Raw genomic sequence first — 56,112 nt, 5'->3', positions numbered from 1 at the left:
ATGGTTGCCTATCGGACACAACATAAAACCGCCAAACCCGAATCTGCCTTGGAAGGCGGTACGCACGAATTATTGCGCCCGTCTTCTTTGGACGCGCCCAAAGCCGAGCCGCAGCAGGCATCGCAACCCGATTGGGTGGTGGTCGAATCAGACGGCCTGATTATGGCCGAACCTGAATCCGAAGAAGCGGAAGCCTTGCGTAAAAAGCAAGAAGCGCAGCAGTTGAAAGAGAAAAAAGAAAAAATGCGCCACGAGAAAGAGGCGCAAGAGCGTCGCGCCGCTGAAGAAGAGATGGGTGCAGCCGGCGTGGAACGCTTGTGTACCAGCAGCGCCACCGTGGTGATGGATGAAGATGATTACCACCGCATCAAAGGCCTGTTGGGCAAATGGCCTCATGCGGCCAGCCGCAGTATCGAAAAACGCAACGGCGCATCCGGTGGCGAGACTGCTTCCAAAACCTTCCGCGTGGTTTTGCCTGCCGACGGCGATACCTCCGCCCAGCTTGATGCCTTGGGCAGCCGCGGCTTTAGCGGCAGCATTCACAACGGTGAAATCAGCATTGACGTAACACGCAGCCGCTCTTCCGCCCAAGTTTTGATTTCACGCTTGTCCAGCGCAGGTTTCGGCGGCGCGCGCATTGTCGAACAGGAAGACAGAAGCGCACCCGATACCGGTTTGAGCGTGGCGCGCATGACCGTGGTCTTCATGGCGGTCGACGAGCGCGATGCCCAAGACATCAGAAACATTGTCGGCCGTTATGGTAAATTGAACATGAAAACCTGCCGATAATCAGGCCTATTCGGTTTCAGACAGCCTGATCAGCAATCGGTCAAGCCTGATAAACCAAGCGACACAAAACACGAAACCCACTGTATCGGCAGTGGGTTTCATGTTTTTCGGTTTTGAGTATCTGATATAAAGGGGAACAGGTATGTTTCGTATATGCGCACTCCGAGTATCAAGAGATAATGGGGAAGAGGGGGATAAAATCTGTCGTTTAATGGCTCGGATTAGGACGTCTTCCGAGTGAGTTTGATTATACGCTAATAATAACTATTATCAATAGCAAAATTGAAAAAATAAGGGGTTTTACTGTAATATTTTGTTTTTTATGGAAATTAAATTGCGGTGTTGGCTTTGCCATGATTGAAAAGGCCGTCTGAACGTCAAACAAACAGGCTGGTTGAAATAGGGTAAGGCAAACATTTCAACCCTATATTCCTATGTTTCAGACGGCCTTTTGATTTGTTTCAATCACTCATAAAACCAAGCAATCAACATATCCAAAGCCATATAAAATACCGTATAATCAAGGCCAAATTAACTTTGCCTGCTTGTCGGGCCGTCTGAAAAATTATGCAACAAACCTACGCCGCGGTACAGCGAGATTTGCTCGAAGCCAACCATCTTTCCCCCGATTTGCTCGCCCAAAGCCTGAGCATTATCGGCGCCAACCATGTCGATTATGCCGACATCTATTGTCAGCGCACTGCCCATGAAAGTTGGCATTTGGAAGAAGGCATCGTCAAATCGGGCAGCTTCCAAATCGATCAGGGCGTGGGCGTGCGTGCCGTATCGGGTGATAAAACCGCTTTTGCCTACGCCGACAGCCTGTGTATTGATTCGATCAACCGCTCTGCTAAAGCAGTGCGCGTGATTGGTGCGGCCGGTAGCGAAGCCAGCATCAAAGTGCCGACACCTGCCTACGGCAAGCATGTCCATATGGCGATTGACCCTATTGCCAGCCTCGGTTCTGCCGCCAAAGTCGCGCTGTTGAACAAAGTTGAAACGCTGGCCAAAGCCGCCGATCCGCGTATCGTGCAAGTGATGGCCGGTTTGACCTGCGAATACGACATGGTGTACATCGCCCGTCTGGACGGTAAACACGCTGCCGACATCCGCCCGATGGTGCGCATGAACGTTACCGTCATTGCCAAGCAGGGCGAGCGTCGCGAGCAGGGCAGCGCGGGCGGCGGCGGGCGTTATGATTTGGCGTATTTCGATGAAAACTTGGTTTGTCGGTTTGTCGATGCCGCCGTCAAACAAGCCCTGACCAATCTTGAGTCCCGTCCTGCGCCTGCCGGCGAGATGACCGTCGTTTTGGGCAACGGCTGGCCGGGCGTGTTGTTGCACGAAGCGGTTGGACATGGTTTGGAAGGCGATTTCAACCGCAAAGAAACCAGCGTTTTCTCCGGCAGAATCGGCGAGCGTGTGGCCGCCAAAGGCGTTACTGTCGTTGACCAAGGAGATATTGCCGACAGACGCGGTTCGCTCAATATCGACGACGAAGGCAACGAAACTCGCCGCACTGTATTGATCGAAGACGGGATTTTGGTCGGCTATATGCAGGACGAAACCAACGCCCGCCTGATGGGTACGCAATCGACCGGCAACGGCCGCCGCGAAAGTTACGCTTCTGCGCCTATGCCGCGCATGACCAATACCTTTATGGAAAACGGCGGCTATGAGCCGGAAGAAATCATCGCTTCCATTGACAAGGGCATTTACGCCGTCAACTTTGGCGGCGGACAAGTGGACATTACCAGCGGCAAATTCGTGTTCAGCGCATCCGAAGCGTGGTGGGTGGAAGGCGGCAAGCTGCAATATCCTGTCAAAGGCGCGACCATCATCGGCAACGGCCCCGAAGTGTTGAAACACGTTTCCATGATAGGCAATGACTCCACGCTCGACAGCGGCATCGGCGTCTGCGGCAAAGAAGGGCAGAGCGTTCCTGTCGGCGTAGGACAACCGACCCTGAGGATTGATGCCGGACTGACCGTCGGCGGTAGTGAAATTTGAACGGCAGGCCGTCTGAAAGGTTTTCAGACGGCCTTTTACATTAGGATGAAACCATGCAGGAACAGAATCGGAAATCAAGTTTTCCCATAGTGATGTTGCTGGTGTCGGTTGCCCTGTGGATAGCGTCTTTGTCCAATGTTGCATTTTATTTGGGCAATCATGAAAGCATGAAGGGTTTGACCGTTTTGATTTTGGGATCGATATTTGCTTCTTTGGATATAAGATATTGTGCGGCCTATGCCAATTATGTTTGGTTGGGGGCCATTGTTTTGCTGGCGTTGCGGAAGAAGGTCGTGCCTGTCCATGCGGCACTTTGGGGCTTGGCGCTGGTGGCCTTCAGTGTGAAAGCCGTACACGTCGATGAAGCAGGGAATACATCGGATATCGTGCGCTACGGCGCCGGATTTTATTTGTGGTATGCCGCATTTGCGGTTGCCACCATCGGCACGTTTGCCGGAAAGATTAAGGAAAGAAAAGCCACAACGCTGGCAGATGGGACGAAAAATGACGCTTGATGAATGGTTGCGCCAATCGGCACTGCCCAAAAATGAAGCGCGGATGTTGTTGCAATATGCGCTGGGTTATACGCGTGCGCAGCTGGTGACACGCGGTACGGACGATTTGGCAGAGTCTGCCCTGCAAACCTTGGAGGCTTTGGCCCAACGCCGTCTGAAAGGCGAGCCGATGGCCTATCTGTTGGGCGAGCGTGAATTTTACGGGAGACGTTTTGCCGTCAATCCTCATGTGCTGATTCCGCGCCCTGAAACCGAGCATTTGGTGGAAGCCGTACTCAAACGCTTGCCGCCGCAAGGTCGCGTGTGGGATTTGGGGACGGGAAGCGGTGCCATTGCCGTGACCGTCGCGCTTGAACGCGTTGATGCCGATGTTCGCGCATCCGATATCAGCGTCGGTGCTTTGGATACAGCCCGTCAAAATGCGGCCGAATTGGGCGCAAAAGTGGAGTTTGCGCAGGGGTCGTGGTTTGATACCGACAGGCCGTCTGAAGGCCTATACGATGTGATTGTTTCCAATCCGCCGTATATCGAGGACGGCGATGAACATTTATCGCAAGGCGATTTGAGGTTTGAACCGCAAAATGCGTTGACCGACTTTTCAGACGGCCTCAGCCATATCCGCCACATTACCCAAGAAGCTCCCAAATACCTGAAGGTCAACGGCTGGCTGCTGTTTGAACATGGCTATGACCAAGGCGAAGCAGTGCGAAATATTATGCTGGAGAACGGTTTTGCCGAAGTGGCAACCGAACAGGATTTGGCAGGATTGGACAGGGTCACGCTGGGGCGTTTGCCTGCTTAGTGGGCATGGTTTGTCGGAATATAAAAAAAGGGCGTGTCGATCACGCCCTTTTGGTTTTCTGGTTTAGCTGTTCAGACGGCCTGGTTTAACGCCAAGCAGCGACAAACTCCGCCCAGTGTTGTTTTTCTTCGGCTTGTGCAGCCAGATAATGTTTGATGCGTTTGATTTCGACTTCGTATTCGTCGGCATCGAGCGCGCCGCTCATCATGCGAAAGCGCATGTACATCAGGTAGGTATTGGCGGCATCGGTTTCGCAATAGTCGCGGATGTCTTTCAGACGGCCTGCATGATAAGCATCCCAAACCTTGCTGCCGTCCATGCCCAGTTTGCCGGGAAAGCCGCAGAGTTTGGCCATATCGTCCAAAGGCACGCTGGCACGCGGTTGGTAGAGGGCGAGCAAATCCATCAGGTCGCAATGGCGGGAGTGGTAGCGGCTGATGTAGTTGTTCCACTTAAAGTCGCGGCTGTCGCCAAAGTCGCCGTCGCCCATGTCCCAATAGCGGGCGGCGCTGATGCCGTGTATCAGGGCGCGGTAGTGGAGGACGGGCAGGTCGAAACCGCCGCCGTTCCAGCTGACGAGTTGCGGCGTATAGTTTTCGATGACCTCGAAGAACTTGGCAATCATGACTTCTTCGCTGTCTTCGGGATCGCCGATGGTGCTGACGCGGATTTTGTCTTGCCCCCAGCGCATACAGCAGGAGATGGCGACGACTTGGTGCAGATGGTGTTGCATAAAGTCGCTGCCGGTTTTGGCACGGCGTTGCTGTTGGGCAAACAGGACGACTTCGTTGTCGGGCAAATCGGCAGGCAAATCGTAAAGCTGGCGGATGCCGTTTACGTCGGGAATGGTTTCGATGTCGAAGGTGAGTATCGGAGTCATGGCGTGATCGGGTTGGATAAGGGATGATGTCATTGTGGCATGACGGCGCAGATAAAAAAAGAGGCAATCCCCCACAGGATTGCCCCAATACCTCAAATCAGAGATTTACGCTTCACAAACAATACAGGCTTTCACCTGCGGCTTTACAGATGCAGCTCAACTCTGCATCGGTAAACTTTCATTTCGGGCATTGCACCGAAATCCTCTAACATACCGCAATTTCTTGCAATATCAGAAAACTGCTTACAAAAGATCTAAAACCGGCTGAGGCCGTCTGAATGTTTTGTAATTTGATGTAGTGAAATTTACGCGAATTTTTACAGTTTGCCAAGTATTTTTTTCTGAGGGTCTGGTTCAGTATAAATTGCAAATTTTGTCATATTTTTGCAATTATATTTCATGATTATTTAAAAATTAGATATTTATTTTATTTTTTTAAATTTTAATTTAATTTTATTTCATATTTTGAATGATTAAAATGCATTTTTTCAGATGGACTGTTTTGTAATATATTGTTTTTAAAAGAAATTAAATTTAATATGTAAATGAAAAAAGTATATTGGGCCTGATGTTTTTCATTTGAGAAAAAATATAGGGTTGTTTGAGAGTTTCAATCGCGATAAAAAAGCTGTTTTTAAAGCATTTAAAGCGGAATATTATTTGATTGTTTGAAGTCAAATATGAGTTTCGGTTTGATTTCAATTAAAATGAAAAAGCGGCGAAAGAAGGATTTCGCCGCTTTTTGCATATTCAAATTGTAATTTAATGTAGTCAATAAAAGCTGTTTTCGCCTTCGGGACGGGTTTTGAAGCGTTTGTGCAGCCAGAAATATTGTTCGGGATGCTCGCGTACCCGCTCTTCGATGAAGTCGTTCATGCGCTGGGTGTCGGCTTCGACATTTTCGGTCGGGAAATTGTCCCAAGCCGGATAGAAGCGCAGGGTTACGGTATTGTCGGCTTCACGCGTGGGGATGGCGGGAATGATTTTGGCTTTGGTCATGCCGGCAATACGGCTGAGGCCGGTAATCGTGGCCGTCTGAATGCCGAAGAAATTGACGAAAATGGAATCGTTGCGGCCGAAGTCTTGGTCGGGCAGATAAAGAAAGGGCGCATCGCTTTTGCGCAGGTGTTTGATGATGGCGCGCAGGCCTTCTGTGCGGCCGATCAGGAAAACATTGTTGTAGCGGTGGCGGCCTTTCAGGATTTGCTCGTCCAGGGCTTTGTTTTTTTGGTGCGAATACATGCTGGTCAGCGGTACATCCTGATTGAGCGTGTAAACCGCCATTTCAAATGCGGTAAAGTGCGGATAGAGGATGATGACTTTTTCGCCGGCGGCGAGGGCTTCGTCAAGATGGTGTTTGTCTTGATAGCGTACCAACGAGCGCAGCTTGTCCGCAGGCGCGTACCAGTAAAGGCCGTATTCGAGCATCAGTTTGGCCATGTGTTGGAAATGGCGTTTGAGCAGGGCAGTGCGCTGGCTGTCGTTCAGCTCGGGAAAGCATTTTTTGAGGTTGACCTCACCGACTTTGCGGCGCGGTTTGACTGCGTAATAGGCGAGAATGCCGATCGCGTCGGCAATCTTGTGCAACACGCAAAAAGGCAGCAGGCGGATGAGGTAGAGAAAAAGGAAGGCGGCTTTCATGCAGGCTCGCTGTATGTGGGCAAAGGGCTATTATAACCGAAAGGCCGTCTGAAAACGGGCTGGAACATCAGACGGCCTGAATGTCGGCTTACCATTGGAAACGGCCGCGTTTGACCTGTAGGCCGTCGGGATTGAGTTGAGAAGCCAATCCGTGATTGCGCAGGGCATGGGTGAGGGCAACGGCGAGTCCGTCGGCGGCATCGGCTTGAGGCGTGCCTGAAAGTGCGAGCATTTGGACAACCATATGCTGCACCTGCTCTTTGGCGGCCTTGCCCTTGCCGACCACAGCCTGCTTGACTTGAAGCGCGGTGTATTCAAATACGGGCAAATCGTGCATAACCAAAGCGGCAATCGCTGCACCGCGCGCCTGACCGAGCATTAACGTCGCGGCCGGATTGACGTTGACGAAGACTTGCTCGATGGCCGCTTGATGCGGCTGATAGTGGCGGATGATTTCGTCAATATGGCGGACAATCACGGCGATGCGTTCGGAAAGTGACGCGCCGGTCGGCGTTTTGATACAGCCGGAAGCAACATAATGATGCTCGCGGCCGTGGACATCAATTACGCCGAAGCCGGTCACGCGGCTGCCGGGGTCGATGCCGAGAATGCGTGTGGGTTGGAACTGGGACATAGTGCGTGTTTAAAGTAATCGGTGTTTTAGGGCGGGCAGGCGCGTGCGCACGCTTTGCAGGCGCGCGGTATCCAAATCGGCACAAATCACGCCTTCGCCTTCCGGCAACGTCGCCAATACATCGCCCCAAGGGTCGATAATCATACTGTGGCCGAATGTGCGGCGGCCGCTTTCATGCAGTCCGCCTTGTGCCGATGCAATGACGTAGCATTGGTTTTCCACCGCACGGGCGCGAAGCAGCAATTCCCAATGCGCCTTGCCGGTCGTGTAGGTAAACGCGGCCGGCAACAGCAAAACATCAAACGGCTGCTGGGCGCGGAAAAACTCAGGAAAGCGCAAATCGTAGCAGACGCCGGCCGCCAGCGGAACATCGTCCACGCTTAACTTCGGCACATCGCTTCCTGCCAGTATCGTATCGGCTTCAGCGTAGCGTTCGCTCAAACCGGAAAAGCCGAAAAGATGCATTTTGTGGTAAAGCCCGATTCGGTTGCCGTCGCGGTCATACACCAGCATCGTGTTCATCACCTTGCCAGCGTCTGGGCTTTGCAACGGAACCGTACCGCCAAACAACACCACGCCGCATTCCCTTGCCGTTTCGTTTAAGGCCGTCTGAAAACGGGGATGGCAGGTTTCACCAACGCGTCCATCGTCCAAAGGCTCGGCAAATGCCAGCTTGTCCGTATCGTTTTTACCCATCAGCGGCCAATATTCGGGCAGCAACACCCAATCCGCCCCTTGTTCGGCCGCCTTGCGGACAAGTCGCCTCATGGTGGCAATATTGGTTTCTGGGTCGGTGGACGACACCATTTGCACAGCGGCGGCGCGTAAAGAGCGCATCATCAAAACTCCTGTCAGATTTTGCAAGAATTGTAACTTGTTTACGCACAAGGCCGATACAATCGTCACACAATTCCTCTCCAAAAAAGGATAAACCATGAACTTGAAACTTCTCCTCACTGCCGCACTTTCCACCACCGCATTCGCTGCACATGCCGACGTACAGCTTTACGGCAGCATCAAAAGCGGCATCGAAACCTCGCAAACCCGTTTCGGCGGCCAAACATATAGCCGAACCGCCGTTGCCGACCAAGGCAGCCACATCGGTTTGCGCGGCTCGCATCCAATTGGCGGCGGAACGAATTTTATTTGGGAAGTCGAACAAGACACACCGGTCGGCAAAAGCGGCTCCATCCGTCAAGACTGGCGCGAACGCCGAGATAATTTTGGCCGTTAAAGGAAAGATTGAATAGTAAAGGCCGTCTGAAAGATTTTCAGGCGGCCTGTTTTTTATAGTGAGGCCGATTGATTTAAAGAATACGCTTAAAGAGTGGTAATCAATAATATCTTAATATTTTCAAAATTTAACGGTTTTGTATAACTTATTGATTAAGTGGGAGATTAATAAGATATTGGTTGATTGATTAAAAAATCAGCATTATCTTTGCTTGAAAATTAATAAATTATCAAGTAAGGTTAAATGCAAGCGGTTTTATCCGTGAGTTAAATACTAATCAATAAGATAGGATGGTATAACCATGAATGAAGATATTATCAAAGGAAAATGGGAGCAACTTAAAGGTAAAGCCAAAGAAAAATGGGGCGAGTTGACAAACGACGATTTGGACATCATCGAAGGCAAGCGCGATCAGTTGGCCGGTAAGCTCCAAGAGCGTTACGGTCGTACTAAAGATGAAGTTGAAAAAGAAATTGATGATTGGTTGAACAACTAAGACCGTTGAATTTCACAATAAACGGTCGTCTCTCCCTCGACCGTTTTTATATTAAATCGAAAGGAAAAAATCATGCTTCATTATTCGATCGTTTTCTTTATCATCGCTATTATTGCAGCTGTATTAGGTTTCGGTGGTATTGCAGGTAGTGCGGCAGGCATAGCCAAAATTTTATTTGCCGGTTTCTTGATCTTGTCGGTGATATCACTGATTTTTGGCAGGAAGAAATAATACCTGTAGACCAATAAGGTTGTATCAAGCCACCATTCCGTCAAATAGGCCGTCTGAAAAATCAGGATAACTGGTTTTCAGACGGCCTTTGTTCTTATAATAGCGGTTTATTTTTTTACACACTCAGCAACGGAGTTTCCATGCAGTTTTCAGCATTCGGCGAAAAATTCACACAACACAGCGGTATTTTGCAGTTGATGGACGATTTGGGCGACGCGCTCAAAAGCGATAAGCCCGTCAATATGCTTGGCGGCGGCAATCCGGCGAAGATTGCTGAAGTCAATGCGGTGTTCGCCGATGTGTTTTCTAAACTGGCAGCGGAACACGCTGTTGAGAATATCGGTAATTATTCCAATCCGCAGGGCGATGCGGCGCTGATTGCGGCTTTGACGGAGTTTCTCAACCGCGAATACGGCTGGAACCTGACGGCGGACAATATCGCGTTGACCAATGGTTCGCAAAACGCGTTTTTCTATTTGTTCAACCTGTTCGGCGGCAAATTCAATTTTTCAGACGGCCAAACGGCTGAGAAAGCCATTTTGTTGCCGCTTGCGCCTGAATATATCGGTTATGCCGACGTGCATGTCGAAGGGCAGCATTTTATTTCGGTAAAACCGAGAATCGAAAATGTCGAACACGAAGGTGAAGCGGGCTTTTTTAAATACCGCGTTGACTTTGACGCGCTGGAGGGTCTGCCTGAATTGAAAGAGGGCAAAATCGGTGCGATTTGCTGTTCGCGCCCGACTAATCCGACCGGCAATGTGTTGACCGACGGCGAGATGGCGCGTTTGGACGCTTTGGCCCAGGAACATGGGATTCCATTGATTATTGACAACGCTTACGGCATGCCGTTTCCAAATATTATTTACAGCGATGTGACGCTCAACTGGCACGAAAACATCATCCTCTGCTTCAGCCTGTCTAAAATCGGCCTGCCCGGCGTGCGTACCGGCATTATTGTCGCCGCGCCGGAAGTGGTCAAAGCCGTCAGCAGTTTGAATGCGATTGTGAACCTGTCGCCAACCCGTTTCGGCGCGGCGATTGCGGCTCCGCTGTTGAACGACGGCCGTCTGAAACAGCTGGCCGATGAAGTGATTCAGCCGTTTTACCGTCAGCAGGCGCAAACGGCGGTTGCCCTGCTCAAGCGCGAATTGGGCGCGTATCCGTTGAAAATCCACAAGCCTGAAGGTGCGATTTTCTTGTGGCTTTGGTTTGAAAACCTGCCTGTTTCGTCGCAAACCTTGTACGAAATGCTCAAGGCTGAAGGTACGCTGATTATTCCAGGCGAGCATTTCTTTGTCGGCATTGATACGCAAGATTATCCGCATGCGCACGAGTGCATCCGTATGAGCATTGCGCAGGACGCGGAAACGCTGAAAAAAGGCATTGCCGCAATCGGTCGTGTGGTGCGCGGTTTGTACGATAAAAAATAAATGCTTTGAATAGGCAAAGGCCGTCTGAAACATGAGCAATCGGGTTTCAGACGGCCTTTTTGTCGGATTTAGATATGGTGGATAACCAGTTTTTTGCCTTCGTAATCGAGGACGTTGACGTCCATATCGAATAGGGTTTTGATGTTTTCGGCGGTGAAAATATCGTTGGGCTTGCCCTGCATGGCGACTTGGCCGTTTTTCATGGCGACGACGTAATCGGCGTAGGCGGCGGCCTGGTTGATGTCGTGCAGGACGACGACGGTGGTGCGTTTGTGTTCGTCGGTCAGCCGGCGCAGGATCTGCATGAGGGAGCGGGCATGATACATGTCGAGGTTGTTCAGCGGCTCGTCCAGCAAAACGTAGTCGGTGCGCTGACAGAACACCATGGCAATCATGGCGCGCTGGCGTTGGCCGCCGGAAAGCTCGGTCAGGTAACGGTCGGCAAAGTCTTGCAGGTGGAACTCGGCGAGCGCTTCTTCGACGATGGTTTTGTCATTTTCAGACGGCCTGCCTTGGTGGTAGGGATAGCGGCCGAACATGAGCAGGTCGCGCACGGTAATGCGGCTCATGATGCTGTTTTCTTGGGTGAGGATGGAGAGCGTGCGGGCGAGTTCGGCGGTGGGGGTGGTTTTGATGTCTTTGCCTGCGTAGCTGATGTTGCCGTATACCAAGGGCTGCAGGCGCGCCATAAAGGAGAGGAGTGTGGACTTGCCTGCGCCGTTCGGGCCGATCAGCGCGGTAATGCCGCCTTCGGGAATGTCGAGGCTGACGTCGTTGAGGATGGGGTTGCTGCCGATGGTGTGGCTGACGTTGCGGATGGTAATCATAGGCGGATCCAAGTGGAAATTTGAGTTTCAGACGGCCTTTCAGCGTGAGGCCGTCTGAATTTTATTCCTGTATGGTGTGGTTAGATTTCGCTGACGGTAACAAATTCGGGATTGTCGGCTTGGTCGATCAGGAAGGCGCGGACGCGTTCTTGCCAAAGCTCGCCGAATTGTTTGAGTTCGTCGGCACTTGCGCTGCCGCTGACGGCTTTGGGCATGATGTCGCGCATTTGCGGCGCAAAGGGTTGGAGCGCGGCATTGAGGCTGACGGCAACGGTTTTGCCGGTATCGCGGCGGCGGAGCGCGAGTGTGCCGTTGATTTCGCCTGTACCAAAGGACAAGAGGTGGCGGCGGGCAAAGCGTCCGGCTGGGCCTACGCCGCCAAAGCCGGTTTCGGGTGCCGCGCCGGTAAGGAGTTGGACGACGGAAGCGGTAACGCCGGTCGTGCCTTCGTCACGCTCGCCCTGCATAAAGGCTTCGATGTCGCCGCGTTGCGGCAGCTCTGCGCCGTAAAGGGCTTTCAGGCCTTTGACCACCATCAGGTAGGCACCGGCGACAGTCGGGCAGGAGTGGCCGCACAGGCGCACGGCATCGGCGTAGCGGTAAGTGAAGATGCCGTTTTCGGCTGCGCCGAGGAAGTCGGCCAATGCGTCTTGGACGGTAATGGTCGGGGCTTCATCGAAGAATGAAGGAAGGCGTTCTTGTGTCATGAGGGTTGTCCTTTATGGGTTTGCTTAGGCCGTCTGAAGGTTTCAGACGGCCTGAGTTTATTTTTGCGAGCGTTTGGGCACGTTTAATTTATTTCTTTTTCAACACCAAATATAAAAATACCAATCCGCCTGCAAATTCGACGACCACGCTCAATACAGCCTGCATGCCGAGGAAGTGTTCGAAGATGGTTTGCCCGCCGACCAATAGGATGCCGCCGACACAAAAAGTCATGGGCAGGCGGACGGAATGTTTGACCGACGGGGAAAAATGGTTGGCCAGCGCGGCAACCAGCAGGCCGAAAAAGCTTACTGGGCCGACAACGGCGGTGGCGGTCGCAACCAGCGCGGCGATCCACAACAGCAGCCATAAGGTATTGCGCGTGTAGTTGATGCCCAAATTGATGGCCTGATTGCGGCCGAGCAGGTAAACATCGAGGCGGTGGCGTTCGCGCCAGATCACGGCGGCGCTGATGAGCAACACGACTGCGCCGATACCCAACAATTCCGAGTGGACAGTATTGAAGGTGGCAAACATATTCGCCTGCGCGGCGGTAAATTCTTCGGGGTCAATCATGCGCGAAAGCAGCGACGACAGGCTGCGGAACAAAATCCCGAAAATCACGCCGATTAAAATCATGCGCGACAAATCGCGTCCGCCCTGTTTGATGAGCGTGTAGAACAGCAGCAGCGAGCCGCCCATCATGACGACCAGTTCAAAGCCGAATTTGCCCGTCAACGGCAGGGAAGCATAGCCCACGCCGCCGAGCGTAAACACCAGCAATGTCTGCAAAAACACATACAGCGAATCGAAACCCAAAATCGAAGGGGTCAGAATTGGATTGTTGGTCAGCGTTTGGAAGAGTTGCGTGGATACGCCGACCGCATAGGCGACCATCAGCAGCGCGGTAAGCTTGGTCAGGCGCAGGTGCAAGACAAAGTCCCAATCGCCTTTGACGTTGAGCGTCATAAACAGGACGCAGGAAACCAGCAACAGCGCAAAGGCGACCCACAACGGACGGCTGCTTCCTGCCATAAAACCGATATTTTTTTCAGACGGCATGAGCAGGTTTCCTTAATAAAAGCCACAAAAACAAAGCCGTCCCCATTACGCCAAAAACCGTAGAGACCGGAATTTCAAACGGAAACACAATCACGCGTCCGACAATATCGCACAGCAACACCAAAGACGCGCCCAGCAAGGCCACCGCAGGCAGGCTTTGACGCAGTTTGTCGCCCATCAGGCGGCTGATGATGTTCGGCACGACCAAGCCGATAAACGGAATATTGCCGACCGTCACGACCACCAAAGACGTAATCAGCGCCACAATAATCAGCCCCGACCATAGAATCGCCGTCCGGTTCAGCCCCAAGTTCACGCTTACCGTTTCGCCCAAACCCAAAATCGTCAGCTGGTCGGCAATCAAATAGGCAAACAAAGCCAAAATCCCCGTTGCCCACAACAATTCATACCGCCCGAGCAACACGCCGGAAAAATCGCCCTGTTGCCACACGCCGAGCATTTGCAGCATTTCGTTTTCATACGCGATAAAGGTGGCCACCGCCTCAATCACACCGCCGAAAATAATCCCGACCAAAGGCACCATCAGTTGCGCGGTCGGCGGCAGGCGGCGGATCAGCAACATAAAGACCAACATCCCGATCAGCGCGGCAACGGCGGCAACCGACATTTTTGCCAACAGCGGCGCAGCCGGAAGCAGCAGTGTCATCAGCAGCAAACCCAAAGCCGCGCTTTGGCTTGCGCCCACCATCGACGGTTCGACAAAACGGTTGCGCATCAAAATCTGCATAATCATACCGGCCACCGCCATCGACGCACCCGTCAGCACAATCGCAAACGTACGCGGCAGGCGGCTGATGAACATGACCTGTTGACTGTCGGATAGCGAAAACAGGGCGGACCATTTGAATTCGGCCACGCCGACCGACAGGCTGACGGCAAACAATATCAGCAGCGCCACACCGTTGACCGCATTTAAAAATGAAGGTTTGTGAAACATAAAATGGTTCGGAAAAAATAAGGCCGTCTGAAAGAAGGGTTAAGGTATTTGGCAAAAAAGGCAGGTTTGCCCATCATAAAAACAGATGCAAACAGGCAAAAATTGTCCATTTGCACCATGTATTTTCAGACGGCCTAAATCCAATGACTTCAGATCAAGCAACTTGACCATGTGAGTCATCAAATCCTTCAGGCCGTCTGAAAGAAACGGGCGGCTATGCCCGCGCCGAATTACTTGGCGGCATTAAACGCATCGCTTACCTGTTTGGAAGCATTCAGCAATTCTTGCGCGCCGCCGGCCGCCAAATAAGTTTCAGGAACAAGGTAAACCACCTGTCCTTTTTTCCATGCAGTTGTTTCGGCAACCAAAGGATTGTCCAAAACATCTTTCGCAGCCTGACCTTCTTCACCGATGGCCGCGCCGCGGTCCAAAACAAACAGCCAATCAGGGTTTTTCTCTTTCAGGTATTCAAAGCTGATAGGCTGGCCGTGGCTGCCTTCTTTAATCGATTCATCAACAGCGGGAACGCCGATGTCTTTATGCAACCAACCGCCCAAACGTGAGGAAGGGCCGAAAGCCGACATCTTGCCGCCGTTGACCAAAATCACCAAACCCTTGCCTTTGCCTTGCGCAGCAGTTTTTGCCGCTTCAAACGAAGCATCGATTTCCGCTTTCAGCTTGTCCGCTTCGGCCTGTTTGCCGAAGATTTGACCCAGTGCGTCGATGCGCTCTTTTGAGCTTTCTTTCAGATTGGCGGTTTCGGCGGTCATCTCGATGGTCGGTGCGATCTCGTTCAACTTGTCAAACGCTTTGGCTGCACGGCTGCCGATGATGATGAGCTGCGGTTTGTAAGCGTTGAGTGCTTCGTAGTCAGGCTCAAACAGCGTGCCGGCAGGTTTCGTGGATTTGAAATATTCGTCTAAATAAGGCAGCTGGTTTTTATCGACGGACAAACCGGTTTTCACGCCCAGTTTGTTTAAAGTGTCGAGCATGCCCAAATCGTAAACGGCGATACGCTCCGGATTTTGCGGCACTGTTGCCTCACCGCGCGTGGTTTTCACCGTCAGGCTTGCGCCTTCGGTTTGGGCGGCAGAAGCGGAAGCAGTTTGCGCCTGATTGGAAGCAGAATCTTTTGGTGAACACGCACCCAAAGCGAGGGTGCAGCATACGGCTAAAGCGGTCAAACGTAACATAGGGTTTCTCCGTAGTCGGAAATAAAGTAAATCGAAATGATAACTTGTATCGGATTATAAAGCTAGATGCCGTCTGAAAACTTTTGTTTTCAGACGGCTTTTTCAAGCTGATTGCTTAGAAGCGGTAGTTCACGCCCAAGCGTACATCACGTCCGGTACCTGGTAGGGTATTGGTCCAGCGTTGGCTGTGCGGATAGTAGAACTTGTTAAACACGTTGTTGACTGAAAGATTGACATTGAGCGTGTCTTTGCCCAGCGGTTTCCAGTTGGCGAAGACATCGTTCACACCGAAACCTTGGCGTACAACGTTTTCCAGTTTGCCGTCGCGACCTTTTTGACCTGCCACCAATATCGAACCCACGGCTTTTTGAACATAGCGTCCGCGCCAGCCGATTTCCAGATTCGGATTTTGGAAGCGGTAGGCAAGGGAGGCCGTCCAAGTGCGGCCGGTTTGTGCGCCAAACTCGGGGTTCGCGCTTAACAATTTATCTTTGTGCGTATCGTAAAAACGCGGTTTGCTGTGGCTTACGCCGACTTTGGCAGTCAGGCCGCCTGTACGGTAGGACGCGCCTAATTCGTAACCGTGGTTTTTGACGTAGCCGGCGTTGACGGCTTCACGGATGGCGACAGAGTCGTGGCGGTTTTGCGGATTGGCAAGCGCGTCTTTGATGGTCTGCCAGAAGTAGCTGCCGTTTGCGGCAAACGTGCCGTCGTTGTAGTTGAAGCCGATTTCGGTATTGCGCGCGCGTTCAGCTTTAGTGCCGTCGGCAATCGAGATGATGCCGCGTTTGCCGTGGGTTTGCAGCGCGTCATACAGGCGCGGGCTGCGGCTGGCGTAGTTGTGGCTTACGCTGAAGCTCAAGTTTTCGACAGGTTGGTAAATTACGCCCAGACTCGGGTTGACTTTGCCGTCTGAAACCGATTTGCCGTCATGGGTTTTGATATCGAAATGGTCGTAACGCAGACCGCCGGTCAGGGTAACATCGCCGATATCTTGGATGGCTTCGACATACACGCCGTAATCGGTTTTGGTCGGGTTGGTCAGGCTGTATCCGCGTACCAGACTTTGCAGGGCGGCATTGGTGCTGGTGTATTGCGAATTCAGGAAGGTATGAGGTTTGATTTCCTGATGGCGGTAGTTGACACCGTATTTCAACAGGGTTTTTTCGGCAAGGCGGCTGTCGAAGTTGATATTCGCACCTTTGGTGGTGATTTTGGTTGTGGTCGGACCTGCCACATTGCCTGCGTAACCGCTGCCGCTGTCATCGGCGGAATAGCGTTCGTTTTCCAACACATAGGCGTTGGCGTTCAGTTTTTCGACAAAGCCCAGGTTTTTACCCGTGTACTCCAAGTTGGTGTTGGATTGGGTAGTTTCACGGTATGAGGGTTTCTGCCTGTCTTTTGCAGGGTTGGACTCGAAGATTGTAAATTCTTCACGCACAGTACGGATGCCCCGGTGCTGGTCTTTCATGTGGCTCAACACGATGCGGTGGTCGCCGTCGCCGAAGGTTGTTCCGATTTTGGCCAGGTAGCTGCGTTTGTCCAGTGCGCTGTAAGGTACGGTTTTGCCGCCGTTGGGACTTTTGTAGCCTTTACCTGCTTCGTAATCTTTTTCATCGTTGCGGTTGTAAGAGAATAAGCCGTCGAAGTTGCCGGCTTTTCCGAACACGCTGGCGCCGTAGTTTACGCCGTCATTGCTGGCATAGCCGCTGCTGAGGCGCACGCCCCAGTTTTTGTCCAAACCTTTTAGCAAGTCTTCGGCATCGACTGTTTTAGTAATAATCGCGCCGTTGGTCGCACCAATACCGGCAGATGCCGAGCCCGCGCCTTTCTGTACGGAGACGATTTTGACCAGCGCAGGGTCGATGATGAAACGGCCTTGGTGATACAGTATTTGGCTGTCGGAATAGGCGTTGTCCACCTTGATGTCGACAGAGTTCTGACCCATGCCGCGCAAGGTCATGTGTTGGGATGTGCCGTTACCGCCGCCGAAATCGATGGCAGGTTCTTCTTTTAATAATTCGCGCAAATCGGTTGATGTGCTTTCGTCTTTTTGACGAAGGGTGACGATATTGGTTTTGATTTTGCTGCCTTGGCGGTCACCTTTAACGGTAACGGTATCAAGCACAACATTGTCTTTGGCTTCATTTTCTGCGTGTGCAAAACCGGCCGCCAGTGTCAGTGACAGCAGGCTCAGTCGAAACAGGGGCGTATTCATTGAGAAATGTCCTTAATAAAATGACAGTAATAAAAAATAAAAGCAAATAAAGAGAAATTATCTTTAAAATATGCAATTAAGAATAATCATCATTTATAATAATGCATTAAAAAGAAATAGTTGTAAAGAGTTATGTTGCATTTGTAAAGAAATTGTGTTGTTTTTAAACGAATTTTGCAGTTTGTATGTCAGGCCGTCTGAAAAATAAGTGATCGGGCATTTTTGCGTATGAAAATATTTGGAAAAACTGCATAGAATTTTTTACTTTTTCCCTTGAATTTGTCGCAAACAACCCAAATCTACCCGCCATTACGGCAGGCTTTCTACTAAGTGTGCCGCTATTTTCAAGCAAACCGTGTCTGTCATGTCTGACAGACAATTGTTTTCAATCTATTTATTTATCGGAGCATTAAGACATGACCATCCGCCCTTTACACGACCGCGTAGTCGTCAAACGCTTAGAAGCTGAAGAAAAAACCGCCTCCGGCATCGTTTTGCCGGGCGCAGCCGCTGAAAAACCCGACATGGGCGAAGTGATCGCCGTAGGTGCGGGCAAAATCGGCAAAGACGGCGAACGCCGTCCGCTGGATGTCAAAGTCGGCGACAAAGTCATTTTCGGCAAATACAGCGGTCAAACCGTTAAAGCCGGCGGCGAAGAGCTGTTGGTAATGCGTGAAGAAGACATCTTCGGTATCGTTGAATAATTGTTGAATTAAGTTTCAGAACCAAAGGCCGTCTGAATCAAACATGAAGTTTTCAGACGGCCTCAAACAGATTTTTAATATTGATTTGGAGAATTTAAATGGCAGCAAAAGACGTACAATTCGGCAATGAAGTTCGCCAAAAAATGGTAAACGGCGTCAATGTATTGGCAAACGCCGTACGCGTAACTTTGGGCCCTAAAGGCCGTAACGTGGTGCTCGACCGCGCTTTCGGCGGCCCGCACATCACTAAAGACGGTGTGTCTGTTGCAAAAGAAATCGAATTGAAAGACAAATTCGAAAACATGGGCGCGCAAATGGTGAAAGAAGTTGCGTCTAAAACCAACGACGTGGCCGGCGACGGTACCACTACTGCAACCGTATTGGCGCAATCCATCGTTGCCGAAGGCATGAAATACGTGACCGCCGGCATGAACCCGACCGACCTGAAACGCGGTATCGACAAAGCCGTTGCCGCTTTGGTTGACGAGCTGAAAAACATCGCCAAACCTTGCGACACTTCTAAAGAAATCGCCCAAGTCGGCTCGATTTCCGCCAACTCTGACGAACAAGTCGGCGCAATTATCGCCGAAGCGATGGAAAAAGTCGGCAAAGAAGGCGTGATTACCGTTGAAGACGGCAAATCTTTGGAAAACGAGCTGGACGTGGTTGAAGGTATGCAGTTCGACCGCGGCTACCTGTCTCCTTACTTCATCAACGACGCGGAAAAACAAATCGCCGCGCTGGACAATCCGTTTGTATTGTTGTTCGACAAAAAAATCAGCAACATCCGCGACTTGTTGCCTGTTTTGGAACAAGTGGCCAAAGCCAGCCGTCCGCTGTTGATTATCGCTGAAGACGTAGAAGGCGAAGCCTTGGCGACTTTGGTGGTGAACAACATCCGTGGCATCCTGAAAACCGTTGCCGTTAAAGCCCCTGGCTTCGGCGACCGCCGCAAAGCCATGTTGCAAGACATCGCCATCCTGACCGGCGGCGTGGTGATTTCCGAAGAAGTCGGCTTGTCTCTGGAAAAAGCGACTTTGGACGACTTGGGTCAAGCCAAACGCATCGAAATCGGTAAAGAAAACACCACCATCATCGACGGCTTCGGCGACGCAGCCCAAATCGAAGCGCGTGTTGCCGAAATCCGCCAACAAATCGAAACCGCAACCAGCGAATACGACAAAGAAAAACTGCAAGAGCGCGTGGCTAAATTGGCCGGCGGTGTAGCCGTGATCAAAGTTGGTGCCGCTACCGAAGTTGAAATGAAAGAGAAAAAAGACCGCGTGGAAGACGCGCTGCACGCTACCCGCGCAGCCGTTGAAGAAGGCGTGGTTGCAGGCGGCGGCGTAGCCCTGTTGCGTGCCCGTGCCGCTTTGGAAAACCTGCACACCGGCAATGCCGACCAAGACGCAGGCGTACAAATCGTATTGCGCGCCGTTGAGTCTCCTCTGCGCCAAATCGTTGCCAACGCAGGCGGCGAGCCTAGCGTAGTCGTAAACAAAGTGCTGGAAGGCAAAGGCAACTACGGTTACAACGCAGGCTCCGGCGAATACGGCGATATGATCGAAATGGGCGTACTCGACCCTGCCAAAGTAACCCGTTCTGCGCTGCAACACGCTGCATCTATCGCCGGCCTGATGCTGACTACAGACTGCATGATCGCTGAAATCCCTGAAGAAAAACCTGCTATGCCTGATATGGGCGGCATGGGTGGTATGGGCGGCATGATGTAAGGCCATCTGAAACCTGTCAGATAAAAAGCAAAACCGCACGGTAATCAGCCGTGCGGTTTTTATTTGCCAGTGGGAAGCGTGAGAGGGTGCATGAGGAGTTGTAGAGAAAGGGTAGCCAGTTCCATTGAATCAGAAGCAATCAAATAAACTTCATCATCAAAAAAGGCCGTCTGAAACTTTATTTTGCGTTTCAGACGACCTTCTTAATGATCTAAACCGTTACTTTTTGCTCGAACGGCTGTATCGGACAGCTTGAGACAAGATTTCTTCAATTTCTATCCACATAATGCCTCCTTACAGTAAACCAGGTTGACCTAAAGCCGGATCGTTGGCTCGTGCCGCTTGAGCATCTTCGACAGTCAGTCCAAGGGCTTTGGCTACGCCTTCGCCGTATGCCGGATCGCAACGGTAGCAGTTGCGGATATGGCGGTATTTGATGAAGTCTGGTGCATCGCCCATGGCTGCGGCGGTGTTGTTGAACAAAGCCTGTTTTTGTGCGTCGTTCATCAGGTTAAACAAGGCGCGCGGTTGGCTGAAATAGTCGTCATCGTCTTGGCGGTAGTCCCAGTGCGCCGCGTCGCCGTTGATTTTCAAAGGGGGCTCGGCGAAGTCGGGTTGTTGCTGCCATTGGCCGAAGCTGTTGGGTTCGTAGTGCGGCAGGCTACCGTAGTTGCCGTCGGCGCGGCCTTGTCCGTCGCGCTGGTTGCTGTGAACAGGGCAACGTGGGCGGTTGACAGGAATTTGGCGGAAGTTTACGCCCAAACGGTAGCGTTGCGCGTCGGCGTAATTGAACAAACGGGCTTGCAGCATTTTGTCGGGGCTGGCGCCGATGCCGGGCACAAGGTTGCTCGGTGCGAAGGCGGATTGTTCCACATCGGCGAAGAAGTTTTCAGGATTGCGGTTCAACTCGAATTCGCCCACTTCAATCAGCGGATAGTCTTTTTTCGGCCAAACTTTGGTCAGGTCGAAAGGATGATACGGCACTTTTTCCGCATCGGCTTCAGGCATGACTTGGATGTACATCGTCCATTTCGGAAACTCGCCGCGTTCGATGGCTTCGTACAAGTCGCGTTGGTGGCTTTCGCGGTCGTCTCCGATGATTTTCGCAGCTTCTTTGTCGGTCAGGTTTTTAATACCTTGCTGGGTGCGGAAATGGAATTTCACCCAAAAACGCTCGCCCGCTTCGTTCCAGAAGCTGTAAGTATGCGAACCGAAGCCGTGCATATGGCGGTAACTGGCGGGAATGCCGCGGTCGCTCATGACGATGGTAACTTGGTGCAGGGCTTCGGGCAGCAGCGTCCAGAAGTCCCAGTTGTTTGTGGCAGAACGCATATTGGTGCGCGGGTCTCGTTTGACGGCCTTGTTCAGGTCGGGGAATTTACGCGGGTCGCGCAGGAAGAACACAGGCGTGTTGTTGCCGACCATGTCCCAGTTGCCTTCTTCGGTATAGAACTTCAACGCAAAGCCGCGGATGTCGCGTTCCGCATCGGCAGCGCCGCGCTCGCCCGCCACGGTGGTGAAACGGGCAAACATTTCGGTTGTCTTGCCGACTTCGCTGAAGATTTTGGCGCGGGTGTATTCCGTGATGTCGTGCGTCACGGTAAACGTACCGAATGCGCCCGAACCTTTGGCGTGCATACGGCGTTCGGGGATGACTTCGCGCACGAAGTCGGCAAGTTTTTCATTCAGCCACAAATCCTGCGCCAGCAGAGGGCCGCGTGGGCCTGCGGTCAGGCTGTTTTGATTGTCGGCAACAGGTGCGCCGTTGTTCATGGTCAGGTGGGTAACTGGGCATTTGGAGGTAGTCATGATGATTTCCTTTGCAAAATGGTCAGTGGTTTATAAAACGATTTGCCGGAAGGCATATTCGTAGCCGGTTTCTTGATTCTCATAAATTTCTTGTATCGACATTTGTTTTTCCTTTTACTTAAACTATGAAAAGAACTATACAGAAAGGTTTTGACTATTGGAACTATGAAACCGATTTAAAATAGATATAATAAATCAATTATTAAATCTCATTAGTTTTAGCAAATAATTTGATTGTGAAAAAAGGCCGTCTGAAACTTTATTTTGTGTTTCAGACGCCCTTATTTTTAGTCAAAACAAGGGATTATTTATCCAGTTTGGCTTTGCGTTCTTCCAACCAATGTTCCAAGTAGTGGATGCTGACGCCACCTTTTTGGAAGCCTGGGTCGCTGAACAAGTCGCGGTGCAGCGGCGTATTGGTTTTGATGCCGGTAATCGCCAGCTCATCGAGGGCAACACGCATTTTGGCCATGGCCTGGTCGCGGTCTTTACCGACGACGCAGATTTTGCCGATCAGGCTGTCGTAGTAAGGAGGGATGCGGTAGCCTTGGTAGATGTGGCTGTCGACGCGGATGCCGAAGCCGCCGGGCAGGTGGCAGCTTTCAATCAGGCCCGGGCTTGGAATGAAGTTGTATGGATCTTCGGCATTGATACGGCACTCAAACGCGTGACCTTCGACTTGAATGTCTTCCTGTTTGTATTGCAAAGGCAGACCGGATGCGATGCGCAATTGCTCTTGGACGATGTCTACGCCGGTGATGAGCTCGGTAACAGGATGCTCAACCTGAACGCGAGTGTTCATCTCGATAAAGAAGAATTCGCCGTCTTCGTACAGGAATTCAAACGTACCTGCGCCACGATAGCCGATGCGTTTGCAAGCGTCTGCACAGGCTTTGCCGATTTTGGCGCGCTCTTCTTCAGTGATGAACGGAGCCGGTGCTTCTTCGATGACTTTTTGGTGGCGGCGCTGCATGGAGCAGTCGCGCTCGGCGAGGTAGATGGCGTTGCCGTGTTCGTCGGCAATCACTTGGATTTCGACGTGGCGCGGACGTTGCAGGTAGCGCTCCATGTAAACCATCGGGTTGCCGAATGCCGCGCCTGCTTCGGCTTTGGTCATTTCGACAGACTGGAGGAGGTCTTCTTTTTTCTCGACGACGCGCATACCGCGACCGCCGCCACCGCCGGAGGCTTTGATAATGACGGGATAACCGACTTTATCGGCGATTTTAAGGATTTCTTCGCCGTCGTCTGGCAATGCGCCTTCAGAGCCGGGAACGCAAGGCACGCCGGCTTCGATCATGGCGTGTTTGGCGGATACTTTGTCGCCCATCAGACGGATGGTGTCGGCTTTAGGGCCGATGAAGACAAAGCCGGATTGTTCGACTTGTTCGGCAAAATTGGCGTTTTCGGCGAGGAAACCGTAGCCCGGGTGGATGCCGTCGGCTTCGGTTACTTCGGCAGCAGCAATGAGGGCGGGAATGTTGAGGTAGCTTTGTGCGGATGCGGCAGGGCCGATGCACACGGATTCGTCGGCGAGTTTGACGTGCAGGCTGTCTTTGTCGGCTTCGGAATGGACGGCGACGGTGGCGATGCCCATTTCACGGCAGGCACGCAGGACGCGCAGGGCGATTTCGCCCCGGTTGGCGATCAATACTTTTTTCAGCATGATAATCTTTCCGGATGGTTCAGACGGCCTATTGGCGGCCGCCTAATGCGTTGCGGATTTTCTGGTCGGTTTTGTATTGGCTCAAAGCGTAAACCGACCACATGGCTGCCGGTATCCAGCCAACCAGCGTACATTGCAGAATCAGACAGATGATGCCTGCAAACGGACGGCCGATGGTGAAAAACTGCAGCCATGGCAAGAAAATAGCCAAAATCAGACGCATGGTTTGTCCTTAATGAACAGAAAAAGGAATTTCAGACGGCCTTAAAGATAAAGGCCGTCTGAAAAAACGGATTATTCAATGATGAAGAGCGGCTCGCCGTATTCGACCGGAGTACCGTTTTCAACCAGAATTTCTTTAACGACACCGGATTTCTCGGCTTCGATTTCGTTCATCAGCTTCATGGCTTCGATGATGCACAAAGTATCGCCGGCTTTTACTTGTTTACCTACTTCGACGAAAGCGGCGGCGTTCGGGCCGGGGGCGCGGTAGAACGTACCGACCATAGGCGATTTCTGCGCGTTGGACAAATCGCGAGCGGCAGGGGCGGCAGCTGGAGCGGCTGCGGCCGGAGCAGCGGCAGGGGCGGCAACCGGAGCGGCTGCGGCAGGTGCCGGAGCAGCATAAATAGGAGCTGCGGCGGCAGTGGTGCGCGTAATGCGGACTTTTTCTTCGCCTTCGGTAACTTCAATTTCTGCAATGCCTGATTCTTCGACCAAATCAATCAGTTTTTTTAATTTACGCAAATCCATTGCTTTTCCTTTTTAGCGCGGCATAAAGTGCATATTGGGTATGCGCCGCTGTGGTTTTAGATGATTTCCTGAGACGTCGGAAGGTAGGTTTGCCATCCGGCGTTTAAATAATGTCGGAACAGGGCGGAGCCTGAGAAATGAATCTGGTTATTTTCCCGAACTTGTCGGTAAATGTCCAGTAAAAGATAGAAAAAAGGCGTTTTTCGGCGAAAAAAGAAAGGAACGCTGATTTTCGTTAAAAAGTGATTTTTTCAAGAGCGTTTATTCTAATTTATTGGTTTTTCGACAAAACATGCCGTCTGAAAACCAACTTTGCGCGTATAATGGCGCCTGTTTTTTTAAAGTATGCACGACAATGGATATTTCCGATTTTGATTTTGAATTGCCCGAAAAACTGATTGCTCAGCATCCTCCGGAAGTGCGCGGCAGTAGCAGGCTTCTGGTTGCCTTGCCTACATTGCCGATTGAAGACAAACATTTCGGCGATTTACCCGATTATGTCGCACCGGGCGATGTGCTGGTGTTTAACAATACCAAAGTGATGAAGGCACGCCTGTTCGGCCAAAAAGCCAGCGGCGGCAAAATCGAAGCCCTGATTGAGCGGGTATTGGACGCGCATACCGCATTGGCGCATATCCGTTCGTCCAAATCGCCGAAACCGGGTACAGAATTGATTTTTGAAGGCGATATCCGTGCAGTCATGATGGAACGTGCGGAAGAATTGTTTTGCCTGAAATTTGAAGGCGAGCAAACCGTTTACGAACTTTTAGAGCAAAACGGCCATCTGCCCTTGCCGCCTTATATCGAACGCGCGGCCGATGATGAGGACGACAGCCGCTATCAGACCGTGTACGCCAAATATCAAGGCGCAGTGGCCGCGCCGACGGCAGGCTTACACTTTACCGATGAATTGTTGGGCCGTCTGAAAGCCAAAGGCGTAGAAACCGCAGAAGTGACCCTGCACGTCGGTGCCGGCACATTCCAACCCGTGCGCGTCGATAAAATTGAAGAACACAAAATGCACAGCGAGTGGTTTGACGTACCAGCCGAGACCGTTGCTGCCGTTGAAGCCGCCAAAGCGCGCGGCAATAAGGTGTGGGCGGTGGGCACAACCTCCATGCGCGCCTTGGAATCCGCCGCACGCGAAACAGGCCGTCTGAGAGCCGGTCGCGGCGATACCGATATTTTCATTACGCCAGGCTACCGCTTCAATGTTACCGACCGATTGATTACCAACTTCCACCTGCCCAAATCAACCTTGCTGATGCTCGTCAGCGCGTTTTCGGGCATGGAGCATATCCGCAGCGTTTACCGTCATGCGGTGGAACAGGAATACCGCTTTTTCAGCTATGGCGATGCGATGATTTTGGGGAAAGTGGAATAAATTTGAAGCGGATTGGAGCGTTTCAAACTGGTTATTTGGGTTGTCCCGAATCTGAATCAGTTGAAATGCTCTATTAAAACACGCGAAGTTGTTGGGATTTTAGTTGTAAGAAATAAAGTACAAAAACAAAAAGGCCGTCTGAAAATAGTTTTTCAGACGGCCTTTTATCTTTCCATGCTTAGGCGTCGATGTTTTGTGCCAGCAGGGCGTTGTTTTCGATGAAGGCGCGGCGCGGTTCGACTTCGTCGCCCATCAGGGTGACGAACACTTCGTCGGCGGCGATGGCGTCTTCGATGCGGACTTTCAGGAGGCGGCGGACGGTAGGATCCATCGTGGTTTCCCAAAGTTGTTCCGGGTTCATCTCGCCCAAGCCTTTGTATCGTTGGATGGACATGCCTTTTTGGGCAACGCTCATCAAGATGTCCAAAGCGCCTTCAAAGCTGTCGATGTCGTATTCATTGTCGCCTTTGTAGAGCTTCGCCCCTTTGCCGACCATGCCTTTGAGTGCGGCGGCGGTTTGGGTAAGGGTTTGGTAGGCTTTGCTGTTGAGGAACTTAGGCTCGAGGTAGCTCACCATCACATTGCCGTGCAGCTTGCGTGTGATTTTGATGAACTGGTGTCCTTCGTGGCCTTCGATGCGTTCAAGTGCGACTTCTTTTTCGTCCAAGAGGCCGCTCAATTCGGCAACGGCGCGGTCTGCGCTTTCTGCTGTACTGAGGTCGACCGGCGAAGCGTGCAGCATGGCGTGCAGGACGAGTTCGTCAATGATGCGGCTTTCTTGCTCGATAACGGTTTTGGCCAACAGGAATTGTTTGGCGGTATTGGCAAGCTCTTCGCCTTCGATGGTGCGGCCGTCTGAAACGATTTTGGCTTTTTCCAAGGCCAAGCCGAGCAGCCATTGGTCTTTTTCCAATTCGTCTTTGAGATAGCGCTCTTGTTTGCCATATTTGGCTTTGTACAAAGGCGGCTGGGCAATATAGATGTAGCCGCGTTCGACCAGCTCGGGCATTTGGCGGTAGAAGAAGGTCAGGAGCAGGGTGCGGATGTGCGCGCCGTCCACGTCGGCATCGGTCATGATGATGATGCGGTGGTAGCGCAGTTTTTCGGCATTGAATTCTTCTTTGCCGATGCCTGCTCCCAAAGCGGTAATCAGCGTGGCGACTTCTTGGCTGGCCAGCATTTTTTCAAAACGTGCTTTTTCGACGTTCAAAATTTTACCTTTGAGCGGCAAAATTGCTTGGAATTTGCGGTCGCGGCCCTGCATGGCGGAACCGCCTGCGGAGTCGCCCTCGACGAGGTAGAGTTCGGACAGGGCAGGGTCTTTTTCTTGGCAGTCGGCAAGTTTGCCCGGCAGGCCCAAACCGTCCATCACGCCTTTGCGGCGGGTAATTTCGCGTGCTTTGCGTGCGGCTTCGCGCGCGCGGGCGGCATCGACGATTTTGCTGGTGATGATTTTGGCTTCGGTCGGGTTTTCTTCAAGGAAGTCGGTCAAGGCTTGGTTGATGACTTCGTTGACGACGGGGCCGATTTCGCTGGAAACCAGTTTGTCTTTGGTTTGCGATGAGAATTTTGGGTCGGGCAGTTTGACGGATAAAACGCAGGTCAGGCCTTCGCGCATATCGTCGCCGGCGGTTTCCACTTTGGCTTTTTTGGCGACTTCGTTGGCTTCGATATAGTTGTTGATGGTACGGGTCATCACTTGGCGCAGTGCGGTCAAGTGCGTACCGCCGTCGCGTTGCGGAATGTTGTTGGTAAAACATTGCACGCTTTCCTGATAGCTGTCGTTCCACTGCATCGCACATTCGACACTCATGCCGTCTTTCTCGCCGAACGCGTAGAAGATTTTTTCGTGCAACGGCGTTTTTTTGCGGTTCATGTATTGTACGAAACCTGCCACGCCGCCGGAAAGGGCGAAGCTTTCGTGTTTGCCGTCGCGTTCGTCAATCAATTCGATGTCCACGCCGTTGTTCAGGAAGGAAAGTTCGCGGATGCGTTTGGCGAGGATGTCGAAGCTGTATTCGACGTTGCCGAAGGTTTCCGCGCTGGCGAGGAAGCGCACGGTCGTGCCTTTTTTGTCGGAATCGCCGACTACTCGCAACGGCTCTTCGGTTTCGCCGCGTACGAAACGGACGAAGTGTTCTTTGCCGTCGCGGTAGATGGTCAGCGTTACCCAGTCGGACAGCGCGTTGACGACGGATACGCCCACGCCGTGCAAGCCGCCGGAGATTTTGTAGCTGTTGTTGTCGAATTTGCCGCCTGCGTGCAAGACGGTCATGATGACTTCGGCGGCAGAGCGGCCTTCTTTCGGGTGGATACCGGTCGGCATGCCGCGGCCGTTGTCGGCCACGCTGACGGAATTGTCGGCATGGATGGTTACGGTGATTTTGTCGCAATGTCCGGCGAGCGCTTCGTCAATGGCGTTGTCGAGCACCTCGAACACCATGTGGTGCAGGCCGCTGCCGTCCTGCGTGTCGCCGATATACATACCGGGGCGTTTGCGTACCGCTTCCAAGCCTTCCAGCACTTGTATGCTGTCGGCGCCGTATTCTTCGTGTTTTTGGTCAGTCATGGTCTTTTCTTGCTGAATTTCAAGGAATTTTTCCGTGCGCGCGATGAAATATCAAACGGGCGCGGCGGATGTGTTCCGAAAGGTCAAAATAATAGGCAATTATACCTGATTTTGCTGGAATATTCAGCGTTTTAAGTGCAAAAAGGCCGTCTGAAAGATTAAATTTCAGACGGCCTTTGTATCGTAAAACAGGTTTAGCGTTTGACGCCGCTCAATCGCGCCCAGCCTTCTTCGATTTCGGCAGGCTCGATGTCGAACCATTGGCTGTAAATGCCGCTGAGTTCTTCGACTTGTTCGTCCAAAAGGCCGGACAAGACAATGCGGCCGCCTTGTTTGGTACGCGCGGCAAGCATTTCGCCGAGCATACGCAACGGGTTTGCCAGAATGTTGGCGACAACGACATCAAATTGACCTTGCGGCAGGCCGTCCGGCAGGTAGAACTGCGCATTGACGTTGTTTTGCGCGGCATTGTCTTTGCTGGCGCGGATGGCTTGTTCGTCAATGTCTACGCCGATGGCGGAGCCTGCACCGAGTTTGAGGGCGGCAATGGCCAAAATGCCTGAGCCGCAACCGTAGTCCAATACGCTTTCGCCACCTTTGAGTTGCGTGTCGAGCCATTTGAGGCAGAGGCGGGTGGTCGGATGGCTGCCGGTGCCGAAGGCAAGGCCCGGGTCGAGTTGCAGGTTGACGGCGTTGCCGTTGGGCGCTTCGTGCCAAGACGGGGTAATCCACAAGCGCTCGGAAATTTGAATCGGATCGAATTGCGCTTGGGTCAGGCGTACCCAGTCTTGATCTTCAAGGATTTCGCCGGTGTATTTCAAATCGTTCAAACCGCATTCCTGCGCGGCAGTTTCGATAATGGAAGCGGCGTCGTCGCTTTCGCCGAAAAGGGCGATGACTTTGCTTTGTTGCCAGATTTGCTCGGTCGGCATGCCCGGCTCGCCGAAAATAGCCTGCTCGTTTTCTGTACCGGCGTAGGCATCTTCAATGGCGGCGGACAATGCGCCGTGTTCCATCAGCGCGTCGGCAAGGCGTTCGGCGACGGCATCGTTGACGTTGATGGTGATTTGTTGATAGGACATGGTGGGACTTTCTTTTTAATAAGGCCGTCTGAAAATCGACGTTGTGCTTTCAGACGGCCTTGTAAGGTATGAAACCTGATGATGCGGGTTTATCGGTTTTTCAAACCCAGTACGTCTTGCATATCGTACAGGCCTTTTTTGCCGTTTGCCCAAACTGCGGCGCGTACGGCACCGGCGGCAAAGGTCATGCGGCTGCTGGCCTTGTGGGTGATTTCCACGCGCTCGCCGTCAGTGGCGAAGAGGGCGGTGTGGTCGCCGACGATGTCGCCTGCGCGGACGGTGGCAAAACCGATGGTGGACGGATCACGCGGGCCGGTATGACCTTCGCGGCCGTAAACGGCGCATTCTTTGAGGTCGCGGCCGAGTGCGTCGGCAATGACTTCACCCATGCGCAACGCAGTACCGCTTGGGGCATCGACTTTGTGGCGGTGGTGGCCTTCGATGATTTCGATGTCGTAGCCTTCGTTTAACACGCGGGCGACGGTGTCGAGGATGTGGAAGGTCAGGTTGACGCCGACGCTGAAATTGGCTGCAAAAACAACGCCTGTTTTTTCGCCTGCGGCTTGGATGGCGGCTTTGCCTGCGTCGTCGAAACCGGTGGTGCCGATGATGATGTTGACGCCTTTTTCCACGCATTTTTGCAGGTGTTTTAGGGTTGGCTCGGGACGGGTAAAGTCGATGAGGACATCGCTTTGAGCCAGTACGGCATCCACGTCGTCTGAAATGGCAACGCCGGTTTTGAGGCCGGAGGCGAAGCCTGCATCCAAACCCAATACTTCCGAACCGGAATGCTCCAGTGCGCCGGAGAGGACGGCATCGGGATGGTTGTTGACCGCTTCAACCAAAACGCGACCCATGCGGCCGTTGACGCCGGCAATGGCGATTTTCAATGCGCTCATGGGGCTTCCTTATTTCGCGTTGGTTTTGGTAGTCGGAACGACGTTTTGTCCGGCTTGAACGGCTTCGATGGATTTTTGAATGGCATCGCCTTCGGCACGTGCGAGGACGTCGTTTTCAAAGTACAGGGTCAGGTTGCTTTGTTCTTTGATGATGCCGTTGCGGCTGGTGTTGAAAGTGTAATCCCAGCGGTCGGCGTGGAAGGCGTCACGCAGGAGCGGCGTGCCGAGCAGCAGTTGGACTTGGTCGCGGGTCATACCTTGGCGCAGGGAAACCACGGCGCGAGGATTGAGCTCGTTACCTTGAATGATTTTGAGTTTGTAGGATGGAAAGTTGGATACGCGCTCGGCACTGCATGAGGCCAGACCTAAAATAGCGGCGATGGCAAGGCATAAGGCTTTATTCACGGGCTTACCTTTCTGTGTCATTTCGGGAAAGATGTTTATCATCGCTTGAATATTTTTAAAAAGCAAACGATAATCATCTTCTTAATTTTTCTTTTCGCCGATTTTCAATTGCAAGACCGGCGGCAGATTGCCGCCCTTTAACGGCCCAATAGTGGGCAAACGGGCGGAAAGTGCGTATTATAACGGTTATTACCTTACAGGGATATTGAATATTATGGAAAAATTCAGCAACATTGCGCAATTGAAAGACAGCGGTTTGAAAGTTACGGGTCCACGTTTGAAAATTTTGGACTTGTTCGAGACTCATGCCGAGGAGCATTTGAGTGCGGAAGATGTGTACCGTATCCTGTTGGAAGAGGGTGTGGAAATCGGTGTGGCGACGATTTACCGTGTGTTGACCCAGTTTGAACAGGCCGGCATTTTGCAACGTCACCACTTTGAAACCGGCAAAGCGGTTTACGAATTGGACAAAGGCGATCACCACGACCACATCGTCTGCGTGAAATGCGGCGAAGTAACCGAATTCCACAATCCGGAAATCGAAGCGCTGCAAGACAAAATCGCCGAAGAAAACGGCTACCGCATCGTCGATCACGCGCTGTATATGTACGGCGTATGCGGCGAATGCCAAACCAAAACCAAACGTTAATCAGTTTGTATGTTGATTTTTCAGACGGCCTTGGGCATTTTCAGCCTGAGGCCGTCTGAAACTTTATGGGCTTTACGATGAAGATTCCTTTTCTTGCGCCACGGGATTATCGTTTCCCCGACCTGTCTTACGCATTAGATGAATGCGACGGCTTGGTCGGCGTCAGTGGCGATTTGGATACGGGGCGGCTGTTGTCGGCGTATGGGCAGGGGATTTTTCCGTGGTTTAGTCGCGACGGTTGGTTTTTCTGGTATGCGGTTGCGCCGCGAGCCGTGATTGTGCCGGGAAGCCTGCATATCGGCCGTTCGCTCGCCAAAACTTTGCGTCACAAGCCGTATCGGGTAACGGTCAACCGCTGTTTTGAAAAAGTGATTGCACATTGCGCCAATGTGCCGCGTCCGGAACAGGACGGAACATGGATAGAACCTGCGTTTCAGACGGCCTATTTGAAGCTGCACCATCAGGGGCATGCGCATTCGTTTGAATGCTGGCTGCCGGATGAACAAGGCGAAATGCAGTTGGCAGGCGGGTTTTACGGCGTGCAAATCGGCTGCGTGTTTTATGGCGAGTCGATGTTTGCCTTGCGTCCCGATGCGTCCAAGATTGCGTTTGCCCGCGCCGTACCGTTTTTGGCGGATTTGGGCGTTGCGCTGATAGACTGTCAGCAGGATACCGAACATATGCGCCGTTTCGGTTCGCAGTTGATGGATTTTGCCGACTTTCAGACGGTCTTGAAGGATTTGAATACGAAACCGTTAAAGCGGAATATCGAATGCGGCGTGGTGGCTGAAAATCTTCTGCAAAAGATTGGCGGCGAAGATTGATTTATCGGCACGGCGTGTCGGCAGAATAGACAGTCTGAATATCGTGGCTGGAAAATTAGTTAGAAAATAAATGCGATTCCATTCACTCGAACAGGCCGTCTGAAAATCTTGGTTTAACCGAAATCCTGCCGTGTAATGCTCGGCGCTCATCATGTTAATAGCTGACGAAATCGCTTTTACATGGCAAAATAACGAGTTAAATATTTGTAATAGGGCGGCCTGAAGAGGTTTCAGACGGCCCTGATCTCTTGAAGGAATCAACATGTCTTTGCAAAACATCATTGAAACGGCTTTTGAAAACCGTGCCGAAATCAATCCGAATACCGTTACCCCGGAAGTGCGTGAAGCGGTTTTGGAAACCATCCGCCAACTTGACTCCGGCAAACTGCGCGTTGCCGAGCGTTTGGGTGTGGGTGAATGGAAAGTCAACGAATGGGCGAAAAAAGCCGTATTGCTGTCTTTCCGCATTCAGGACAATGAAATCCTCAACGACGGCGTGAACAAATACTTCGACAAAGTGCCGACTAAATTTGCCGATTGGTCTGAAGACGAATTCCGCAGCGCAGGTTTCCGCGCAGTTCCGGGTGCCGTTGCCCGCCGCGGCAGCTTTGTGGCGAAAAATGTCGTGTTGATGCCTTCTTATGTCAACATCGGCGCATACGTTGACGAAGGAGCGATGGTCGATACTTGGGCGACTGTCGGCTCTTGCGCGCAAATCGGTAAAAACGTGCACTTGAGCGGCGGCGTCGGCATCGGCGGCGTACTCGAGCCTCTGCAAGCCAGTCCGACCATTATTGAAGACAACTGCTTCATCGGTGCGCGTTCTGAAATCGTTGAGGGCGTGATTGTCGAAGAAGGCAGCGTGATTTCCATGGGCGTGTTCATCGGTCAATCCACTAAAATCTTTGACCGTACTACCGGCGAAATCTATCAAGGCCGCGTACCGGCTGGCTCTGTTGTCGTATCCGGCAGCATGCCTTCCAAAGACGGTAGCCACAGCCTCTACTGCGCGGTTATCGTTAAACGCGTGGACGCGCAAACCCGTGCGAAAACTAGCGTGAACGAATTGTTGCGCGGTATCTAAGCGGATAACGATGATGCCGACTGAGGGTTGGCAAAGCCTGCTTTACGGTCGGGTGTGAACACAAAACAGGCAGAATGTTCTGCCTGTTTTTTATGGCTTAAAGGCCGTCTGAAGCGATTTCAGACGGCCTTTTGTTTTTGATGACGGGTTGTTTAAGATAATCGAAGGAGAGGGGTTCTTTGCCTGAAATTACGCTTTCGGCCAGTCGGCGCAATAGTATTGCCAATAGACTTCGATAAAAGGAATCTCGCCGTAATCGCACAACCACGGTTTGGCGCGTGTGGTGTAGTGGATAATGGGCGGGACGGTGTCGGGTTTGGGGAATACTTCGCTGAGGTTTCGTTTTTGGAAATATTCGACTGCGCCGGTCTGGAAGTTCCAAGATTCTTCTAGTTGCAGCCAGTTTTTTTGAAATACGGTGTTTAGAAAGCATTGGTCGCCGTAGGGAACGGATTTGTCAATGGTGGTAGCAGTTTGCAGTAGTTGCGCTGCGATATTGTGTTCCCGCCATTGCGCCAGGTCGACCAACAACATACCGGAATTGAAATAGGGCGTGGTGTGCAGGCCGGTCGGGTGATTCCATTCGGTACGGGCAAGAAAGGAGTCTTGTACCGCCGCAACGGGATAACCGTGCATATCGAGGTTGAACAAATCGTGTAGGGATTGGGTAACCACCATATCGCTGTCGAGATAAAGGGCGCGATCGACAGGCAGGTGCTGCATCATCAGGCGGAAAAATGCGGCATCCGAAATATGGGGCAGGCGGCGATATTGGCTGAAGTCGACTTCGATTTTGACATCATTCAGACGGCTGCCGCTGGCTGCGAGCTTTTGGTTGGTATAGTCGATCCATTCCCGCCTGAAGGTATTGTGCATGAGGTAGAAATTGACATTTTTGTTGTGGGTACAGACGGATTTCATCAGGGTATGAACCTGCTCAGCATAGCCGGTATCGGCGGCAAGGACGATGGTAATGTTGCTCATTGATTAAATTCCCTTTATTTGCAATGTCTTAAGTTTTATCAGTCATTTTCTTGGTCTTGTGCGGTCGGTAAGGCGGCGTGGTCTTCGTTTTCCGACATGGCTTTTTCTAATAAATCGCGTTGCAGTTGCTTACCGGCTTTGATGCCCAATTTGCGCAGTTTTTCGGTGCTGCTGATAAGGTTGCCCCTGCCGGAAACCAAGCGGCCATAGGCCGTCTGAAACTGGGATTGTGCCTGACCAAGCGCTTTATTGATGCCGTCCATGCTTTCGACAAAGCCGACAAATTTGTCATAGAGTTTGCTGCCTGCCTCGGCAATCGCCAGCGCGTTTTGGTTTTGCTGCTCGTTGCGCCAGATGTTGGCAACGGTGCGCAGGGTGGCAAGCAGGGTGCTGGGGCCGGTCAGCATGATGCGTTTGTCGAAACACTCTTGGAAGAGGTTTGGATCATGTTGCAGGGCGAGGAGGTAGGCCGGTTCGACAGGGACGAACATAAAGACGAAGTCCAACGTTTTGACACCCTCAAGGTCGGTGTAATCTTTTGCTGCCAAGCTTTTGATGTGGGCGCGGATACTGGCGACGTGGTTGGCAAGCTCGCGTTCTGCTTCTGCGCCGGTGCTTTGCGTATAGCGGACGTAGGCGGTCAGCGATACTTTGGAGTCGATGACGATTTGTTTGTTGTCGGGCAGATTGATGAGGACGTCGGGCTGGAGGCGGCGTTGGGTGCCGTCTGCTTCGTGGCGGACGCTGGAAGCTTGAACGATGTATTCGCGGCCTTTTTGCAGGCCGGAATTTTCCAATACGCTTTCCAAAATCATCTCGCCCCAGTTGCCTTGGGTTTTGTTTTGCGTGCCGGTCAGTGCAGTGGTCAGCGCTTTGGCATCGTGGTGGAGCTGGGTGTTGAGGGTTTGCAGGCGTTTGAGCTCGTTTTCGATGGTCAAGCGCTCTTTGGCTTCTTTTTCATAAGTCTGCTGAACCAGCTCGCTGAAGCCGTGGATGCGTTCGTTGAGCGGATTGAGCAGTTGCTGGAGATGGTCATGGTTTTGTTCGGTAAAGCGGCGGCTTTTCTCTTCCAGAATAGTGTTGGCGAGGTTTTGGAACTGGTCGCTCAGGTTTTTACGCGCATCTGCCAGCAGGGCCAATTTTTCTTCGGCAGCCTGACGGTCTTTTTCCGATTGGGTGTTGAGGCGCTCATTTTGGACTTGAAGCGCGTGATTTTGCTCCAAAAGGGCGGCGTATTCTTGTTTCAGACGGCCTTTTTCGGCTTCCTGTTGCTGTAAAAGGCTGTTTTTATCGTCGATATTGGCTTTTTCTTGGGTCAGTTGTGTGGAGAGGCGTTCGTTTTGGACTTGCAGCGCATGGTTTTGCTCTAACAGCGTATCGTAGTCTTGTTTCAGACGGCCTTTTTCCGTTTCCTGCTGTTGTAAAAGCGTATTTTTATCCGCACTCAATGCCTGTTCTTGAACCAGTTGCGTGTTTAATCGCTCATTGTTGATTTGCAGGTTTTGCGCGCTTTGCTGCCATTTTGCACATTCGTGTTTTAAAGCTTCGGCTTCGGCCTCGCAATCTTGCAGATAGGCAATCTGTTTTTCGGCTGCGGCAAAGCGGTTGCCTGTCTCCTGCAATTCGTCTTGCAATTCCTGCACGGTATGGCGGCTTTGCGCCAAATCCGCCGCAGTTTGAGCCTGAACCTGTTCGGTAAACTCATGCAGGCGGCGGCTTTCGGCCAATTCTTGCAAAACAATAAAGTGTCGGCTTTGGGCTTGGTAGCGTGTTATCAGCCAAGCAAACAGCGCGCCGATAAAAAATGCGGCCGCGCCGGTCAGGATTAGGGTGGTGTTCATGCTGGAAATAGTCAATATGCAGAATGTTTCACTATATCATATATTTGCAGCGCATTTTATGGTCGGATATGCGCTAGAAACGTGTGTTTTCTTTAAAAGAAGCTATCAAAGGTATTGGTTTTGACTAATTGAAGATTTGGGCTGTGAAAAAGATAAATTTGTAACATTTTGAATTTAAAAATATATTTAATTTAGAGTGCAATTTTGCAACAAAAAAAGCGAGATTTTATGGGGGAAATGAAACACGTTTGTAGTGCGTATGTAATCAAGACATCGGTGTCATTGAAGAAGACATCGGTGTCATTTTCAAAACAAAATATAAATTAACTAAAATCATCATTATGTATATTTTTAGTATTTTATCTTTACGGAAAAGTTGTATTAATTAACGATTAACACGGTATGATTCGTCCTATCGGCAGCGCGGATGCCGGCGAAAAAATGTGTATGTTGTTAAATAACATTTTGTATCTATGAAAAAGGACTACTTAAAATGGGATATTTAATAACGCTTGCTGCCACTTCTTTAATCGGTATGTCCGGAATATTGGCTTCTACCATCGGCATCTCCCATAATATCGAAACGGTAGTACAAAATAATTCAATCATAAACGAATTAATTACAATACTTCAGAAAACGCAACTTAGGCCGTTTTTCGGCCGACAGACAAGAAAGTGAGACAAACAATGAAAACTTTAATCAAACTGGCTGCAGCCTCTTTAATCGGTATGTCCGGCCTGACCGTCGGTGCAACCAATATCGCCCACAATATGGCTGATGCCGATAAATAAAAAATACACAACACACCCTTAAATACACAGAAAAGAGTTAAAATGAAAACATTAATCAAATTGGCCGCAGCTTCTTTGATCGGCATGTCCGGTTTGACAGTTGGCGCAACCAAAATCGCAAAAAATATGGCAGAAGCTGCCAATAAATAAACGCAAGTGAAATTAAGCTTGTTTTGGTGATAAAAAAGGCCGTCTGAACATTCAGACGGCCTTTGTATTTGATGGCAAACCGTTTTATTTGCCGATGCAGAAGCGCGAGAAAATCACGCCCAGCAAATCGTCGGCGGTAAATTCGCCGGTGATTTCGCTGCATGCGTTTTGGGCGAGGCGCAGGTGTTCGGCGAAAAGCTCGATTTGGTTGTTGTTGCAGAGAGCGGCGTTTTCCAGCTCGGCTTCGGCTTCGTGCAAGGCGTTGAGGTGGCGGCTGCGGGCGAGGAACAGGCTTTCGCTTTCGCCCTGCCAGCCGACTTCCTGCAATAGGGCGTGTTTGAGCAAGTCGAGACCCGCGCCGGTTTTGGCGGACAGGCTGATGACGGTGTCCGCGCCGGTTTGCGCGAGGCCGTCTGAACGGACGGCGACGGGTTCGCCGGTCAGGTCGGCTTTGTTGTGGATTTCGATTTTTTTCAAACCTTCGGGCAGGCTGTTCAAAATCGCTTGGGTTTTAGCGTTCACGCCTTCGCGCGGGTCAATCAGAATCAGGGCGACATCGGCTTCGGAGACGGCTTTGCGGCTGCGCTCGATGCCGATTTGTTCGACCACGTCGTCGGTTTCGCGCAGGCCGGCGGTGTCGATGATGTGGACGGGTACGCCGTCGAGGGTGATTTGTTCGCGCACGGTGTCGCGGGTGGTGCCGGCGATGTCGGTTACGATGGCGATGTCGTCGCCCGCCAAGGCGTTGAGCAGGCTGGATTTGCCGACGTTGGGCGCACCGACGAGGACGACATTCATGCCTTCGCGCAAAATCGCGCCTTGTTCCGCACTGGCAAGCACGGTTTTTAGACGGCCTTGCAGCGCTTGGAGCTTGCCGCGCGCATCGGCGGCTTCGAGAAAATCAATGTCTTCTTCGGGGAAGTCTAACGTGGCTTCGACCAGCATCCGCAAAGTAATAAGGTCGTCCACCAGCTCGTGTATGTGTTGGGAAAATGCGCCTTTGAGCGAACGCAATGCCATGCGTGCGGCGGACTTGCTGGAGGCGTCGATAAGGTCGGCGACGCTTTCGGCTTGGGCAAGGTCGAGTTTGTTGTTGAGGAAGGCGCGTTTGGTAAATTCGCCCGGCTCCGCCATGCGTGCGCCCAGTTCGAGGCAGCGCGAGAGCAACATGTCCATCACGACGGGGCCACCGTGTCCCTGCAACTCAATCACATCTTCACCGGTAAAGCTGGCTGGCGCGACGAAGTAGAGCAGGATGCCGTTGTCTATCGGCTGTCCGTCGCCGCCGAGAAAGTCGGTGTAAAGCGCGGTGCGCGGTTTGGGCGTTTTGCCGCCGCTGAGGGTTTGCGCCAAAGGCAGCAGGTTTTTGCCGGAAAGACGGATCACACCGACGCCGCCGCGTCCGGGTGCGGTGGCGATGGCGGCGATGGTGGGTTGGGTTGCGGACATGGTTGGCTCGTATCTGGAATTTAATAGACGGTATTATATAGTGATTTCACGATGATGCAGGCCGTCTGAAAACCTTGATTTCGGTTTCAGACGGCCTTTGACTTTGATGGAATTAAAATGATGAACCTTCCTGCTTCAGAAATTCTGCTTCTTCTTCCGTGGTTTTACGCCCCAATACGGCGTTACGGTGCGGATAGCGTCCGAAGTGGTCGATGATGACTTTGTGTTTGATTTCAAAGGCCAATGCGTTTTCATTGGTATAGCGTTCAAACAGCGGTACGGCTTGTTCATGGATAACTTGGCTTTCGCTGTGCATCAACGGCATTAGCATGAAATGGCGTTCATGCGGAAGGAGGTCGGCGAAGCCGGGTTGGCGAACGGCTTCTTGGGCAAGAATGAGTGCAGCAGTATCTTGGGCAAACGCTTGAGGGCTGTCGCGGAACAGATTGCGCGAGAATTGGTCAAGAATAATGATTTCGGCGAGCCTGCCTTGCAGGGTATCGCGCCAGTGTGAAAGTTCGCCGCGAGCTGCCTGCTGCCAGATATCGAAAAATTGAGCGCGAATTTGGGCATCGAATCCATTGTTGCGGGCAAATTGGAAAGGGTGGTTTTCTTCGGTAAACCAGAAATCTAAGACAGTTTGAGGTGTCATGAAAACTCCTTGAAATAGAGTACAGGGAAAATTGAGGCCGTCTGAAAAATTAGAGAGATGCTTTCAGATCATCTTAACCATCAGCGCTTGCGTGAGAAAAGATCGGTAGCGGAGCGGATTGTTGCTCACAATATGCAATTTATGATCTACATCTTTTCAGGATGGGCTCCTTACTACTCTGGTACAGTTCCTTCACTTTGTTCAAAATATTTTTGTAATTTTGATATAAATTGCCGACAGATTTTATTCGTATGTGGAGACGACGACAATATTTTGCACTTGGAAAACTTTGCTTGCGTTGCCGACATAAGCTGTTGCACCAATCACTGCGATTTTCATGTGTGACTTCTTGTTGAGATTCGATTGATGAGATGAGCGCATGCAAAGGCCGTCTGAAACTTTTAGTTTCAGACGGCCTTTAAATTAAGATGATTAAACGGCGGCGACGGTAAAGCGTTCAAACAAATGCGCTTTGTTTTCCACATCGTCGGCGATGGCGACTGCCAAATCGGCCACGCTGATGCCTGCCGGAATTTCACCGTCCATCAGCAAATCGTCTTTGCCCAAGCGGTATTTGCCGGTTTTGTCTTCGCTGAAACCGCCGTCTGCGCCCAGTCGTGCAGGAGGGGAAACGAAAGACCAGTTCACGTCGCGGCGCGGCAGGAGTTCTGCCAAGAGATGGCGTGCGGCATTGGCGCCGTCGAAAATTTCTTTTGGGAAGTCGGGCGTATCGATAACTTGCAAACCGGGTGCCACATACAGGCTGCCTGCGCCGCCGACGACCAACAAATAAGGCACTTGCGCTGCTTTTGCTGCTTCGACAATGCTGTTTGCGCCGCGTGTGAAATCCGCGCCGATGTTGGGTTTGGTCCAGCCCGGGTTGAACGCGCTGACTACGGCATTAAAACCGGCCAGTTTGTCGGCAAAATCTGCCGCGTTGACATCTGCGGAGACAGCGGCAACATTTTGCGCTTGGAAAACTTTGCCTGTGTTGCGGGCGAAAGCGGTCACTTCATGGCCGCGGCCTGCCAATTCTTGAACGACTGCGTTGCCGACATAACCTGTTGCACCGATAACTGCGATTTTCATAATTGACTCCTTGTGGGGATATGATTGATTAGATGAGTGCATTGTAAGGCCGTCTGAAACGCTTGATAATCCCTGTTTTGCTGTTATGATTGTGAAGTTGAACTACATAATCAGTCGAAATGCAAGACATTAAACCCCTGCTCGTTTTCGCCGCCGTCCTCGAATACGGCAGCATGAACGCCGCCGCTGCCGCGCTGGGCATGACTCCGTCGGCGGTCAGCCAGCACATCAACCGCCTCGAAGCCCTGCACGGCATCAAGCTGTTAAACCGCAGCACGCGCAGCCTTGCGCCTACCGATGCCGGTCGAGCCTTGGGCGAATACTGCCGCCGCTTAGCCGCCACGCTTGCCGATACGCGTACCGTTATCGACAATCTTAAAACCGAACCCGTCGGCGAATTACGTATTTCCCTGACTTCCACCGTCATCGAGTCCCGTGCTTTTCAGACGGCCTTTTCGCGATTGCAAACCGAGTTCCCAAAAATCCGCCCCGTCCTCAATTTCAGCGATACTTTGGACGACCTGCAACACAGTCAAACCGACATCGCCATACGCGGCGGCGACCGCGCTTTGGACGATCCCAACTTGGTTGCGCGCCATCTCGTGACGTGGCCGTATATGATTTGCGCCGCGCCCGATTATCTCGACCGCCATCCGACCATTACCCATCCCTCTCAGCTTCATGCGCACTGCTGGCTGCATTTTTTACCTGTCCGCACCACCTTGCAAAACGGTGAAGAAAGCTATTTCCTTGACGTCGCCGACAGCATTGCCTGCACGCATCTTGCCGCCGCTTGTAGCCTGACCGAAAGCGGTTTCGGTTTGTCTTTGCAAGTGGGCGGCGAAGTGAGGGAGAAAATTGCACAGGGCCGTCTGAAAGTGGTTTTGCCAGAATGGGCATTGCCGCCGGTCAGCCTTTATTTGGTAACGCCTTATCGTGTGCAGTCTGCCAAAACCGAAGCCGCCGCCCGTATTTTCACAGAAAGTTTCGTCAAGGAAGCAGACGCATGAGCGCGGAAAATTGGCGCGTTTACCTGATTTTGTGCGAAAACGGCGCGTTTTATTGCGGCATCAGCAACCGTCCGCAAGAGCGGTTTGCGGCGCATTTGTCAGGAAAAGGCGCGAAATACACGCGTTTGAACAAGCCTGTCGAGATGCACATCGTTTCAGACGGCCTGACTAAAAGTGAGGCGCTGAAACGGGAAATCGGCATTAAGAAATTGACGGCTGAGCAGAAGCGAGGATTGTGGGCTGAAGCTGAAACATTGGCAAAAGACTAATGGCAGCACTGGATTAAATTTTAGTCGGGATATGAATGACCACATAAATAGGTAAGCCTGCTGGAGTCTTTCGCATGGCCAAGCGGCAAATGTTTATTAACATGATTCAAAAAGGCCGTCTGAAACCTGATTGGGATTCAGACGGCCTTTTTAGGATAAGAGGCGGTTTAATGCTTATGGTATTATCTGGAAAGTTTGTAAAAAGTTGAATTTAAAAAGAAACTTTACAAAATTAAGAGGATAACTGTTTGAACAATAAAATGAAAATTATTACGCTAAATGACAAATGGGCGTAAATTTCTATCTGAGTAGAGGTGTGGTGTCAATATGTTTTTCCTGTTTTTGTGACAAAATCTGATTTATGCCAATATTTATTATAGTCTAGGTCGAAGGTATTAGTTTCTATGCTAAAATTTTTAAGCTGTTTATATAAAACAGTGATTTAAATTAAAACTAAGGAAAGACAGAACATGAACAAATTACTGATTGCCGTAATGATGATGGCTGGTTTGACAGCTTGTTCCCAAGAGGCTAAACAGGAGACTCAAGAGGCTGCTCAAGCCGTTGCATCTGAAGTTAAAAACGAAGTTGCTTCTGCTGCTGATACTGCTGCGTCTGCCGCTCAAGAAGCTGCCGATAAAGCCGAAGCCGCTGCCAGCAAAGCAGAGGAAGCCGCTAAACCTGAAGAAGCTGCCAAGCCTGAAGAGAAAGCCGAAGCGCCTGCCGCTGAGGCCAAGCCTGCTGAATCCGCCAAAGTGGACGGCAAAGCTGTTTTTGAAGCGAACTGTAAAGCATGTCACAGCGGCTTGATTCCCGGCGCTCCTGCAGTAGGCAAAAAAGAAGACTGGGCGCCTCGCATTAAACAAGGCAAAGACACCTTGCACAAACACGCCCTCGAAGGCTTCAATTCCATGCCTGCCAAAGGCGGCAACGGCAGCTTAAGCGACGACGAAGTGAAAGCCGCAGTTGACTACATGGCCAACGAATCCGGCGCTAAATTCTAAATCGCACCGATTGAAACGCACCTTGCAACAAGGTGCGTTTTTTATGGGCAGACGGATGAAAGTTGAAATAGGGCCGATAAACAGGCAAAGGCCGTCTGAAACATTTTATTTTGAAGCGCAATCGGCTAAAATCAGGCGAATTATTTTATGCAGGAGTAAACCATGAGCAATCAACACGACAACGTAGATGCCGGCGAAATCGCCAAGTTCAGCCAAATCGCCGACAAATGGTGGGATAAAAACGGCGAATTTAAGCCCCTGCATGACATCAACCCCTTGCGCCTCGACTATATCGACGGCTATGCCGGATTGGCAGGCAAACGCGTGCTGGATGTAGGCTGCGGCGGCGGGATTTTGTCGGAAAGCATGGCCAAACGCGGCGCAGAACACGTGACCGGCATCGATATGGCGGAAAAATCCCTGCAAACCGCCGCTGCCCATGCGGCCGCTCAACACGTTGCCAATATCGATTACCGCTGTATCCGCGTCGAAGACCTCGCCGCCGAGCAGCCGCACAGCTTCGACGTGGTAACGTGTATGGAAATGATGGAACACGTTCCCGATCCGTCTGCCATCGTTCAAGCCTGCGCGAAACTGGTCAAACCCGACGGCATGGTGTTTTTCTCCACCATCAACCGCAATCCCAAATCTTATCTGCATCTAATAGTCGGCGCGGAATATCTGTTGAAATTCGTCCCCAAAGGCACGCACGACTGGAAAAAATTCATCACGCCGGCAGAACTCGCACGCATGTGCCGCCAAGCCGGATTGGATACCGTCGGCAGCAAGGGCATGACCTACAATTTGTTGAGCGGCCGTTATTCCTTGTGCGACTCGACCGAGGTCAACTACATGGTGGCCTGCCGTCCGGCGTAAGGCTACACGGATAAAACACACGGGCTTGCCCGATATTTGAAACACTATGTCGAAAGCAGCTTGATACAAATATCGGTAAGGCAAATCAGGCCGTCTGAAAAGAAAAAAGGCATGTGCGATACATGCCTTTTTTGTATGTGTAGAGAGGTTGTCGCCCTTATTCCGTCCAAGACGAATACGGATGTTTGCTCAGATACGCATTGGTGAATTTACCGTCTGCCGTGATTTCCTTGCCCAGCCAAGACGGTTTGGGGAACTCGGTATCTTCAGACGGCAATTCGATTTCCGCCACAATCAAGGGCGCATTGTCGCCGAAATATTCGTCGATTTCATACACAAAGCCTTCAAATTCGACCCGATAGCGGTATTTTTCCATTTTAAAAGGGCACATATCCGCCATCATCGCTTGCGCGTGAGCCAGCGGGATTTCGTATTCAAACTCGCTGCGCGTCATGTCGGAAATATAGCCTTTCAGGGTCAGCCATGCTTGCGAACCGATAATCCGCACGCGGATGGTGCGCTCTTTTTCCACGCTCAAATAGCCCTGTTGCAACACCAGCGGCTCGCTTGCCGCTTCGCGCCAACTGTCATCCGCCAGCAAAAAGCGGCGTTCGATTTCGACCGTCATGAATTCTTTCCTTATTTACCAAACAGGCCGTCTGAAGATTAAAACGGCTTGAAAACCACCATATAAAGCGCGGCCACCATCATCAATACGGGGAGTTCGTTGAATACCCGATACCAGCGGTGCGAATACACATTGCTGCCGTTCTGGAAACGGCGCAGCAGCAGGCCGCAATAAAGCTGGTAGGCCAAGAGCAGCAGGCCGCACAATAATTTAACCGCCAGCCAGCCGTTGCCCCACCAATTGTTAACAAACCCGATGGCCGCGCCGAATATCAGCGTTCCCCAGCCCAAAGGCGACATAAAGCGGTACAGCCTGCGCGACATATCCGTCAGCCGTACATATTCCACGCTGCCGGGCTCTAATTGCGCCAGATTCACATAAATCCGCGGCAGATAAAACAGTCCGGCAAACCAAGAAATTACAAAAAACACATGCAGCAGCTTAAACCACAAATACATTTCAGACGGCCTCAAAACCTAAAACCATTATTTTATCCGCAATACTGCTTAAGCCAAAACAAAATAGTCAAAACAATCCGATTTAGTGCGCCGCAACAATGTGTTGCAGACACAAATTTACCCAAAAGGCAAATTGTAAATTCTGCAATAATATGCAAGTTGAGATATGCACGATGCAAAAAACTTGTTAGAATCCTATGCTATTTAATTATAAAAACATTATGGACGGAAAACATGAAACAATTCGAAATCAGCAACAGCGTCAGGAAAGAGCTTAGCAACTACCTGAATACGCGCAATCTAAACCTCAAAGCCGCCATGGACAATGAAACAACCAATGGCGAAGTCGCGGCCATCGTTCACGCAGGATTGCCGGCGATGATTCGGAAAATCTATTCTTTGGAAAAAATGAAAACCTTTTTCTGGACAAAAAAAGATTTGATGATGGAATTTATCAATATGCGCTTGGATGCCGGCGATAAAAAGGGCAAAAACTAAATTTAGCGATGGGCAGGGGGAGATAGGGGTTTGAAATGCGGACTTCTGTTTTCCTCGAAGTCCTGTTAGGGATAGGGCTTACTTATTGTTCCTAATAAGTTTTGACAACCGAAAGGCCGTCTGAAATTCAAATGATAGGGCATGGGGAACATGCCCTGTTTTTATGGGCGGTTGGTCTGCATTGGGAAAATATTGAGCTTGGCAATCATTGCGGCGTTCCGCGCTGGGTGGTTTTATCGGCTGAATATTTTTATATTTGTCTTGCTGAAAATATTGAATTAATTATAAAAAGGCCGTCTGAAACATTTCAGACGGCCTTTAGCGTTGAATCAGCAATTAAAACGGCGGATTTTCAAATCAAGCTGCGTTGTCGAAACCGCTGTGGCGGAGCAGGGCATCCAAGCTTGGTTCGCGGCCGCGGAAGGCTTTGAAGGATTCTGCTGCGCTGCGCGAACCGCCGACGGCCAGTATTTCTTTCCAGAAGCGGCGGCCGGTTTCGGCAACGTCGTCGCTTTCTTCAAAAGCGGCGTAAGCGTCTGCACTCAAAACTTCCGCCCATGCGTAGCTGTAATAGCCTGCGGAGTAGCCGCCGGCGAAGATGTGGCTGAAGCTCAAGGCAAAGCGGTTGTATGCCGGCGGTTGGGTTACAGCGACTTCTTGACGCACTTTGTCCAAGATTTGCGGCCATTCTTTCAGACGGCCTTCATCTTCCTGATGGTAGATTTCCATGTCGAAGAGGGCAAATTCCATTTGACGGACGAGGAACATACCGCGTTGGAAGTTTTTAGCCGCGTGCATTTTGTCGAACAGCTCTTTCGGCAATACCGCGCCGGTTTCTTCGTGCGAGGACATTTGCGCCAATACGTCGTATTCCCAAACGAAGTTTTCCATGAATTGGCTGGGCAGCTCGACCGCGTCCCATTCGACGCCGTTGATGCCGGATACGCCCACTTCGTCAACTTGGGTCAACAAGTGGTGCAGGCCGTGGCCGGTTTCGTGGAAGAGGGTGATGATTTCGTCGTGGCTCAAACGCGCTTCTTTGTCGCCGACCGGCGGGGTGAAGTTGCAGACGAGGTAGGCGGTCGGCAGTTGCAGCGTACCGTCGGTGAAACGGCGGCGGCTTTTGTAGCCGTCCATCCATGCGCCGCCACGTTTTCCTTCTCGTGCGTACAAGTCCATGTAAACGCCGCCGATGGTTTGGCCGTCTTGTTTCAGCTCGAAATAGCGTACGTCTTTGTGCCAAACGGGGACGGTTTTTTCAGCCAGCTCGATGCCGTAGAGTTTTTTGATTTGGGCAAACAGGCCTGCCAATACTTTGCTGATAGGGAAGTATTTTTTCACTTCGGTTTCGCTGAAGGCGTATTTGGCTTGGCGCAGTTTTTCGGCGGCGTAGCTCAAATCCCAAGATTGCGGATCTTCGATATTCAGGCTCTCGCGTGCAAAGGCTTTGATTTCGGCAAAGTCTTTTTCGGCAAACGGTTTGGCGCGGCGGGCAAGGTCGTGCAGGAAGTTTAGAACCTGTTCGGGCGTATCCGCCATTTTGGTTGCCAGCGACAGCTCGGCGTAGTTTTTGAAGCCGAGCAGTTTGGCGGTTTTCAGCGCGTTTGCAAGCGTTTGTTCGACGTTGGCCGTGTTGTCGAATTTGCCTTCGTCAGACAATTCGCTGGCACGGGTAACGTAGGCGCGGTAGATTTGTTCGCGCAGTTCGCGGTTGTCGGCGTATTGGATAACGGCGAGGTAGTGCGGAATCTGCAGGCCGATTTTGTAGCCTGTTTTGCCTTCGCTTTGCGCGGCGGCGGCAAACATGGCGATGGAGTCTTCGGGGATGCCGGCAAGCGGCGCGGCATCGTCAAAGTAAATGCCGAAAGCATCGGTTGCGTCTTGGATGTTTTGTGCGAATTTGGCACCCAGTTGCGCGCCTTCGGTTTGCAGTTGCGCCAGTTCTGCCTGCTGTTCGGGCGGCAATTCGGCACCGCTGAGGACGAAATCGCGCAAGTCGTGGTTGAGCTTGGTTTGCTGCGCTGGGGAGAGGGTGTCGAATTCGGCAGAATTTTTGATGATTTTGAAGCGGTTGTACAACTCAATGTCTTGACCGATTTCGGTGAAGAAAATGGTGATTTCAGGCATCAATTCGTTGTATACGGCACGCAGCTCGGGCGTATCGACCACGGAATTGAGATGGGAAACCACGCTCCAAATGCGGCCGACGCGTTCGGTAATGTCAGTCAGTTTTTCGACGGTGTTGGCCCAGTCGGTGTGCGTTTGCGCTTTGATGGCGGCGATTTGTTCGCGCGCTTCGGCAATGGCGGTTTGCAGGGCGGGTTTGATGTCTTCGGTTTTGATTTGGTCGAAACGGGGTTCTTCGCCCAAGTGGAGCAGGACGTTGTCGCTCATATGGTTTCTCCTGAATAAGATGGATTCAGACGGCCTTGTGGCCGTCTGAAAAGAAAACGATAGGCGTTATATGGTGGCAGACAGATAGAATTAAAGTGTCTTGTCTGCCTGTCGACCAATTTTATTCTGCGCCGCGCGGATTGGCGTGCAATGGCGCAGCCAGTTCGAGGCGCATTGGTGTGCCTTTCGGGGCAAATACGGCATTGGCAACATTGGTTTGCAGGGATTCGGCAAACGAGCCGCGATACACTTTTGCACCTTGGTGGGTCAGGTTGGATTGTACATCGACGTACACTTCGCCGCCGATTTGACGCCAGAGGTGGCAGAAGGTGTAATCTTCGGACAGGTAGCGTTTGCTTTTCGGATCAACCATGCAGTCGAAGAAGCGGTAGTGTAGGCCTTTGTCTTCTCGGTTGTAGTCACTGTCGGAGATGTAGTTCAACTCGGGGTAGGCTGCCATCATTTTTTCAAATACGCTGCGCTTGATAACCATAAAGCCGGTTGGCGCGTCATGGACTTTCATAAAACCGTCTTCATCGACTTTCAGTACGATTTCACCGTTTTCATTTTTTTCGCTGGTGTTGACGGTATAAGAAGTGTACATGCGCTCGAAGTCGGCTTGAGTCGTGCCGGCCGGAACGCCTTCTTCAGGCCAGTTGTCGCGTTTGAGCGGGTAAATGCCTGCCACAACGTCTTTGTCGGCCAAAAGCAGACGGTAGAATGAATCGGGAGAGAAGCCGATGTCGGAGTCAATCCAAAATAAATGCGTCCATTCTTTGTTTTCTAAGAATGTGGCCACGCAGTTGTTGCGCGCGCGCGTAATCAGGCTTTCGCCGCGCTGCATCATTACTTGAAGCGGTAGGCCGTGTGCGGCATTGGTGTGGACGATGTTCAGAAGTGAGAGGGTGTAGTTGTGGAAATATTTGCCGTCATGGCTGGGGGTCATGATTACAGGGTACATTTCGGCAAGGGCTGATTCGGGCAACATGACTTTTCCTTATTGTTTATTGTGAACCTCGGTATTGTAAGGTATTTGATAGTATATATAAACTGGACTATTTTAATTTATTGATTAATTGGCATTGTGTGCGTAAGAATTCGTCCAAAACCGCCTGTTGGATTTCCAAGCGTTTGGCTACGGGCGAGGCAAAGCGCACAATGATGTTATACACCTTGTCATCATGCGGCACGCGGGATACACGAGGCTGGGCGGCGGGCGTGATAAACAATTTTTGGGTTTGCACGTTTTCCAAATGCTGCTTGATGGCAGGGACATAAGGCTCGCACAAGGGCTCAAGAACTTCTTTCAGACGGCCGATGATTTCGTCCGAATCCAAATGAATCGGTACGGGGATTTCCACCGTATGAATCACATAATCGCCCAAAATATTGTCGCGGCGCACGGTGTGGCTCAGAAGCAGGCTGTTGGGAAACGAGAGCGTTTTGCCGGAAAGCTGGCCAATCAGCGGATTGGGGCCGATTTGCATCATCAGCGTGTTCAGCATATTGATATCGACCACCCGTCCGCGCAGGCCGTTGATTTCGATGTAATCGCCGATGGAGTATTGTTTGGTTACCGAACGCAGGATGCTGCCGGACAAACACATAATTAGCTCTTTGGTTGCCACCACAATCGCCGCGGCAACTGCAAACATCGACAACGCCAAAGTTTGAATCTGCGCCGCCCAAATCATCGCCAGCCCGAGCAGGATCAGCAACATGGTCACGTTGCGACTGACCACCAGCGAACGGCGTTTGTTTTCGATGCTCAAATCCGGATGGCTGCGAAAATGAGCCGAGAGCAAAATGCTGCGCCCGGCAATGACGGCCACAATCATCAATACCGACATCAATGCCGATTTGATGATTTCTTCACTGACAGGCAAAGCGTTCAGCCATTCCTGTATGGTGTTCCACATAATGCTGTTTCCTTTCCCTTTTTAGGCCGTCTGAAAATCCACGCGTTCAAAAATTTCTGCTGCACACGCTTCCGATACCGCAAACAAAGTTGCCACACTGCCTAAAGCCCGTTGTGCTGCCGCACTCAAATCATCACGGCACACTTCGCCCAGCCACTCAACCGGCCGCACCAGCGACATTTTTTCATCATCCCATTGCGGACAATGCACCGCTTCGCCTGTAATCCTGCCAACCCGATAACGGCGCAAAGCAGGCGAGTAGGTCAGTACGGCATCTCCATCAGCCAATTCGTTGACAAACCGCCACATTTGAGCCGCGCCCGATTGCGCCGTTCTCAATTTCACATCCGGCACGGCCGAACGGTAAATATCGGCCAGTTCCTCACGGCCAAAACCCTTGGCCGCCGCTTCTGCCAGCATGGGCCAAGCCAACGCCGCCACGCCGCGCTCGAGAAATACGTCATAAAGCGCACCTTGCGTGCTGCGAACCATATAAAGTCTGGCTTGTTTTCCCATTGCAGTACCTGTTTTTTTGAAGAACCCATCCCTTTGTTTCCATGTTACCTGTTACGGCTGAAAAATTCGATATTTTACATTGCCGGAAGGGTTTGAAGTTCTCGCTGAAAATAAATGAATTATAGATGAAAGGCCGTCTGAAAAATAAAATAGGCTTATATATCAACAGATGATATATCGTAACAATATATTAATAACTGTAAAATTTTTTACGTTTGTATCAAAAAAAAGATAAAATGAAAGAATCAATCGCGAAAGATTGCTATTCACTGAACATTAGGAGAGAAAAAATGACCTGCAAAACCCACGAACATCATGACCACGTTCACGACGCAAACTGCGGCCACACTGCCATCAAACACGAAGACCACGTCGATTATCTGCACGACGGCCACCTGCACCATGAGCACAACGGCCACTACGACGAGCATGCCCTGAGCGTCAATGAAACCAACCCTGACGGCTGCCACCCGGTTGACACCTGCCACGGCCACGTTCACGGCGAAGGTTGCGGCCACGAAGCCGTACCGCACGGTGATCACGTCGACTACATCGTCAACGGCCGTCTGCATCACCAACACGGCGACCACTGCGACGACCATGGCCCGGTTGAAATCGTTAAATAAAACTGTTTTTCAGACGGCCTTTGATATGGGGCTTCTATAGAAAAAGGGGGTGTATTTTCACCCCCTTTTTTTGTGGGCTATCTTTTCCTATTAGCCAAAGTCTCTTGCAATAAACTTTTCAGATAATCTCTCTATACAATAAGGTCGTCTGAAAGCCTCAATCCGTATTTGATTTATGTTTTTAAAGCGCTTTTTAAATTAAAGGCCGTCTGAACGTATGGTTTCAGACGGCCTTTAGTCTTACCAATTCACACGAACTGCCCTGCTGCCGAGCAATGTTTCCAGTTCGTCAAACAAGGCGGTGCTTGGCGTTACCATCCATTTGGGTGCAATTTTCAATTTGCCTGATGCTTTGCCGTTGCTGTACGACAGTTGCAGTGGGATGTGCGACGTGTCGGGCAGGCGGTGTGTAGTGAGGATGGCGGCGAGGCGCGTGATGTCGTGGCCGGGGGCGAGGGCGAGGCTGAGGCTGCGGGCGTAGCGTTCGCGCGCCATTTGCAGGGTCATGACTTGGTTGGCCATGATGCGCAGCCCGTCGCCGCCGCCGTAGTCGTCACGGCTGACTTTGGACTCGATAATCAGCACTTGGTCGGATTTGAGGTAGTCGGCGCAGTTTTCCAGCGTGTGGCCGCTGACCATGATTTCAATCTGCCCGCTCAAATCTTCGAGGCTGACGAAGGCGATTTTGCCGCGTTTGCCCATCATGGTGCGCACGGCGGTCACGAACCCGGCGAGGCGCACGCTGTCTTGCGGTTTCAGACGGCCTAACTTGGTCGGGGCGATTTGGCGGACTTCTTGGGCATATGGGCCGAACGGGTGTCCGGACAGATAAAAGCCGATGACGGTTTTTTCTTCGGCGAGTTTTTCCGACTCGCTCCACATGGGCGCGTCAACGAGCTGCACCGGTTCGATGGCGTCTTCCATCATGTCGAAAAGTCCGCCCTGATTGGCGTTGGCGGCTTTTTGGTCGGCGTTGTTCATGGCAAGGTCGATGTTCGCCAAGAGCATGGCGCGGTTGGGTTCGATGCTGTCGAACGCGCCGCCGCGGATTAGAGCTTCGAGGGTGCGGCGGTTCATGTGTTCTTTGCCGACGCGCTCGCAGAAGTCCAAGAGGCCGGTAAACTTGCCGCCGCTTTGCCGCGCGGCGATGATGGATTCGACGGCGGCTTCGCCCGTGCCTTTAATCGCGCCGAGTGCGTAGCGGATTTTCATGTTCGGATACGGCGTGAAACGGTAGTCGGATTCGTTGATGTCGGGCGGCAGGAACTCGATGCCGTTGGCGCGGCAGTCGTCGTAGAAATGCTTGAGCTGGTCGGTGTTGTCCAATTCAGACGACATGGTTGCTGCCATAAACTCGGCAGGGTAATGGGCTTTGAGCCATGCGGTCTGATAGGAAATCAGGGCGTAGGCGGCGGCGTGGGATTTGTTGAAACCGTAGCCGGCGAATTTTTCCATGTAGTTGAAGATTTCGTCGGATTTTTCGCGCGAAATGCCTTGTTTTGCCGCGCCTTCGGCGAAGATTTCTCGGTGTTTCACCATTTCTTCGGGTTTTTTCTTACCCATGGCGCGGCGCAGCAAGTCCGCGCCGCCGAGCGAGTAACCGCCGATAATCTGCGCCGCCTGCATCACTTGTTCCTGATACACCATAATGCCGTAGGTCGGCGCGAGGATGCCTTCGAGCAACGGATGGATGTATTGGAATTCCTGACCCTTCATACGCGCGACGAAGTCTGGGATGTTGTCCATCGGGCCGGGGCGGTAGAGCGACACGAAGGCGATGAGTTCTTCAAACTTGGTCGTGTGCGCTGTTTTCAGCATTTTTTTCATACCGGTCGACTCGAACTGGAAGACGGCGGTGGTGTTCGCATCGCGGAAGATTTGGTAGGCAGCCTGATCGTCAAGCGGAATCTTGCCGACATCGACGATATCGCCGGTGGTGTTTTTGATGTTGTTCTGCGCCATTTCGATAATGGTCAAGTTGCGGAGACCCAAAAAGTCGAACTTCACCAAACCCACGTCTTCCACGTCGCCCTTGTCGTACATGGATACGGGCGAGGCGGATTCGTCCGCCTGATACACGGGGCTGTAATCGGAAATCTTGCCTGGCGCAATCAACACGCCGCCTGCGTGCATACCCAAACCGCGCGTCAGGTCTTCCAGCTTTTTCGCCAGCGTAATCAGTTCGTCCGCTTCTTCCGCTTCAATCAATTCCTGAATCTGCGGCTCGGCCTCCATGGCTTTTTCCAAACTCAGGGGTTTGTTGGCTTCCAACGGAATCAGCTTGGACAGTTTGTCGCACAGCATAAAAGGCAGTTCCAGCACGCGTCCGACGTCGCGAATCACCGCTTTGGACGACATTGTGCCAAAGGTAACAATCTGGCTGACTGCTTCCGCGCCATATTTTTCGCGCACATATTCAATCACGCGGCCGCGGTTTGCCTGACAGAAGTCCACGTCGAAGTCGGGCATGGAGACGCGTTCGGGGTTTAAGAAACGCTCGAACAGCAGCGCGTATTTCAGCGGATCAAGGTCGGTAATCTTCAATGAATACGCCACCAGCGAGCCTGCGCCCGAACCACGGCCCGGCCCAACCGGACAGCCATGCGTTTTTGCCCAGTTGATAAAGTCTTGTACGATAAGGAAATAGCCGGGGAATTTCATCTGGATGATGATGTTCAACTCAAAATCCAAACGTTCCTGATATTCCGGCATTTTTGCCGCACGCTCCGCCTCATCGGGATAAAGCTGAACCATGCGTTCCTGCAAGCCTTCGTTGGACAGTTTCACCAAATAATCATCCAGCGACAGGCCGTCCGGAGTAGGGAAGAGCGGCAGGAAGTTTTTGCCCAATGTGATGTGCAGATTGCAACGTTTGGCAATTTCCACCGTGTTTTCCAAGGCTTCGGGCAAATCGGCAAAACGTTCGGCCATGGTTTCCGGCGGAATGAAAAACTGGCTCGGCGTAAAATCGCGCGGACGTTTTTTGTCCGTCAATACCCAGCCGCCTGCGATGCACACCCGCGCCTCGTGTGCGTTGAAATCGTCGCGGCTCATAAACTGTGTTGGATGCGTTGCCACCACCGGCAAGCCCAATTCTTCCGCCAGTTTCACGCTGCCTGAAACGCAAGCCTCCCATTCAGGGCGTTCGGGCAGGCGTTGCAGCTCTAAATAAAACGCATCGGGAAACCACTCCGCATATTTCAACGCCGCCGCACGCGCCGCGTCTTCATTGCCGTTCAACAGATTTACGCCTACTTCGCCGTAATGCGCGCCACTCAAACAAATCAAGCCGCTGTTGTCGCCGTTTTCTAGCCATTCGGGGTTAAGTTCCGCGTGATGGATATTGCGGTCTTTGCCGACATAGGCCTCCGTCAAAAGCTCGCTCAAGCGCAGATAGCCCGCATCGTTGCGGATAATCAGCATGGCGCGAAACGGCTTGTCAGGCGCATTCGGATTACCTATCCACACATCCGCCGCGCCGATGGGCTTAATCCCTGCGCCGCGGCAGGCTTTATAGAATTTCACCAAACCGAATTCGTTCATCAAATCGCTGATGCCCAAAGCAGGCAAACCGTATTCCTGCGCTTTGGCAATCAGTTTTTTAATCCGCACCATACCGTCGGTAATCGAGAATTCGGTATGCAGGCGCAGGGGGATATAGGTCGGCTCGGTCATGGCAAAATCGGCGTGAACAATAAAAGGCGTATTGTAGCAGGGTTGGCAGCGAAAGGCCGTCTGAAAACCAAATGTAATGAGGTTGGATAAAGCAAATAAAACAGAAGTGGGCTTTCTTTCAGACGGCCATGTTAAAATATCGCCATTATTGAAAAGGATTAAATGATGGAAGCAACTGTCTATCTTGAAGACAACGAATACATCGCGTTGTGCGACTTATTGAAATTGGCCGGTCTTGCCGAAAGCGGCGGACAGGCAAAAGCGTTTATCGCCGAAGGGCTGGTGTTGCGCAACGGCGAAACCGAAACCCGTAAAACCGCCAAAATACGCGGCGGCGAAGTGATTGAGTTTGACGGTGCGCGCTTGGAAATCGCCGATGGATACGACCCTGAAGAATAAAGCCGAAGCCATCTTGGGCGAGCCGTTGTTAGACGAACCTGTCCGCCCTGAGTCGTGGGAATGTTGCGGCAGCGAATGCGGCGATGCCTGTATTCAGACAATGTATTGGGCGGAAAAAGCACGTTATGACGCGCAACAGCGGAAGTTGAAAGAAGCAGGGTGGGTAGATGGCGAAGATGAGGCAAAGGCCGTCTGAAAACGATTGGGCTTAATATAAATCGTGTTTTAAATAATGTTGCATTATAGGAAATATCGACTGAAAGTTTCAGACCGCATCGGTTTCTTTTTGGGGCTGACGTAGATTAGCAGTTATGCTAGGCTACGAAAATGCAGATAACCAATTGTAAATTAAGCAAGAGAGTTCAAAAGAAACTACTTGAATTTTTTGTACTCGAAGTTACCGCCCGTTCCGCTGCCGAAAATGGGCACACGCTCACCGCAGAAGAACAAACTACCCTGTTGGCACAACTGGTCAAACTGCGCGTGCAACGCAACCCAGGCTGCCAAACGGCGTTGGATAACTTTATCGGCCGCACTGCCAAATAACGCGCGCGTTTCCATTCACAGGCAGCCTGCACCCCAATGTTTCACCCAAAAGGTTTATTCACCATGCTGACCGATTTAGAACTGACCGGCCGCACCCGCAGCCATGTCGTGCAATATGCCGCACCGCGTTTTGCCGCCCAGCCGCAGGCAGCGGAAGCGTTTTTGTCCATGCGTGCCGCCGCACAAAAAGACGGTATCGATATGCAGCCGTTCAGCACCTTCCGCGATTTCAACACCCAGCTGCGTATTTGGAATCATAAATTCGCCGGCAAAAAACCGCTGTATGACGAATACGGCAGAGTGCGCGACAGAAGTGCGATGTCGGAGGAAGAGATTATCCAGCATATTCTGGATTGGTCGGCATTACCGGGCGGCAGCCGGCACCATTGGGGCACGGAAATCGACGTGGTGGATGCTGCCGCCATGCCGCCGGGCTACCGTCCGAAGCTGCTACCCGAAGAAACGGGCGAAGGCGGCATTTTCCGTCCGCTGCACCAATGGCTGGATGAAAACCTGCACTGCTTCGGTTTCTTCCGCCCGTATCAAAAACAGCAGGGCGGCATGTTTCCCGAACCTTGGCATTTGAGCTATGCGCCTTTGTCGGTGCCGGCGTTGCAGGCCATGTCAGTGGATTTGCTGGCGGATACTTTGCGCAATGCGGACCTATCGGGCAAGGCAACCGTGCTGGCGCTGCTGCCCGAACTTTACCGCAACCACATTTTGAATATTGCGTATGCGCCTACTGCCTAATGCAGGCTGCTTTTTGTATCGCCCGACGCAGTTTCAGTCCGCCGCAAACGATTCTCTGCCTTCAAACGCCGCAATTTCCACCAACTTCGGCGCATAGCTGCCCGCCGTATTGTGCCGCGCGTCCAGCCAAACATCCACCAGCACCCACGCTTCGGGTGCAGCAATCACATTCTGCCCCATGCACAACACCTGTGTGTCATAATTTCCCACCGCACCGCGCACACCCACCAAATCCGTGCGCCGTGGCTGCGCGGATGCCCTGCACCTTGTTGGCGGCAATGATTAGGCGCATAGTGTTCTCCTGTATAATAGACAAAAACTGAGACCTTTGCAAAATTCCCCAAAATCCCCTAAATTCCCACCAAGACATTTAGGGGATTTTCCATGACCACCTTCTT

The 56,112-nt window shown here is 51.7% G+C and carries 53 protein-coding genes and 2 pseudogenes (1 of these 55 only partly in view); 24 read left to right on the top strand and 31 right to left on the bottom strand.

Going from position 1 to position 56,112, the window contains the following annotated elements; genetic code table 11:
* The 4 genes from ACTHR7_RS08355 to prmC all read left to right on the top strand — a co-directional run.
* Positions 1–789, top strand: partial view of a cell division protein gene (locus tag ACTHR7_RS08355; protein WP_440361892.1) — the 3' portion only. The gene continues 54 nt to the left of window position 1, outside the view; 789 of the gene's 843 nt are visible here — the last part of the coding sequence; the start codon falls outside the window, past its left edge; its stop codon occupies positions 787–789.
* A 567-nt stretch (positions 790–1,356) separates the two neighbouring features.
* Positions 1,357–2,799, top strand: coding sequence for a metalloprotease TldD (tldD, locus tag ACTHR7_RS08350; RefSeq protein WP_107697127.1), 1,443 nt, complete (start codon positions 1,357–1,359; stop codon positions 2,797–2,799).
* Between the two features lie 53 nt (positions 2,800–2,852).
* A complete protein-coding gene (locus ACTHR7_RS08345; RefSeq protein WP_296185177.1) occupies positions 2,853–3,314 on the top strand; it encodes a hypothetical protein in 462 nt (153 codons plus the stop codon).
* Positions 3,304–4,116 (top strand): peptide chain release factor N(5)-glutamine methyltransferase, encoded by an 813-nt coding sequence (gene prmC, locus ACTHR7_RS08340; protein ID WP_440370658.1) that lies wholly within the window; start codon positions 3,304–3,306, stop codon positions 4,114–4,116. Before ACTHR7_RS08345 ends, prmC begins: the two co-directional genes overlap by 11 nt.
* An 85-nt stretch (positions 4,117–4,201) precedes the next feature.
* On the opposite strand, the gene ACTHR7_RS08335 is transcribed toward prmC, so the two are convergent.
* The 4 genes from ACTHR7_RS08335 to ACTHR7_RS08320 all read right to left on the bottom strand — a co-directional run bounded on the left by ACTHR7_RS08335 (position 4,202) and on the right by ACTHR7_RS08320 (position 8,111).
* On the bottom strand, positions 4,202–4,996 hold the full coding sequence (locus ACTHR7_RS08335; RefSeq protein WP_440370644.1) for a 3'-5' exonuclease: 795 nt from the start codon (positions 4,994–4,996) through the stop codon (positions 4,202–4,204).
* Between the two features lie 771 nt (positions 4,997–5,767).
* A complete protein-coding gene (locus ACTHR7_RS08330) occupies positions 5,768–6,652 on the bottom strand; it encodes a lipid A biosynthesis lauroyl acyltransferase (protein WP_440370657.1) in 885 nt (294 codons plus the stop codon).
* A 73-nt stretch (positions 6,653–6,725) separates the two neighbouring features.
* Positions 6,726–7,271, bottom strand: coding sequence for a crossover junction endodeoxyribonuclease RuvC (gene ruvC, locus ACTHR7_RS08325; RefSeq protein ID WP_003684216.1), 546 nt, complete (start codon positions 7,269–7,271; stop codon positions 6,726–6,728).
* A 9-nt stretch (positions 7,272–7,280) separates the two neighbouring features.
* Complete coding sequence (locus ACTHR7_RS08320) at positions 7,281–8,111, bottom strand: carbon-nitrogen hydrolase family protein (RefSeq protein ID WP_440370643.1); 831 nt, start codon at positions 8,109–8,111, stop codon at positions 7,281–7,283.
* Between the two features lie 94 nt (positions 8,112–8,205).
* Between ACTHR7_RS08320 and ACTHR7_RS08315 the strand changes: the two genes are divergently transcribed.
* From ACTHR7_RS08315 to ACTHR7_RS08300, 4 genes are all read left to right on the top strand, one after another.
* A complete protein-coding gene (locus tag ACTHR7_RS08315) occupies positions 8,206–8,505 on the top strand; it encodes a porin (protein ID WP_440370642.1) in 300 nt (99 codons plus the stop codon).
* A 301-nt stretch (positions 8,506–8,806) separates the two neighbouring features.
* Entirely contained in the window at positions 8,807–9,001 is a 195-nt protein-coding gene (locus ACTHR7_RS08310; RefSeq protein ID WP_137041495.1) for a CsbD family protein, read from the top strand.
* Between the two features lie 72 nt (positions 9,002–9,073).
* Positions 9,074–9,232, top strand: coding sequence for a DUF1328 domain-containing protein (locus ACTHR7_RS08305; RefSeq protein ID WP_039862543.1), 159 nt, complete (start codon positions 9,074–9,076; stop codon positions 9,230–9,232).
* A 140-nt stretch (positions 9,233–9,372) separates the two neighbouring features.
* The gene (locus ACTHR7_RS08300) at positions 9,373–10,665 is read left to right on the top strand and encodes a valine--pyruvate transaminase (RefSeq protein WP_440370641.1); all 1,293 of its coding nucleotides are present in this window, start codon (positions 9,373–9,375) and stop codon (positions 10,663–10,665) included.
* Positions 10,666–10,733: 68 nt separating this feature from the next.
* Here the strand turns inward: ACTHR7_RS08300 and ACTHR7_RS08295 are convergent, their stop codons facing one another.
* The 6 genes from ACTHR7_RS08295 to ACTHR7_RS08270 all read right to left on the bottom strand — a co-directional run bounded on the left by ACTHR7_RS08295 (position 10,734) and on the right by ACTHR7_RS08270 (position 17,628).
* Entirely contained in the window at positions 10,734–11,492 is a 759-nt protein-coding gene (locus tag ACTHR7_RS08295) for an iron ABC transporter ATP-binding protein (protein ID WP_107867869.1), read from the bottom strand.
* An 80-nt stretch (positions 11,493–11,572) separates the two neighbouring features.
* On the bottom strand, positions 11,573–12,199 hold the full coding sequence (locus ACTHR7_RS08290; protein ID WP_070647247.1) for an FmdE family protein: 627 nt from the start codon (positions 12,197–12,199) through the stop codon (positions 11,573–11,575).
* Positions 12,200–12,287: 88 nt separating this feature from the next.
* Positions 12,288–13,259 (bottom strand): iron chelate uptake ABC transporter family permease subunit, encoded by a 972-nt coding sequence (locus ACTHR7_RS08285; RefSeq protein WP_440370640.1) that lies wholly within the window; start codon positions 13,257–13,259, stop codon positions 12,288–12,290.
* A complete protein-coding gene (locus tag ACTHR7_RS08280) occupies positions 13,249–14,217 on the bottom strand; it encodes an ABC transporter permease (protein ID WP_036472618.1) in 969 nt (322 codons plus the stop codon). The genes ACTHR7_RS08285 and ACTHR7_RS08280 overlap by 11 nt, the downstream gene beginning before the upstream one ends.
* A 230-nt stretch (positions 14,218–14,447) precedes the next feature.
* The gene (locus ACTHR7_RS08275) at positions 14,448–15,410 is read right to left on the bottom strand and encodes a siderophore ABC transporter substrate-binding protein (protein ID WP_107857429.1); all 963 of its coding nucleotides are present in this window, start codon (positions 15,408–15,410) and stop codon (positions 14,448–14,450) included.
* 115 nt (positions 15,411–15,525) lie between these two features.
* Positions 15,526–17,628, bottom strand: a complete 2,103-nt coding sequence (locus tag ACTHR7_RS08270; protein WP_070460546.1) for a TonB-dependent siderophore receptor — start codon at positions 17,626–17,628, stop codon at positions 15,526–15,528.
* Positions 17,629–18,044: 416 nt separating this feature from the next.
* Between ACTHR7_RS08270 and ACTHR7_RS08265 the strand changes: the two genes are divergently transcribed.
* Complete coding sequence (locus ACTHR7_RS08265; protein ID WP_440370639.1) at positions 18,045–18,332, top strand: co-chaperone GroES; 288 nt, start codon at positions 18,045–18,047, stop codon at positions 18,330–18,332.
* 98 nt (positions 18,333–18,430) lie between these two features.
* Positions 18,431–20,065 (top strand): chaperonin GroEL, encoded by a 1,635-nt coding sequence (gene groL / locus ACTHR7_RS08260; protein WP_049322649.1) that lies wholly within the window; start codon positions 18,431–18,433, stop codon positions 20,063–20,065.
* A 294-nt stretch (positions 20,066–20,359) separates the two neighbouring features.
* Here groL and katA read toward each other — a convergent pair whose 3' ends face one another.
* From katA to accB, 4 genes are all read right to left on the bottom strand, one after another.
* Positions 20,360–21,874 (bottom strand): catalase KatA, encoded by a 1,515-nt coding sequence (gene katA, locus ACTHR7_RS08255; protein ID WP_440370638.1) that lies wholly within the window; start codon positions 21,872–21,874, stop codon positions 20,360–20,362.
* A gap of 304 nt (positions 21,875–22,178) precedes the next feature.
* On the bottom strand, positions 22,179–23,540 hold the full coding sequence (gene accC / locus ACTHR7_RS08250) for an acetyl-CoA carboxylase biotin carboxylase subunit (RefSeq protein WP_440370637.1): 1,362 nt from the start codon (positions 23,538–23,540) through the stop codon (positions 22,179–22,181).
* 28 nt (positions 23,541–23,568) lie between these two features.
* Positions 23,569–23,763, bottom strand: a complete 195-nt coding sequence (locus ACTHR7_RS08245) for a YqaE/Pmp3 family membrane protein (RefSeq protein WP_039862547.1) — start codon at positions 23,761–23,763, stop codon at positions 23,569–23,571.
* A 71-nt stretch (positions 23,764–23,834) separates the two neighbouring features.
* Positions 23,835–24,293 (bottom strand): acetyl-CoA carboxylase biotin carboxyl carrier protein, encoded by a 459-nt coding sequence (accB, locus tag ACTHR7_RS08240; protein WP_049350800.1) that lies wholly within the window; start codon positions 24,291–24,293, stop codon positions 23,835–23,837.
* A gap of 355 nt (positions 24,294–24,648) precedes the next feature.
* On the opposite strand from accB, the gene queA reads away from it, so the two are divergent.
* Positions 24,649–25,677: a tRNA preQ1(34) S-adenosylmethionine ribosyltransferase-isomerase QueA gene (gene queA, locus ACTHR7_RS08235; RefSeq protein WP_440370636.1), complete on the top strand. Its 1,029-nt coding sequence runs from the start codon at positions 24,649–24,651 to the stop codon at positions 25,675–25,677.
* Between the two features lie 178 nt (positions 25,678–25,855).
* On the opposite strand, the gene gyrB is transcribed toward queA, so the two are convergent.
* The 4 genes from gyrB to ACTHR7_RS08215 all read right to left on the bottom strand — a co-directional run bounded on the left by gyrB (position 25,856) and on the right by ACTHR7_RS08215 (position 30,632).
* Positions 25,856–28,246 (bottom strand): DNA topoisomerase (ATP-hydrolyzing) subunit B, encoded by a 2,391-nt coding sequence (gene gyrB, locus ACTHR7_RS08230; protein ID WP_377073697.1) that lies wholly within the window; start codon positions 28,244–28,246, stop codon positions 25,856–25,858.
* Between the two features lie 194 nt (positions 28,247–28,440).
* The gene (prmA, locus tag ACTHR7_RS08225) at positions 28,441–29,328 is read right to left on the bottom strand and encodes a 50S ribosomal protein L11 methyltransferase (RefSeq protein ID WP_377073696.1); all 888 of its coding nucleotides are present in this window, start codon (positions 29,326–29,328) and stop codon (positions 28,441–28,443) included.
* A gap of 89 nt (positions 29,329–29,417) precedes the next feature.
* The gene (gene dapB / locus ACTHR7_RS08220; protein ID WP_070504004.1) at positions 29,418–30,227 is read right to left on the bottom strand and encodes a 4-hydroxy-tetrahydrodipicolinate reductase; all 810 of its coding nucleotides are present in this window, start codon (positions 30,225–30,227) and stop codon (positions 29,418–29,420) included.
* Between the two features lie 9 nt (positions 30,228–30,236).
* Entirely contained in the window at positions 30,237–30,632 is a 396-nt protein-coding gene (locus ACTHR7_RS08215) for an outer membrane protein assembly factor BamE (protein ID WP_107867902.1), read from the bottom strand.
* A 151-nt stretch (positions 30,633–30,783) separates the two neighbouring features.
* Between ACTHR7_RS08215 and fur the strand changes: the two genes are divergently transcribed.
* The 3 genes from fur to dapD all read left to right on the top strand — a co-directional run bounded on the left by fur (position 30,784) and on the right by dapD (position 33,189).
* On the top strand, positions 30,784–31,281 hold the full coding sequence (fur, locus tag ACTHR7_RS08210) for a ferric iron uptake transcriptional regulator (protein WP_003682812.1): 498 nt from the start codon (positions 30,784–30,786) through the stop codon (positions 31,279–31,281).
* A gap of 77 nt (positions 31,282–31,358) precedes the next feature.
* Positions 31,359–32,105 (top strand): leucyl/phenylalanyl-tRNA--protein transferase, encoded by a 747-nt coding sequence (gene aat, locus ACTHR7_RS08205; protein ID WP_293206389.1) that lies wholly within the window; start codon positions 31,359–31,361, stop codon positions 32,103–32,105.
* A 262-nt stretch (positions 32,106–32,367) separates the two neighbouring features.
* Complete coding sequence (dapD, locus tag ACTHR7_RS08200) at positions 32,368–33,189, top strand: 2,3,4,5-tetrahydropyridine-2,6-dicarboxylate N-succinyltransferase (RefSeq protein ID WP_003684212.1); 822 nt, start codon at positions 32,368–32,370, stop codon at positions 33,187–33,189.
* Between the two features lie 189 nt (positions 33,190–33,378).
* Here the strand turns inward: dapD and ACTHR7_RS08195 are convergent, their stop codons facing one another.
* The 5 genes from ACTHR7_RS08195 to ACTHR7_RS08175 all read right to left on the bottom strand — a co-directional run bounded on the left by ACTHR7_RS08195 (position 33,379) and on the right by ACTHR7_RS08175 (position 40,146).
* Positions 33,379–34,173, bottom strand: a complete 795-nt coding sequence (locus tag ACTHR7_RS08195) for a glycosyltransferase family 8 protein (RefSeq protein ID WP_107867860.1) — start codon at positions 34,171–34,173, stop codon at positions 33,379–33,381.
* Positions 34,174–34,211: 38 nt separating this feature from the next.
* On the bottom strand, positions 34,212–36,014 hold the full coding sequence (rmuC, locus tag ACTHR7_RS08190; RefSeq protein WP_107867859.1) for a DNA recombination protein RmuC: 1,803 nt from the start codon (positions 36,012–36,014) through the stop codon (positions 34,212–34,214).
* Positions 36,015–37,040: 1,026 nt separating this feature from the next.
* Positions 37,041–38,405: a tRNA uridine-5-carboxymethylaminomethyl(34) synthesis GTPase MnmE gene (gene mnmE / locus ACTHR7_RS08185; RefSeq protein WP_107867858.1), complete on the bottom strand. Its 1,365-nt coding sequence runs from the start codon at positions 38,403–38,405 to the stop codon at positions 37,041–37,043.
* 112 nt (positions 38,406–38,517) lie between these two features.
* Positions 38,518–39,057 carry a DUF924 family protein gene (locus ACTHR7_RS08180; protein ID WP_004520918.1) on the bottom strand — a complete coding sequence of 180 codons (540 nt, stop codon included), beginning with the start codon at positions 39,055–39,057 and terminating at the stop codon, positions 38,518–38,520.
* 432 nt (positions 39,058–39,489) lie between these two features.
* Positions 39,490–40,146: an NAD(P)-dependent oxidoreductase gene (locus ACTHR7_RS08175; RefSeq protein ID WP_440370635.1), complete on the bottom strand. Its 657-nt coding sequence runs from the start codon at positions 40,144–40,146 to the stop codon at positions 39,490–39,492.
* A 119-nt stretch (positions 40,147–40,265) separates the two neighbouring features.
* Between ACTHR7_RS08175 and ACTHR7_RS08170 the strand changes: the two genes are divergently transcribed.
* The 4 genes from ACTHR7_RS08170 to ubiG all read left to right on the top strand — a co-directional run bounded on the left by ACTHR7_RS08170 (position 40,266) and on the right by ubiG (position 43,305).
* A complete protein-coding gene (locus tag ACTHR7_RS08170; protein WP_293206374.1) occupies positions 40,266–41,156 on the top strand; it encodes a LysR family transcriptional regulator in 891 nt (296 codons plus the stop codon).
* Positions 41,153–41,425: a GIY-YIG nuclease family protein gene (locus tag ACTHR7_RS08165; RefSeq protein WP_293206371.1), complete on the top strand. Its 273-nt coding sequence runs from the start codon at positions 41,153–41,155 to the stop codon at positions 41,423–41,425. The genes ACTHR7_RS08170 and ACTHR7_RS08165 overlap by 4 nt, the downstream gene beginning before the upstream one ends.
* Before the next feature lie 470 nt (positions 41,426–41,895).
* The gene (locus ACTHR7_RS08160; protein ID WP_293206368.1) at positions 41,896–42,429 is read left to right on the top strand and encodes a c-type cytochrome; all 534 of its coding nucleotides are present in this window, start codon (positions 41,896–41,898) and stop codon (positions 42,427–42,429) included.
* Positions 42,430–42,591: 162 nt separating this feature from the next.
* Positions 42,592–43,305: a bifunctional 2-polyprenyl-6-hydroxyphenol methylase/3-demethylubiquinol 3-O-methyltransferase UbiG gene (gene ubiG / locus ACTHR7_RS08155; protein ID WP_070584652.1), complete on the top strand. Its 714-nt coding sequence runs from the start codon at positions 42,592–42,594 to the stop codon at positions 43,303–43,305.
* A gap of 157 nt (positions 43,306–43,462) precedes the next feature.
* On the opposite strand, the gene ACTHR7_RS08150 is transcribed toward ubiG, so the two are convergent.
* Both ACTHR7_RS08150 and ACTHR7_RS08145 read right to left on the bottom strand, forming a co-directional pair.
* On the bottom strand, positions 43,463–43,933 hold the full coding sequence (locus tag ACTHR7_RS08150) for a CYTH domain-containing protein (RefSeq protein WP_003681591.1): 471 nt from the start codon (positions 43,931–43,933) through the stop codon (positions 43,463–43,465).
* A gap of 38 nt (positions 43,934–43,971) precedes the next feature.
* Positions 43,972–44,391 carry a CopD family protein gene (locus tag ACTHR7_RS08145; RefSeq protein ID WP_003681587.1) on the bottom strand — a complete coding sequence of 140 codons (420 nt, stop codon included), beginning with the start codon at positions 44,389–44,391 and terminating at the stop codon, positions 43,972–43,974.
* 234 nt (positions 44,392–44,625) lie between these two features.
* Between ACTHR7_RS08145 and ACTHR7_RS08140 the strand changes: the two genes are divergently transcribed.
* Positions 44,626–44,889, top strand: coding sequence for a hypothetical protein (locus tag ACTHR7_RS08140; protein WP_070584656.1), 264 nt, complete (start codon positions 44,626–44,628; stop codon positions 44,887–44,889).
* 357 nt (positions 44,890–45,246) lie between these two features.
* On the opposite strand, the gene ACTHR7_RS08135 is transcribed toward ACTHR7_RS08140, so the two are convergent.
* The 4 genes from ACTHR7_RS08135 to ACTHR7_RS08120 form a co-directional block, all read right to left on the bottom strand.
* Positions 45,247–47,283: a M3 family metallopeptidase gene (locus ACTHR7_RS08135; protein WP_440370634.1), complete on the bottom strand. Its 2,037-nt coding sequence runs from the start codon at positions 47,281–47,283 to the stop codon at positions 45,247–45,249.
* A gap of 121 nt (positions 47,284–47,404) precedes the next feature.
* A complete protein-coding gene (locus ACTHR7_RS08130; protein WP_219088989.1) occupies positions 47,405–48,271 on the bottom strand; it encodes a hypothetical protein in 867 nt (288 codons plus the stop codon).
* A gap of 67 nt (positions 48,272–48,338) precedes the next feature.
* Positions 48,339–49,202 (bottom strand): mechanosensitive ion channel family protein, encoded by an 864-nt coding sequence (locus ACTHR7_RS08125; RefSeq protein WP_293203748.1) that lies wholly within the window; start codon positions 49,200–49,202, stop codon positions 48,339–48,341.
* A gap of 21 nt (positions 49,203–49,223) precedes the next feature.
* A complete protein-coding gene (locus tag ACTHR7_RS08120; protein WP_293203747.1) occupies positions 49,224–49,718 on the bottom strand; it encodes a restriction endonuclease in 495 nt (164 codons plus the stop codon).
* Positions 49,719–50,008: 290 nt separating this feature from the next.
* Between ACTHR7_RS08120 and ACTHR7_RS08115 the strand changes: the two genes are divergently transcribed.
* The gene (locus ACTHR7_RS08115) at positions 50,009–50,344 is read left to right on the top strand and encodes a hypothetical protein (protein WP_293203746.1); all 336 of its coding nucleotides are present in this window, start codon (positions 50,009–50,011) and stop codon (positions 50,342–50,344) included.
* A 240-nt stretch (positions 50,345–50,584) separates the two neighbouring features.
* On the opposite strand, the gene dnaE is transcribed toward ACTHR7_RS08115, so the two are convergent.
* Positions 50,585–54,019, bottom strand: a complete 3,435-nt coding sequence (dnaE, locus tag ACTHR7_RS08110; RefSeq protein ID WP_440370633.1) for a DNA polymerase III subunit alpha — start codon at positions 54,017–54,019, stop codon at positions 50,585–50,587.
* Between the two features lie 165 nt (positions 54,020–54,184).
* Here dnaE and ACTHR7_RS08105 point away from each other — a divergent pair, with 165 nt between their 5' ends.
* From ACTHR7_RS08105 to ACTHR7_RS08090, 4 genes and pseudogenes are all read left to right on the top strand, one after another.
* Positions 54,185–54,418 (top strand): RNA-binding S4 domain-containing protein, encoded by a 234-nt coding sequence (locus tag ACTHR7_RS08105; protein ID WP_002221492.1) that lies wholly within the window; start codon positions 54,185–54,187, stop codon positions 54,416–54,418.
* Positions 54,396–54,614, top strand: coding sequence for a hypothetical protein (locus tag ACTHR7_RS08100; RefSeq protein WP_285071319.1), 219 nt, complete (start codon positions 54,396–54,398; stop codon positions 54,612–54,614). The genes ACTHR7_RS08105 and ACTHR7_RS08100 overlap by 23 nt, the downstream gene beginning before the upstream one ends.
* Positions 54,615–54,745: 131 nt before the next feature.
* Positions 54,746–54,838, top strand: a pseudogene (locus ACTHR7_RS08095) (IS1595 family transposase); the annotation flags it as partial.
* A 189-nt stretch (positions 54,839–55,027) separates the two neighbouring features.
* Positions 55,028–55,714, top strand: a complete 687-nt coding sequence (locus tag ACTHR7_RS08090; RefSeq protein ID WP_440370632.1) for a M15 family metallopeptidase — start codon at positions 55,028–55,030, stop codon at positions 55,712–55,714.
* Between the two features lie 33 nt (positions 55,715–55,747).
* On the opposite strand, the pseudogene ACTHR7_RS08085 reads toward ACTHR7_RS08090, so the two are convergent.
* A pseudogene (locus tag ACTHR7_RS08085) lies at positions 55,748–55,994 on the bottom strand (RpiB/LacA/LacB family sugar-phosphate isomerase); the annotation flags it as partial.
* Positions 55,995–56,112 lie beyond the last annotated feature (118 nt).

The sequence above is a fragment of the Neisseria sp. P0007.S010 genome (assembly GCF_051962875.1).
In the GTDB taxonomy this organism is placed as follows: Bacteria; Pseudomonadota; Gammaproteobacteria; order Burkholderiales; family Neisseriaceae; genus Neisseria; species Neisseria subflava_A.
The sequence above is the reverse complement of the archived record's forward strand: the minus strand, read 5'-3'. Positions and strand labels throughout refer to the sequence as shown.

What these genes read in the sequence shown, in the direction of transcription:
- tldD (WP_107697127.1), top strand. Translation starts at nt 1,357, where the DNA reads ATGCAACAAACCTACGCCGCGGTACAGCGAGATTTGCTCGAAGCCAAC.
- ACTHR7_RS08345 (WP_296185177.1), top strand. Translation starts at nt 2,853, where the DNA reads ATGCAGGAACAGAATCGGAAATCAAGTTTTCCCATAGTGATGTTGCTG.
- prmC (WP_440370658.1), top strand. Translation starts at nt 3,304, where the DNA reads ATGACGCTTGATGAATGGTTGCGCCAATCGGCACTGCCCAAAAATGAA.
- ACTHR7_RS08335 (WP_440370644.1), bottom strand. Translation starts at nt 4,996, where the DNA reads ATGACTCCGATACTCACCTTCGACATCGAAACCATTCCCGACGTAAAC.
- ruvC (WP_003684216.1), bottom strand. Translation starts at nt 7,271, where the DNA reads ATGTCCCAGTTCCAACCCACACGCATTCTCGGCATCGACCCCGGCAGC.
- ACTHR7_RS08320 (WP_440370643.1), bottom strand. Translation starts at nt 8,111, where the DNA reads ATGATGCGCTCTTTACGCGCCGCCGCTGTGCAAATGGTGTCGTCCACC.
- ACTHR7_RS08315 (WP_440370642.1), top strand. Translation starts at nt 8,206, where the DNA reads ATGAACTTGAAACTTCTCCTCACTGCCGCACTTTCCACCACCGCATTC.
- ACTHR7_RS08310 (WP_137041495.1), top strand. Translation starts at nt 8,807, where the DNA reads ATGAATGAAGATATTATCAAAGGAAAATGGGAGCAACTTAAAGGTAAA.
- ACTHR7_RS08305 (WP_039862543.1), top strand. Translation starts at nt 9,074, where the DNA reads ATGCTTCATTATTCGATCGTTTTCTTTATCATCGCTATTATTGCAGCT.
- ACTHR7_RS08300 (WP_440370641.1), top strand. Translation starts at nt 9,373, where the DNA reads ATGCAGTTTTCAGCATTCGGCGAAAAATTCACACAACACAGCGGTATT.
- ACTHR7_RS08295 (WP_107867869.1), bottom strand. Translation starts at nt 11,492, where the DNA reads ATGATTACCATCCGCAACGTCAGCCACACCATCGGCAGCAACCCCATC.
- ACTHR7_RS08290 (WP_070647247.1), bottom strand. Translation starts at nt 12,199, where the DNA reads ATGACACAAGAACGCCTTCCTTCATTCTTCGATGAAGCCCCGACCATT.
- ACTHR7_RS08285 (WP_440370640.1), bottom strand. Translation starts at nt 13,259, where the DNA reads ATGCCGTCTGAAAAAAATATCGGTTTTATGGCAGGAAGCAGCCGTCCG.
- ACTHR7_RS08280 (WP_036472618.1), bottom strand. Translation starts at nt 14,217, where the DNA reads ATGTTTCACAAACCTTCATTTTTAAATGCGGTCAACGGTGTGGCGCTG.
- ACTHR7_RS08275 (WP_107857429.1), bottom strand. Translation starts at nt 15,410, where the DNA reads ATGTTACGTTTGACCGCTTTAGCCGTATGCTGCACCCTCGCTTTGGGT.
- ACTHR7_RS08270 (WP_070460546.1), bottom strand. Translation starts at nt 17,628, where the DNA reads ATGAATACGCCCCTGTTTCGACTGAGCCTGCTGTCACTGACACTGGCG.
- ACTHR7_RS08265 (WP_440370639.1), top strand. Translation starts at nt 18,045, where the DNA reads ATGACCATCCGCCCTTTACACGACCGCGTAGTCGTCAAACGCTTAGAA.
- groL (WP_049322649.1), top strand. Translation starts at nt 18,431, where the DNA reads ATGGCAGCAAAAGACGTACAATTCGGCAATGAAGTTCGCCAAAAAATG.
- katA (WP_440370638.1), bottom strand. Translation starts at nt 21,874, where the DNA reads ATGACTACCTCCAAATGCCCAGTTACCCACCTGACCATGAACAACGGC.
- accC (WP_440370637.1), bottom strand. Translation starts at nt 23,540, where the DNA reads ATGCTGAAAAAAGTATTGATCGCCAACCGGGGCGAAATCGCCCTGCGC.
- ACTHR7_RS08245 (WP_039862547.1), bottom strand. Translation starts at nt 23,763, where the DNA reads ATGCGTCTGATTTTGGCTATTTTCTTGCCATGGCTGCAGTTTTTCACC.
- accB (WP_049350800.1), bottom strand. Translation starts at nt 24,293, where the DNA reads ATGGATTTGCGTAAATTAAAAAAACTGATTGATTTGGTCGAAGAATCA.
- queA (WP_440370636.1), top strand. Translation starts at nt 24,649, where the DNA reads ATGGATATTTCCGATTTTGATTTTGAATTGCCCGAAAAACTGATTGCT.
- gyrB (WP_377073697.1), bottom strand. Translation starts at nt 28,246, where the DNA reads ATGACTGACCAAAAACACGAAGAATACGGCGCCGACAGCATACAAGTG.
- prmA (WP_377073696.1), bottom strand. Translation starts at nt 29,328, where the DNA reads ATGTCCTATCAACAAATCACCATCAACGTCAACGATGCCGTCGCCGAA.
- dapB (WP_070504004.1), bottom strand. Translation starts at nt 30,227, where the DNA reads ATGAGCGCATTGAAAATCGCCATTGCCGGCGTCAACGGCCGCATGGGT.
- aat (WP_293206389.1), top strand. Translation starts at nt 31,359, where the DNA reads ATGAAGATTCCTTTTCTTGCGCCACGGGATTATCGTTTCCCCGACCTG.
- dapD (WP_003684212.1), top strand. Translation starts at nt 32,368, where the DNA reads ATGTCTTTGCAAAACATCATTGAAACGGCTTTTGAAAACCGTGCCGAA.
- ACTHR7_RS08195 (WP_107867860.1), bottom strand. Translation starts at nt 34,173, where the DNA reads ATGAGCAACATTACCATCGTCCTTGCCGCCGATACCGGCTATGCTGAG.
- rmuC (WP_107867859.1), bottom strand. Translation starts at nt 36,014, where the DNA reads ATGAACACCACCCTAATCCTGACCGGCGCGGCCGCATTTTTTATCGGC.
- mnmE (WP_107867858.1), bottom strand. Translation starts at nt 38,405, where the DNA reads ATGTCCGCAACCCAACCCACCATCGCCGCCATCGCCACCGCACCCGGA.
- ACTHR7_RS08180 (WP_004520918.1), bottom strand. Translation starts at nt 39,057, where the DNA reads ATGACACCTCAAACTGTCTTAGATTTCTGGTTTACCGAAGAAAACCAC.
- ACTHR7_RS08175 (WP_440370635.1), bottom strand. Translation starts at nt 40,146, where the DNA reads ATGAAAATCGCAGTTATCGGTGCAACAGGTTATGTCGGCAACGCAGTC.
- ACTHR7_RS08170 (WP_293206374.1), top strand. Translation starts at nt 40,266, where the DNA reads ATGCAAGACATTAAACCCCTGCTCGTTTTCGCCGCCGTCCTCGAATAC.
- ACTHR7_RS08165 (WP_293206371.1), top strand. Translation starts at nt 41,153, where the DNA reads ATGAGCGCGGAAAATTGGCGCGTTTACCTGATTTTGTGCGAAAACGGC.
- ACTHR7_RS08160 (WP_293206368.1), top strand. Translation starts at nt 41,896, where the DNA reads ATGAACAAATTACTGATTGCCGTAATGATGATGGCTGGTTTGACAGCT.
- ubiG (WP_070584652.1), top strand. Translation starts at nt 42,592, where the DNA reads ATGAGCAATCAACACGACAACGTAGATGCCGGCGAAATCGCCAAGTTC.
- ACTHR7_RS08150 (WP_003681591.1), bottom strand. Translation starts at nt 43,933, where the DNA reads ATGACGGTCGAAATCGAACGCCGCTTTTTGCTGGCGGATGACAGTTGG.
- ACTHR7_RS08145 (WP_003681587.1), bottom strand. Translation starts at nt 44,391, where the DNA reads ATGTATTTGTGGTTTAAGCTGCTGCATGTGTTTTTTGTAATTTCTTGG.
- ACTHR7_RS08140 (WP_070584656.1), top strand. Translation starts at nt 44,626, where the DNA reads ATGAAACAATTCGAAATCAGCAACAGCGTCAGGAAAGAGCTTAGCAAC.
- ACTHR7_RS08135 (WP_440370634.1), bottom strand. Translation starts at nt 47,283, where the DNA reads ATGAGCGACAACGTCCTGCTCCACTTGGGCGAAGAACCCCGTTTCGAC.
- ACTHR7_RS08130 (WP_219088989.1), bottom strand. Translation starts at nt 48,271, where the DNA reads ATGTTGCCCGAATCAGCCCTTGCCGAAATGTACCCTGTAATCATGACC.
- ACTHR7_RS08125 (WP_293203748.1), bottom strand. Translation starts at nt 49,202, where the DNA reads ATGTGGAACACCATACAGGAATGGCTGAACGCTTTGCCTGTCAGTGAA.
- ACTHR7_RS08120 (WP_293203747.1), bottom strand. Translation starts at nt 49,718, where the DNA reads ATGGGAAAACAAGCCAGACTTTATATGGTTCGCAGCACGCAAGGTGCG.
- ACTHR7_RS08115 (WP_293203746.1), top strand. Translation starts at nt 50,009, where the DNA reads ATGACCTGCAAAACCCACGAACATCATGACCACGTTCACGACGCAAAC.
- dnaE (WP_440370633.1), bottom strand. Translation starts at nt 54,019, where the DNA reads ATGACCGAGCCGACCTATATCCCCCTGCGCCTGCATACCGAATTCTCG.
- ACTHR7_RS08105 (WP_002221492.1), top strand. Translation starts at nt 54,185, where the DNA reads ATGGAAGCAACTGTCTATCTTGAAGACAACGAATACATCGCGTTGTGC.
- ACTHR7_RS08100 (WP_285071319.1), top strand. Translation starts at nt 54,396, where the DNA reads ATGGATACGACCCTGAAGAATAAAGCCGAAGCCATCTTGGGCGAGCCG.
- ACTHR7_RS08090 (WP_440370632.1), top strand. Translation starts at nt 55,028, where the DNA reads ATGCTGACCGATTTAGAACTGACCGGCCGCACCCGCAGCCATGTCGTG.